General features: G+C 68.3%; 41 protein-coding genes and 2 pseudogenes (1 of these 43 only partly in view). 26 read left to right on the forward strand and 17 right to left on the reverse strand.

All coding sequences use genetic code 11. The features are described from left to right. A protein-coding gene (locus tag BST10_RS13550) for a F420-dependent biliverdin reductase (RefSeq protein ID WP_013829042.1) crosses the window boundary here: on the reverse strand, nt 1–253 show its 5' portion. 161 nt of this gene lie to the left of the window's left edge; 253 of the gene's 414 nt are visible here — the first part of the coding sequence; it begins with the start codon at nt 251–253; the stop codon falls past the left edge of the window. A 35-nt stretch (nt 254–288) separates the two neighbouring features. Between BST10_RS13550 and BST10_RS13555 the strand changes: the two genes are divergently transcribed. From BST10_RS13555 to ric, 4 genes are all read left to right on the forward strand, one after another. Then, entirely contained in the window at nt 289–1,038 is a 750-nt protein-coding gene (locus BST10_RS13555) for an SDR family NAD(P)-dependent oxidoreductase (protein ID WP_083038291.1), read from the forward strand. Nucleotides 1,039–1,173: 135 nt separating this feature from the next. Continuing rightward, nucleotides 1,174–1,494 carry a hypothetical protein gene (locus BST10_RS13560; RefSeq protein WP_083038293.1) on the forward strand — a complete coding sequence of 107 codons (321 nt, stop codon included), beginning with the start codon at nt 1,174–1,176 and terminating at the stop codon, nt 1,492–1,494. A gap of 72 nt (nt 1,495–1,566) precedes the next feature. Continuing rightward, complete coding sequence (locus BST10_RS13565; RefSeq protein ID WP_083038294.1) at nt 1,567–1,953, forward strand: PPOX class F420-dependent oxidoreductase; 387 nt, start codon at nt 1,567–1,569, stop codon at nt 1,951–1,953. Between the two features lie 200 nt (nt 1,954–2,153). Then, nucleotides 2,154–2,855, forward strand: a complete 702-nt coding sequence (gene ric, locus BST10_RS13570) for an iron-sulfur cluster repair di-iron protein (RefSeq protein WP_013829038.1) — start codon at nt 2,154–2,156, stop codon at nt 2,853–2,855. A 2-nt stretch (nt 2,856–2,857) separates the two neighbouring features. Here the strand turns inward: ric and BST10_RS13575 are convergent, their stop codons facing one another. Then, entirely contained in the window at nt 2,858–3,559 is a 702-nt protein-coding gene (locus BST10_RS13575) for a dienelactone hydrolase family protein (protein ID WP_083038296.1), read from the reverse strand. A gap of 65 nt (nt 3,560–3,624) precedes the next feature. On the opposite strand from BST10_RS13575, the gene BST10_RS13580 reads away from it, so the two are divergent. From BST10_RS13580 to BST10_RS13595, 4 genes are all read left to right on the forward strand, one after another. Further along, complete coding sequence (locus BST10_RS13580; protein WP_013829036.1) at nt 3,625–4,116, forward strand: FxsA family protein; 492 nt, start codon at nt 3,625–3,627, stop codon at nt 4,114–4,116. Nucleotides 4,117–4,222: 106 nt separating this feature from the next. Next, on the forward strand, nt 4,223–5,743 hold the full coding sequence (locus BST10_RS13585; RefSeq protein ID WP_083038333.1) for an amidohydrolase: 1,521 nt from the start codon (nt 4,223–4,225) through the stop codon (nt 5,741–5,743). Next, nucleotides 5,736–7,430 (forward strand): apolipoprotein N-acyltransferase, encoded by a 1,695-nt coding sequence (gene lnt, locus BST10_RS13590; protein WP_083038298.1) that lies wholly within the window; start codon nt 5,736–5,738, stop codon nt 7,428–7,430. The genes BST10_RS13585 and lnt overlap by 8 nt, the downstream gene beginning before the upstream one ends. Further along, entirely contained in the window at nt 7,427–8,179 is a 753-nt protein-coding gene (locus tag BST10_RS13595) for a polyprenol monophosphomannose synthase (RefSeq protein ID WP_083038299.1), read from the forward strand. Before lnt ends, BST10_RS13595 begins: the two co-directional genes overlap by 4 nt. Nucleotides 8,180–8,193: 14 nt before the next feature. Here BST10_RS13595 and BST10_RS13600 read toward each other — a convergent pair whose 3' ends face one another. Beyond that, nucleotides 8,194–8,529, reverse strand: coding sequence for an RNA polymerase-binding protein RbpA (locus BST10_RS13600; RefSeq protein WP_013829032.1), 336 nt, complete (start codon nt 8,527–8,529; stop codon nt 8,194–8,196). Nucleotides 8,530–8,672: 143 nt separating this feature from the next. Between BST10_RS13600 and BST10_RS13605 the strand changes: the two genes are divergently transcribed. Beyond that, entirely contained in the window at nt 8,673–9,011 is a 339-nt protein-coding gene (locus BST10_RS13605) for a hypothetical protein (protein WP_083038301.1), read from the forward strand. A 4-nt stretch (nt 9,012–9,015) separates the two neighbouring features. Here the strand turns inward: BST10_RS13605 and BST10_RS13610 are convergent, their stop codons facing one another. Then, entirely contained in the window at nt 9,016–9,720 is a 705-nt protein-coding gene (locus tag BST10_RS13610) for a hypothetical protein (RefSeq protein WP_083038303.1), read from the reverse strand. A 42-nt stretch (nt 9,721–9,762) separates the two neighbouring features. Here BST10_RS13610 and BST10_RS13615 point away from each other — a divergent pair, with 42 nt between their 5' ends. Next, the gene (locus BST10_RS13615) at nt 9,763–11,271 is read left to right on the forward strand and encodes a carboxylesterase/lipase family protein (protein ID WP_041317942.1); all 1,509 of its coding nucleotides are present in this window, start codon (nt 9,763–9,765) and stop codon (nt 11,269–11,271) included. A gap of 19 nt (nt 11,272–11,290) precedes the next feature. Here the strand turns inward: BST10_RS13615 and BST10_RS13620 are convergent, their stop codons facing one another. Next, nucleotides 11,291–11,809 carry an RDD family protein gene (locus tag BST10_RS13620; protein ID WP_013829027.1) on the reverse strand — a complete coding sequence of 173 codons (519 nt, stop codon included), beginning with the start codon at nt 11,807–11,809 and terminating at the stop codon, nt 11,291–11,293. Nucleotides 11,810–12,017: 208 nt separating this feature from the next. On the opposite strand from BST10_RS13620, the gene BST10_RS13625 reads away from it, so the two are divergent. From BST10_RS13625 to BST10_RS13635, 3 genes are read left to right on the forward strand one after another with little or no spacing between them, the layout of a single operon-like run. After that, nucleotides 12,018–12,590: an isochorismatase family protein gene (locus tag BST10_RS13625; RefSeq protein WP_041319851.1), complete on the forward strand. Its 573-nt coding sequence runs from the start codon at nt 12,018–12,020 to the stop codon at nt 12,588–12,590. Continuing rightward, nucleotides 12,587–13,417: a ketosteroid isomerase family protein gene (locus BST10_RS13630; protein WP_083038305.1), complete on the forward strand. Its 831-nt coding sequence runs from the start codon at nt 12,587–12,589 to the stop codon at nt 13,415–13,417. The genes BST10_RS13625 and BST10_RS13630 overlap by 4 nt, the downstream gene beginning before the upstream one ends. Nucleotides 13,418–13,450: 33 nt before the next feature. After that, nucleotides 13,451–13,894 (forward strand): TOBE domain-containing protein, encoded by a 444-nt coding sequence (locus BST10_RS13635; RefSeq protein WP_013829024.1) that lies wholly within the window; start codon nt 13,451–13,453, stop codon nt 13,892–13,894. A gap of 1 nt (nt 13,895) precedes the next feature. Here BST10_RS13635 and BST10_RS13640 read toward each other — a convergent pair whose 3' ends face one another. After that, on the reverse strand, nt 13,896–14,249 hold the full coding sequence (locus tag BST10_RS13640) for a DoxX family protein (protein ID WP_013829023.1): 354 nt from the start codon (nt 14,247–14,249) through the stop codon (nt 13,896–13,898). Nucleotides 14,250–14,323: 74 nt separating this feature from the next. Here BST10_RS13640 and BST10_RS13645 point away from each other — a divergent pair, with 74 nt between their 5' ends. The 7 genes from BST10_RS13645 (at nt 14,324) to BST10_RS13675 (ending at nt 22,113) form a co-directional block, all read left to right on the forward strand. Further along, nucleotides 14,324–15,205, forward strand: a complete 882-nt coding sequence (locus BST10_RS13645) for a sigma-70 family RNA polymerase sigma factor (protein ID WP_083038307.1) — start codon at nt 14,324–14,326, stop codon at nt 15,203–15,205. An 84-nt stretch (nt 15,206–15,289) separates the two neighbouring features. Then, a complete protein-coding gene (locus BST10_RS13650) occupies nt 15,290–16,036 on the forward strand; it encodes an ATP-binding cassette domain-containing protein (RefSeq protein WP_041317938.1) in 747 nt (248 codons plus the stop codon). Between the two features lie 2 nt (nt 16,037–16,038). Next, on the forward strand, nt 16,039–17,952 hold the full coding sequence (locus BST10_RS13655) for a YhgE/Pip domain-containing protein (protein ID WP_013829020.1): 1,914 nt from the start codon (nt 16,039–16,041) through the stop codon (nt 17,950–17,952). An 11-nt stretch (nt 17,953–17,963) separates the two neighbouring features. Then, complete coding sequence (locus BST10_RS13660; RefSeq protein WP_232062438.1) at nt 17,964–19,301, forward strand: ABC transporter substrate-binding protein; 1,338 nt, start codon at nt 17,964–17,966, stop codon at nt 19,299–19,301. Between the two features lie 16 nt (nt 19,302–19,317). Continuing rightward, nucleotides 19,318–20,202, forward strand: a complete 885-nt coding sequence (locus BST10_RS13665; protein WP_013829018.1) for a carbohydrate ABC transporter permease — start codon at nt 19,318–19,320, stop codon at nt 20,200–20,202. After that, nucleotides 20,199–21,038 (forward strand): carbohydrate ABC transporter permease, encoded by an 840-nt coding sequence (locus BST10_RS13670; RefSeq protein WP_013829017.1) that lies wholly within the window; start codon nt 20,199–20,201, stop codon nt 21,036–21,038. Before BST10_RS13665 ends, BST10_RS13670 begins: the two co-directional genes overlap by 4 nt. Nucleotides 21,039–21,048: 10 nt before the next feature. Further along, nucleotides 21,049–22,113 carry an ABC transporter ATP-binding protein gene (locus BST10_RS13675; RefSeq protein ID WP_083038309.1) on the forward strand — a complete coding sequence of 355 codons (1,065 nt, stop codon included), beginning with the start codon at nt 21,049–21,051 and terminating at the stop codon, nt 22,111–22,113. Nucleotides 22,114–22,135: 22 nt separating this feature from the next. Here the strand turns inward: BST10_RS13675 and BST10_RS13680 are convergent, their stop codons facing one another. The 4 genes from BST10_RS13680 to BST10_RS13695 form a co-directional block, all read right to left on the reverse strand. Continuing rightward, nucleotides 22,136–23,194 carry a tellurite resistance/C4-dicarboxylate transporter family protein gene (locus tag BST10_RS13680; RefSeq protein WP_083038310.1) on the reverse strand — a complete coding sequence of 353 codons (1,059 nt, stop codon included), beginning with the start codon at nt 23,192–23,194 and terminating at the stop codon, nt 22,136–22,138. 164 nt (nt 23,195–23,358) lie between these two features. Beyond that, nucleotides 23,359–26,157: an aconitate hydratase gene (gene acnA, locus BST10_RS13685; RefSeq protein WP_013829014.1), complete on the reverse strand. Its 2,799-nt coding sequence runs from the start codon at nt 26,155–26,157 to the stop codon at nt 23,359–23,361. 99 nt (nt 26,158–26,256) lie between these two features. After that, on the reverse strand, nt 26,257–26,916 hold the full coding sequence (locus BST10_RS13690; protein ID WP_013829013.1) for a class I SAM-dependent methyltransferase: 660 nt from the start codon (nt 26,914–26,916) through the stop codon (nt 26,257–26,259). Beyond that, complete coding sequence (locus BST10_RS13695) at nt 26,916–27,251, reverse strand: DUF732 domain-containing protein (RefSeq protein WP_013829012.1); 336 nt, start codon at nt 27,249–27,251, stop codon at nt 26,916–26,918. The genes BST10_RS13690 and BST10_RS13695 overlap by 1 nt, the downstream gene beginning before the upstream one ends. A gap of 199 nt (nt 27,252–27,450) precedes the next feature. Here BST10_RS13695 and BST10_RS13700 point away from each other — a divergent pair, with 199 nt between their 5' ends. Continuing rightward, nucleotides 27,451–28,086: a VldE C-terminal domain-containing protein gene (locus tag BST10_RS13700; protein WP_041317935.1), complete on the forward strand. Its 636-nt coding sequence runs from the start codon at nt 27,451–27,453 to the stop codon at nt 28,084–28,086. On the opposite strand, the gene BST10_RS13705 is transcribed toward BST10_RS13700, so the two are convergent. The 3 genes from BST10_RS13705 to BST10_RS13715 form a co-directional block, all read right to left on the reverse strand. After that, the gene (locus tag BST10_RS13705; RefSeq protein ID WP_109559514.1) at nt 28,074–28,916 is read right to left on the reverse strand and encodes an SDR family oxidoreductase; all 843 of its coding nucleotides are present in this window, start codon (nt 28,914–28,916) and stop codon (nt 28,074–28,076) included. The genes BST10_RS13700 and BST10_RS13705 overlap by 13 nt on opposite strands. Nucleotides 28,917–29,088: 172 nt before the next feature. Continuing rightward, nucleotides 29,089–30,165, reverse strand: a complete 1,077-nt coding sequence (locus BST10_RS23315) for an NAD(P)H-dependent amine dehydrogenase family protein (protein WP_013829009.1) — start codon at nt 30,163–30,165, stop codon at nt 29,089–29,091. Between the two features lie 97 nt (nt 30,166–30,262). After that, complete coding sequence (locus tag BST10_RS13715) at nt 30,263–30,871, reverse strand: ERG2 family protein (protein ID WP_264079676.1); 609 nt, start codon at nt 30,869–30,871, stop codon at nt 30,263–30,265. Nucleotides 30,872–30,936: 65 nt separating this feature from the next. Between BST10_RS13715 and hrpA the strand changes: the two genes are divergently transcribed. The 4 genes and pseudogenes from hrpA (at nt 30,937) to BST10_RS13735 (ending at nt 38,183) form a co-directional block, all read left to right on the forward strand. Continuing rightward, nucleotides 30,937–34,875 carry an ATP-dependent RNA helicase HrpA gene (hrpA, locus tag BST10_RS13720; protein ID WP_083038316.1) on the forward strand — a complete coding sequence of 1,313 codons (3,939 nt, stop codon included), beginning with the start codon at nt 30,937–30,939 and terminating at the stop codon, nt 34,873–34,875. Between the two features lie 38 nt (nt 34,876–34,913). Beyond that, nucleotides 34,914–36,020 (forward strand): phosphotransferase family protein, encoded by a 1,107-nt coding sequence (locus tag BST10_RS13725; RefSeq protein ID WP_163762330.1) that lies wholly within the window; start codon nt 34,914–34,916, stop codon nt 36,018–36,020. After that, a complete protein-coding gene (locus BST10_RS13730) occupies nt 36,014–37,126 on the forward strand; it encodes an Rv3169 family protein (RefSeq protein ID WP_083038320.1) in 1,113 nt (370 codons plus the stop codon). Before BST10_RS13725 ends, BST10_RS13730 begins: the two co-directional genes overlap by 7 nt. Before the next feature lie 79 nt (nt 37,127–37,205). Further along, a pseudogene (locus tag BST10_RS13735) lies at nt 37,206–38,183 on the forward strand (cyclase family protein). 350 nt (nt 38,184–38,533) lie between these two features. On the opposite strand, the gene BST10_RS13740 reads toward BST10_RS13735, so the two are convergent. Both BST10_RS13740 and BST10_RS13745 read right to left on the reverse strand, forming a co-directional pair. After that, nucleotides 38,534–41,611 carry an MMPL/RND family transporter gene (locus BST10_RS13740; protein ID WP_371869108.1) on the reverse strand — a complete coding sequence of 1,026 codons (3,078 nt, stop codon included), beginning with the start codon at nt 41,609–41,611 and terminating at the stop codon, nt 38,534–38,536. A gap of 110 nt (nt 41,612–41,721) precedes the next feature. Further along, nucleotides 41,722–42,156, reverse strand: a complete 435-nt coding sequence (locus BST10_RS13745; RefSeq protein WP_083038322.1) for a DUF6188 family protein — start codon at nt 42,154–42,156, stop codon at nt 41,722–41,724. A gap of 215 nt (nt 42,157–42,371) precedes the next feature. On the opposite strand from BST10_RS13745, the gene BST10_RS13750 reads away from it, so the two are divergent. Further along, complete coding sequence (locus BST10_RS13750) at nt 42,372–43,151, forward strand: TetR/AcrR family transcriptional regulator (protein ID WP_083038324.1); 780 nt, start codon at nt 42,372–42,374, stop codon at nt 43,149–43,151. On the opposite strand, the gene BST10_RS13755 is transcribed toward BST10_RS13750, so the two are convergent. Both BST10_RS13755 and BST10_RS13760 read right to left on the reverse strand, forming a co-directional pair. Continuing rightward, on the reverse strand, nt 43,148–43,708 hold the full coding sequence (locus BST10_RS13755; protein WP_013828996.1) for a hypothetical protein: 561 nt from the start codon (nt 43,706–43,708) through the stop codon (nt 43,148–43,150). The genes BST10_RS13750 and BST10_RS13755 overlap by 4 nt on opposite strands. 307 nt (nt 43,709–44,015) lie before the next feature. Further along, nucleotides 44,016–44,918, reverse strand: a pseudogene (locus BST10_RS13760) (TniB family NTP-binding protein); the annotation flags it as partial. Between the last annotated feature and the right edge of the window lie 78 nt (nt 44,919–44,996).

Here is a 44,996-nt window from a genome sequence, read left to right on the forward strand (position 1 = left end):
GGCCCTCCAGCGAGAGCCAGCGCGCGCCGTCGACCTGGCTGAGCACGGCCACACCGGCACGGTCGGCGTTGACCGCCTTCTGCGAGCCGCCCGTGGTGATCACCCGAGCGATATGGGTTTTCGGGTCGAAGGTGAAACCGACCGCGACCACATGGGGTGAGTTGTCGGCGCGCAGGGTGGTCAGCATCGCCAGGTGGCGCTCAGTGAGAAACGCCAGCGCGTCACTGGTGAGCCGGGTCGTCGCGTTCGCCATCACCGTTCACGCTAGCGCAGGCGATAATCACAGCCGTGAACGACACGGTTGACGGGCCGGTGGTGGTTTTCGGCGGGCGCAGTGAGATCGGGGGAGAACTGGCCCGCCGGCTGGCGCCCGGGGCGACAGTGGTGCTGGCCGCCAGGTCCGCTGACCGGCTCGACGCCGAGGCCGCCGCGGTGCGCAGCGCGGGAGCCGTTGCCGTGCACACCGTCGAGTTCGACGCCGACGACCTGGCGAGCCACGGGCCGCTGGTCGCGCGGCTCATCGCCGAGCACGGACCGATCGGCACCGCCGTGGTGGCCTTCGGGATGCTGGGCGACCAGGCGCGCGCCGAGGCCGACGCCGCGCACGCGGTTGCCATCGTCCACACCGACTACGTCGCCCAGGTCAGCCTGCTCACTCACCTGGCCACGGCGATGCGAGCCGCCGGCCGGGGACGCATGGTGGTGTTCTCGTCGGTGGCCGGAGTGCGGGTGCGGCGCGCCAACTACGTCTACGGCTCGGCCAAAGCCGGCCTCGACGGGTTCGCGGGCGGGCTTGCCGATGCGCTGCACGGCAGCGGGGTGGGGTTGCTGATCGTCCGCCCCGGGTTCGTGATCGGACGGATGACCGACGGCATGAAACCGGCCCCGTTGGCCAGCACCCCGGCGCAGGTGGCGGCGGCGACGGCCCGCGCACTGGCCCGCGGGCGGCGCACGGTCGCGGTTCCCCGGCGGCTGCGGATGATGTTCGTCGTGATGCGACTGGTGCCGCAGACCCTCTGGCGCCGGATGCCGCGGTGAGGCCCGAATAGCCCTGCTACCGGGCAATTTCGGGCCGTCGGAACGACCCAACCTATCAAGTTAATTAAAATTCACATGTAAATCACATGTGACGGGTCGGTTTCCGCCCGCCGAACAGGACTATGGTGTACAACCATGGACGACCGTGATAAAGACCCCTCGGTGGTGCTGCCGTACCTGATCGGCCGGCCGCTGCCCGCCACCGAGGTTTACGAGGCCTTTGGCTACCGCAAATCCGCCTACTACAAGGCGGCCCACGAGGGCAGGCTGATCACCGCCGACAACCTGCTGCGGGTTGCCCAGCACTTCGGCCTGAACGCCGTGGACCTGCTGGTGCGCTACGGCCTGATCTCGCCCGACGCGGTGGCCGCCTACATCGAGTCGGCGCCGCCGACGGCCCCGCCGTTGCCCAAGATCGCCGAACTGCATCCGGTCGCGAGCCGGCCCCCGCTGTAGCCGCGCCGGCGCAGCTCGCCCGTTGGCGGATCGTCCCCGGCGCCGCGGTGCCGGGCGAGTAGATTCGCCACTGTGTCCCCAACCTTCGCCGAGATCGCCAAATCCGACTACTTGTTGCTGACCACGTTCACCAGGGACGGTCGCGCCAAGCCCACCCCGGTATGGGCCGCCCCGGATGGCGATCGGCTCTTGGTGATCACCCAGGAGTCCTCCTGGAAGGTCAAGCGGATCCGCAACAGCCCGCGCGTCACCTTGGCGCCGTGCGACATGCGGGGTCGGCCCAAGGGCGAGGCCATCGAGGCGGTGGCCGCCGTGCTGGACAAGGCTCACAACGGCGCTGTCTACGCCGCGATCGCCAAGCGCTACCCGATCATCGGCCGGGTGTTCAACGTGTTCAGCAAACTGCGCGGCGGGATGCGCACCAATGTCGGGCTGGCGTTGACGCCGGCTGCCGGCTGAGCCCGGCGATTCAGCGAGGCTCGACGAAGGAGAGGCGAAGCTGGGATCGCCGCATGAACCCGGCGGTTCAGCGAGCGTCGACGGAGGAGAGGCGAAGCTGGGACCGCCGAATACGCCACGACTGCGTCACATATAGTGGACTTTAATCATTAAAATTAGGATGGTTGGTCCGAACCACCCGCCGACAACGAGGAGTTCCCGTGGCCGCCTTCACCTCCGACCAGATCCTCGGCGACATCGTCACCGCCGACCCGTCGACGACCCGCATCCTGAGCAGGTTCGGGATCGACTTCTGCTGCCACGGCCAGCGGACGCTGCGTGATGCGTGCGCCGCCGACGGCGTCAACGCCGACGAGTTGCTCGCGGCGCTGAACAGCTCCGGTGAGCCCGCTCAGCGCGCCGACTGGGCCGACTTCGACGACACCTCGCTGATCGCCCACATCGTCAGCACCCACCACCGGTTCCTCTGGGACGAGTTCCCGCGGCTGGCGGAGCTGGTCGACAAGGTGGCGCGGGTGCACGGCCCCAACCACGGCGAGCTGGTACGCGTCCGCGAGCTCTTCCACCAGTTGCGCGCCGGCATGGAACCACACCTGCGCACCGAGGAGACCATGCTGTTCCCCGAGATCAGCCTGCGGGCCGGCCGGCCGGACCGGCCGCTCTCCGACGAGCTGCGCAACGAGCTGGCCGAGAACCAGCAGGAGCACGACAACGCCGGCCACCTGCTCGCCGAACTGCGCAAGCTCACCGACGACTACACCGTTCCGGCGGACGCCTGCGCCAGCTACACCGCGATGCTGGCCGGCCTGGCGGACCTGGAGAGCGACATCCACCTGCACGTGCACAAGGAGAACAACGTGCTGTTCCCGCGGGTGCTCGCCGAAGCCGGCAGCCCGGCCTGAGCTCAGCCGGCGGCCTGCAGGTGTTCGCCGAAGAACGCGAACACCCGCGCCCAGGCATCGGCGGTCGCGGCCTCGTTGTAGCCGAAGCCGGCGATGCGCAGCAGCGGCTGGGCCGGCAGGTTGTTGGCGAAGCTGTGACCGGCTCCCGGATAGGTCTTGATGTCGTGCGGGATGTCGTGGTGCTCGACAACCCGGCGTAGCCGGTCGGGCGCGCCTCGGCCCAGCGGATCACGGCCGCCGAAGCTGGCGACGATCGGGCAGGCGCCGCTGAGGGTCTCCTCGAGATGCCGGGGCAGTGGGGTGCCGTAGAACGGGGCCGAGGCTCCGAACCCCTTGGGCGACAAGACCAGTGAGAACTGCCCGCCCATGCAGAAGCCGGCGATTCCGACCTTGCCCGAGCATTCCGGCACGCCCAGCAGGTGATCGCGGGCGGCCAGGATGTCATCCAGCGCGCGGCCACGCTGGGTCAGCAGTTCCCGGAATACCCGGGTGATACAGCGTGCCCGGCCGCCGCGGGAGTACAGGTTGGGCGACACGGCCAGATAGCCCGCGTCGGCGATGCGCTCGGAGATGGCTTTCATGTCCGCGGCGTAACCGATCGCATCGTGGACCACCACCACGCCGGGCCACGGTCCGGGCCCTTCCGGAATGTCCAGCAGCGCTTCGATGGGCCCGTCGGGAGTGGCAACGTCGATGGTCGTCATGGCCTCAAGGTATTCCCCGGGGCGCCGGGTGGGAACCTCCTCGACGGTTCAGACGTTGGGGTGGCATGGCGAGCGCTGTGTTGCGGATCGTGCTGATCTACGTCTTGGTCGAGTCGGCGGCGGTTGCCGCGCTGATCTGGGGGATCGGTTTCGGCTGGACCGCACTGCTGTTGTTGGGCGCATTTCTGGTGGGCCTGGCATTGTCGGCCGGGCAGATCAAGCGCCAGGTAGCCCGGTTGCGTTCCGGCGCGGGGCAGCGTGTGCTCGCCGACGGTGGGCTGATCGCGGCGGGCACGCTGCTGGTCGTGGTCCCCGGACCGGTGACCACGCTGGCGGGCCTGGCACTGCTGGCGCCTCCGACCAGGGCTGCTGCCCGCCCGCTGCTGGCCGGGGCGGCAGCCGCCGGGCTCGGCCGTCGCACACCACTGGTGGCTGCCACGGTCGTCGGTCGACGCTGGTACACCGCCCGGCGCACGCCGGGCCGCCGCACCGACTACATCGACGCCGAATTCGTCGACGTCACCGAGACCCACCGGCCCGCCCTGTCCCGCGGTTGATCCGACACCCCGTACTTTCTACGTCGTGACCGTTGTGCCCGGGGCTCCCACGTCGCTGTTGCTCGGCGGACGTATCCACAGCCCGAGTCATCCCGATGCCACCGCGATGGCCGTCCGCGACGGGGTGGTCGCCTGGCTGGGCAGCGACGCCGTCGGTCGCGAGCAGTTTCCGCAAGCCGACGTCACCGACCTCGACGGGGCTTTGGTGACGCCGGGTTTCGTCGACAGCCATGTCCATGTCACCGAGACCGGGCTGTGCCGCACCGGCCTGGATCTGCGGCCGGCCAGCTCACAACGGCACTGCCTGCAGTTGATCGCCGATTACGCGGCGGCTCATCCCGACCAGCCGATCTGGGGGCACGGTTGGGACGAGTCGGGCTGGCCCGACGGTGCCGCCCCGGACACCGAAGCGCTCGACGCGGTGGTGGGCGAGCGCCCGGCCTACCTGTCCCGGGTCGATGCCCACTCGGCGCTGGCTTCGAGCGGGCTGCGCAAGCGGGTGCCGAAACTGTCGGCGGACTCCGGCATCGGGCCGCTGTCCGGCTCCGACCACCACCTGGTTCGCGCCGCGGCCCGAGAGCTGCTCACCGCACCGCAGCGCGCCGCTGCCCGCACCGCCGCCCTGGATGCCGCCGCCGCGGTGGGCATCGTCGCGGTCCACGAGTGCGCCGGCCCGGACATCGGCGGCTCCGATGACTGGCGGGAGTTGCGGGCACTGCACCACGGTGTCGAGGTCATCGGTTACTGGGGCGAACCGGTCACCAGTGCCGCCCGGGCCCGCGAACTGCTCGCCGACACCGGCGCCCGGGGTCTGGCCGGCGATCTGTTCGTCGACGGTGCGCTGGGCTCACACACCGCCTGGCTGCATGAGCCCTACGCCGACGCCGCCGGCTGCACCGGGGTGTGTCACCTGGACGCCGAGTCCGTCGCCGCCCATCTGTGGGCGTGTACCGAGGCCGGGGTGACCGCCGGGTTCCACGTCATCGGGGACGCCGCGGTATCCGCGGTGACCACGGCGCTGCAGCAGGTGGTGCAGCACTTCGGAGTCGCGGCGGTGGCGGCCTGCGGGCACCGGCTGGAGCATCTGGAGATGGTCAGCGTCGAGCAGGCCGCCCAGCTGGGATCGTGGGGCGTGATCGCCAGCATGCAGCCGGGATTCGACGCGCTGTGGGGCGGCGACGACGGCATGTACGCCCAGCGGTTGGGCGCGCAACGCGCCGCGGGACTGAACCCGTTCGCGCTGTTAGCATCCCGAGGCGTGCCCCTCGCGTTCGGTTCCGACAGCCCGGTCACCGAGCTCGATCCGTGGGCCGCGGTCCGCGCGGCCGCGCACCACCGCACGCCGGGCAGCGCGGTGTCGATGCGGGCGGCATTCGCCGCCGCAACACGCGGTGGCTGGCGCGCCGCCGGCATCAACGACGGCATCAGCGGCACCCTGGTGCCCGGCGCACCGGCCTCCTACGCCGTCTGGGAGCCCACCCGGCTGGCCGTCGAGGCGCCCCGCGACACGGTTCAGCGATGGTCGACCGATCCGCGCTCACGGGTGCCGGCGCTACCGGTACTGGAGCCGGGCGACTCACCGTTGTGTCGGCGCACCGTGCACCGGGGTGTGGTGCTGCATGGCTGAGACCACCGACCATCCCGACACCGTGGTCGATGCCGGCCCGAATCGGTTGGAACGCCTCGGTATCGCGGCAGCCGACCGCTGGGCCCAACTGGCGGCGTCGGTGTTGGCCGGGATGCTGCTTCGGGCCAGCTTCCCGCCGCTGAACTGGTGGTGGGCGGCGATCCTGGCCTTCGGGCTGCTGGGGTGGGTGCTCATTCGCCGCGAGACCACCCTGGCCGGCGGTTTCGGTTACGGCCTGCTGTGCGGCCTGGCGTTCTATCTGCCGCTGCTGCCGTGGGTGGGCGGGCTGGTCGGCGCGCTGCCCTGGCTGATGCTGGCGCTGCTGTGCGCGCTGTTTCCCGCCGTATTCGGGGCGGCGGCGGTGGCGGTGCGCAATCTGGCGGGCTGGCCGGTGTGGTTCGCGTTGCTGTGGGCCGCGCAGGAATGGGCGAAGTCGGTGATCCCGTTCGGCGGATTCCCTTGGGGGGCTGTCGGATACGGCCAGACGGCCGGACCGCTGCTGCCGCTGGTGGCGCTCGGCGGGGTGCCGCTGCTGTCGCTGGCCGTGGCGCTGACCGGCTGTGCCGGGACCGCGCTGAGCGTCGAGATCATCCGGTGGCTGCGGTCGGATACACCGCCGACCGCGGACAACGGCCGCCCGCCGGCGGTGCTGCTACCCGGCCTGTGCATCTGTCTGGTGCTGTTGTCGGCGGTGGTGGTGTGGCCCGGGGTGCGCCGCTCCGGCGCGGGCGCCGGTGACGACCCGGCGATCACGGTGGCGGCGGTGCAGGGCAACGTGCCGCGGCTCGGGCTGGACTTCAACGCCCAGCGCCGCCAGGTGTTGGACTATCACGTCCGGGAAACGCTGCGGTTGGCCGACGACGTCGAGGCCGGGCGGGCGGCCGCGCCGTTGTTCGTGATCTGGCCGGAGAACGCGTCCGATATCGATCCGATGGCGAACGCCGACGCCGCGCGAGAGATCACCATGGCCGCCCAGGCGATCGACGCCCCGATCCTGGTGGGCACCGTGCGTGCGGCGCCCGGCTGGACCCGGGAGAACCCGGTGGCGACGAACTCGGTGCTGGTGTGGGATCCGCAGACCGGTCCGGGGGAGAGCCACGACAAGCGGATCGTGCAGCCGTTCGGGGAGTACCTGCCGTGGCGCGGGTTCTTCCGTCACCTGTCCGGCTACGCCGACCGGGCAGGCTATTTCGTGCCGGGCGGCGGCGACGGCGTGGTGCATGTCGCGGGCGTTCCGGTCGGCGTGGCCACCTGCTGGGAGGTGATCTTCGACCGGGCGCCCCGGGAATCGGTCTTGGCCGGCGCCCAGCTGCTGGCGGTGCCGTCGAACAACGCCACGTTCGACGAGGCGATGAGCGAGCAGCAGCTGGCGTTCGCCAAGGTGCGCGCGGTCGAGCATGACCGCTACGTCGTCGTCGCCGGCACCACCGGGATCAGCGCGGTGGTCGCTCCCGACGGCCGCGAACTGGCCCGCACGGCGTTCTTCGAACCCGCCTACCTGGACGCTCACGTGCGGCTCAAGACCGCGCTGACCCCGGCCACCCGGTGGGCGCCGATCCTGCAGTGGGTGCTGCTCGGCGCGGCTGTTGCCGGCCTGCTGGCGGCAGTACGGCAAAATGGTCGCTTCACATGGTTCAAGCGTCGTAGCACCGGCGCCGATGTTGACTCCGAGGAGCGGCGCCGATGAGTGATCGTCCCAGCCTGCACACGCTGGTGGTGGTTCCCACCTACAACGAGTTGGAGAATCTGCCGATCATCCTCGGCCGGCTGCAGCAGGCCCGCCCAGACGTGCACGTCCTGGTGGTCGACGACGGCAGCCCCGACGGGACCGGCAAGCTCGCCGACGAGCTGGCCGCCGCGGACCCGGAGCGTATCCACGTGATGCACCGCACCGCCAAGGCCGGCCTGGGCGCGGCCTATCTCGCCGGTTTCGCTTGGGGGCTGGCCCGCCATTACGAGGTGATCGTCGAGATGGATGCCGACGGCAGCCATGCCCCCGAGCAGCTGTACCGGCTGCTGGAGGCGATCGACGCGGGAGCCGACGTGGCGATCGGTTCGCGCTACGTCGACGGCGGCGCGGTGCGCAACTGGCCGGTGCGCCGCCTGGTGCTGTCCAAGACCGCCAACACCTATGCCCGGCTACTGCTGGGGGTGGGTATCCACGACATCACCGCCGGGTACCGGGCCTACCGCCGCGGGGTGCTGGAGAAGATCGGTCTGGACGCGGTGGACTCCAAGGGCTACTGCTTCCAGGTCGACCTCACCTGGCGGGCGGTCAACAACGGTTTCACCATCGCCGAGGTGCCGATCACGTTCACCGAGCGCGAACTGGGCGTCTCCAAGATGAGCGGCTCCAACATCCGCGAAGCGATGGTCAAGGTCGCCCGCTGGGGGATCGGCGGCCGGATCAACCGGCTCCGGGGCCGGCGCGGCTGAGAAAACCCGGGGGCTCAGCCGCGGCGGCGGCTCTTGATCAGGTCCAGGCGCTCCTTGAGCAGCTCTTCGAGGTCTTCGATCGAGCGGCGCTCCAACAGCATGTCCCAGTGGGTGCGCGGCGGCTTGACCTTCTTCGGCTCGGGCACGTCGCCCTCGAGCAGGGTGCCCTCCAGGCCGTTGCGGCACATCCAGGTGCCCGGGATCTCCGCGTCGTCGGCGAACGGAACCTCGAACTCTTCACCGTTGTCGGTGCGGTACCGCGCCATCCGGCGTGGCGCCAAGTCATGGTTGCGGTCGGTCTCGTAGCTCACGGCACCCAGTCGACTGCCCCGCAGTACACGATCAGCCATGACCCACACTCCTTAGAACCTGTTTGTCTTCGAATTCGTCTCGCATTGACAACGCGAGCGGGCCCTGTGCGGTTCCCGGCGCACGCGGCACAGCCCCTAATGATACCGGGATCGGCGCAACGGCCGGACTAAGGTGTTCAGGCGTGCCGCGCAGTCCCCGCCCCCAGCCCTGTCGCTGGTGCGGCCGCGACGTGGGCGACGCCGGGATCGGCCGGCGCCGACAGTACTGTCGCCAATCTTGCCGGCAGCGCGCCTACGAGCAGCGTGCCCTGGTCAGCAGCGGTAAGACGACCGTGCTGGCGCCCGATTCGGTGGTGCTCTCCGCCGAGGAGGCGACGGCCTTGTCCGACCGGGTGTATCAGGTGCGGTGCGCGGCCGAGGACATCGCGACCGCCCTGGCCGAGGACGCGCCACACGATGAGCTGCGGCAGCTGTGTGAGGCGTTGCTGCAGGCCGTCGAATCCGCCGACCGGTGGCGTTGAAGCGTCAGCTGGCGCAGCTGTACAGCTTGCCGGCGTCGGCGGGCGGCGGCACCGGACGCAGGCAGCCGAACACGCCGATCTCTTCCGGGCTGAACCGCACCGCCGAGCGGTGCGCGTAGTTCACGCAGAACAACCCGGCCCGATCCGCCCGGCAGCGGTAGTCGCCGAACGACAGCACCGCTCCGTCGGGCAGTTCGGCCCCTTCGCCGTGCAGGAATCGGCCCGGGTCGCCGTGAGCAGACCCGACACGCAGCGTGTCGCCGGCGTAGTCGACCCAGCCGCCCTTCCACTGCCCGTAGATCTGCTCGGGCTGCGCCGGCGGGTTCACCAATTCCACCACGCAGGCCAGCGGGCTGTCGGCGGAGTCGGAATCGGTCATGCATTTGGTGGCGCGGCGCGGCGCGGCCGAGACGGTGAACGCGACGTCCTCGATCAGGTCGGTGGTGGCGCCGTCGCGGGTCGCGCTGTGGTAGCCGGCGGCGTCCACGAGCCGGCCGGCCTCGATCCAGGCGATGACGTCGGCGATCGGCGCGCCGGGGGCGGGAGCGGCCGCCGGCTTCGGCGACGTCGAGGCCGGCGGGGCCGCTGATGACGGTGCGCTGGTAGCCGTGGTACTCGATCCGCTCGGGGTCGGCTCCGGCTCGTCGACCGTCGCGCGGGAGCATCCGGCGAGCAACAGCAATACGACGATGAGCCCGGTGAGACGCATGCCGTTAGGCTAGCCGCCGGCCGGTTCGCTAACGTTCGGCTCATGCATGACAACCCTGTGCAGGCCAGCATCGCCACCGGTGTCGTGGAGGGTTTCGCCCGCGACGGGGTGCGCCGGTGGCGTTCCATTCCGTATGCCCGGCCGCCGGTGGGCCCACTCCGCTTTCGGGCGCCCGAGCCTGCTGAGCCGTGGTCGGGGGTACGGCATTGCCACGGGTTCACCAACTGCGCGCCCCAGGCGCGGATGTACACCATGCTGGGCCCGGGCCGCTTCCAGCCCACCAGTGAGGACTGCCTGACCCTCAACGTGGTGGCCCCCGAGGAAGCCGGTGACGGCCCGCTGCCGGTCATGGTGTTCATCCATGGTGGCGGCTACATTCTGGGCAGCTCGGCCACCCCGATCTACGACGGGGCGGCGCTGGCCCGCCGCGGCTGCGTGTACGTGTCGGTCAACTACCGGCTCGGTGCGCTCGGCTGCCTGGATCTGTCGTCGCTGTCGACCTCCGCGGTCACCGTGGACAGCAACCTGTATCTGCGGGATCTGGTGTTGGCGCTGCGCTGGGTCCGCGAGAACATCGCGGCGTTCGGCGGCGACCCCGGCAATGTCACCATTTTCGGCGAGAGCGCCGGTGCGCACATCGTCGCCACGCTCCTGGCGGTGCCGCAAGCCGAGGGTCTGTTCGCCCGGGCGATCGCCGAGAGTCCCGCTGCCGGCATGGTTCGCGGTCCCGAAGTGGCCGCCGAGTTCGCCGACCGGTTCGCGGCGCTGCTGGGGGTGCGTTCCCCCGACGCCGCGCACACCCTGCTGCGCGTGTCGCCGGCCGAGCTGCTGGCAGCCCAGGACCGGTTGCTCGCCGACGGCACCCGCGACATGCTCGGCGCGTTCCCGATCGGGCCGGTGTTCGGCGACGACCTGTTGCCGCTGGACCCGGTCGAGGCGATGCGACGGGGTTCGGCCCACCAGGTACCACTCATCGTCGGCAGCAACGCTCACGAGGGCCGGTTGTTCACCCGGTTCTTGAAGATGTTGCCGACGACCGAGCCGATGGTCGAGGCGGTGCTGGCCAACACCGAGGCGGGCGTGCGCGACCGCATCATCGCCGCCTACCCCGATTACCCCGACCGGAAGGCCTGCATCCGCTTGGGCGGCGACTTCGCCTTCAACGCGGCGGTGTGGGAGATCGCCGAAGCGCACGGGGCGCACGCACCCACCTACGTCTATCGCTACGACTACGCGCCGCGGATGCTGCGCTGGTCGGGGATGGGCGCCACGCATGCCACCGAACTGTTCGCCGTGTTCGACGTCTACCGCAGCGGCGGTCTCGGCCGGCTGCTCACTGCCGGCGCGGACCGGCGGGCGGCGCTGCGGGTCAGTGGCCAGGTGCAGCGGCGCTGGCGGGCATTCGGCCGGGACGGAGTGCCCGGCGACGACTGGCCGGCCTACGACCGATCCGACCGTGCCGTCATGGTGTTCGACCACAAGACACGGGTGGAGTTCGACCCGTCGCCGGAGCGCCGGATGGCCTGGGCGGGGTTCACCCTGGCGCGCTAGCGATCGGGCGCGCCGCCGATCAGGTGCGAATCACCCGGGTGCCGCCGGCCAGCTCATCGTGCTTGCCCTGTTTGGTCGCGCTGCCGCTGATCGTCACCGCGATCACGAGATAGGCGACGAAGGCCAGCAGCGGACCGAGGTAGGGCAGTACCGCCAGCAGCGTGAAGGCATTGCGGACGGCCGACTGACCCAGCGTGGGCTTGGATGCACCGTCGGGTCCGCGCACCGCCAGCCCGAGCAGCCGTTTGGCCGGGCTGGACCCCTGGGTGACCTCGAACAAGACGAAGTAGCCGTAGGTCAGCACGCCGGAGAACAGGCCGGTCACCAGGAACGGGTAGTCGTCGGCGAACACGAACAGTGACAGCGCGAAGGCCACGATGCTGACCAGCACACCGTCGATGAGCCGGGCCCAGAAGCGCCTGCCCAGGCCACCCGGCTTGTGCCCCCATGTGGGCTGCTGTCCCCAGCCCTGCGGCGGCGGGTAGGGGCCGGGCTGGCCATAGCCGGGGCCGTTGGGGCCGAAATCGCCGCTTGCCATCAGATGCGCTCCTGACCACGTTGGATGTCCGCCAATGTACCGTGGCGGACCGGGACGAAACGGGATTCTGCGCCCACTATCTGACCGGCGTTGCTCTACCCGGCCGGCTGGAGCGCAGCCGTCGAGGCGGCGGTGCTGGCAGCCGTCGGCGTGTCGTGGGTGATCTACGGCCGGGCCGTGCTGCGGCGCCGGCGATACGGTGGTGATCATGCGGGCGCTGATCATCGTCGACGTGCAGAACGACTTCTGTGACGGCGGCGCGCTGCCGGTGACCGGCGCTGTCGCGGTCGCCCACGGCATCACCCGTTACCTCGACAGCGAGACCGCACGCGACCGCTACCACTACGTCGTGGCGACCAAAGACTGGCACATTGACCCCGGTGGGCACTTCTCGCAGCGGCCGGACTACGTGACGTCGTGGCCGCCGCATTGCCGCGCCGGAACACCCGGTGCGGATCTTCATCCCGCGCTGCGCACCGACCGGATCGACGCCGTCTTCACCAAAGGTGACTACGACGCCGGCTACAGCGGATTCGGCGGCGTCGACGACGCCGGCACCGCCCTGGGCGACTGGCTGCACCAGCGCAACGTGGACCGTGTCGATGTGGTCGGCGTCGCGACCGACTACTGTGTGCGCCGCACCGCCGAGGACGCGGTCCGCGCCGGGTTCGCCACCGCGGTGCTGCCGCAACTGACCGCGGGGGTGGCCGCCGACTCGGCGGCCGCTGCGCTGACGGCAATGCGCAGCGCCGGTATCGCTGTGGGGGAGGAAGCCCGATGACGGACTCGATAGCGCAAGATCTGCTGGCCACCGTCGAGCAGTCGCCGGTCGCGGCCGCCGCCCACGACCGGACCGGCTGGGTGGGTCTGTTCAGCGCCGACGGCCAGGTGGAGGACCCGGTGGGCTCCCGCCCGCACGTCGGTGCCGAACAGATCGGCCGGTTCTACGACACGTTCATCGGGCCGCGCGGCATCACCTTCCACCGCGACCTGGACATCGTGCGCGGCACGACGGTGGTGCGGGACCTGGAACTCGAGGTCGCGATGGGGCCATCGGTGATCATGCACATCCCGGCGATTCTGCGATATGACCTGACCGAGGACGACCTGGCCGCGAACGACCTCACCGAGGCCGGCCGCCGATGGAGGCTGCGGCGGTTGCGGGCCTACTGGGAACTGCCGGCGATGATGCGCCGGTTCCTCGGCAACGGCGTTGCGGCGACGCCCGCCGCGGTTCAGCTGTCGCGATCACTGCTGCGCAACCAACGCCTCGCCGGCACCGCCGGGTTCACCGCCGGATTTCGCCGTCCGGCCGGCCGGGGCAAAAGGCCGGTGCGGGCGTTCCTCGCCGCCGTCTCCTCCGGCGAGCTGTCCACTGTCACTGCGGCGCTATCACCCGCTGTGACAATGACCTACGGCGATGACACCGCCATCGATCTCGCCGAGCTCGCCACCCGGCTGGTGGGCGCCCGCCCGACGAAGCTGCTGGCGGCCGGCCGCACCGTCGCGGTTTCCCTCACCGCTGCGCAGCAGCGCGGGGTGCTGTTCGCCGACGTGGACCGCGGCGGCCGGGCGATCACCACGATCCGGTACTTCGCAGAAGACTGAGTCGCCGGTCCCGGCGAGGATAAGCTCAACGGCGTGCCAAGCTTTCGAATCGCCGAAGTCGCCGAATTACTCGGGGTCAGCGACGACACCGTGCGGCGCTGGATCGACTCCGGTCGCCTGTCGGCGTCCACGGGCAGTGGACCTCGGGTGGTCGACGGAGCCGAGCTGGCGCGGTTCGCCCAGGAGCGCGCGTCAGTGGAGCCGGTGTCGCGCAATCCGGTGGTGGGCCAGTCCGCCCGTAACCGGCTGGTCGGGCTGGTCACCAACGTGACCCGTGACACGGTGATGGCGCAGGTCGATGTGCAGGCCGGTCCCTTCCGGCTGGTGTCGCTGGTCAGCCGGGAGGCCGCCGACGAACTGCAATTGCAGCCCGGCAGCCTGGTCGTCGCGTCGGTCAAAGCCACCAACGTCGTGCTGGAACTGCCGCGCCGGGCCGGTTCCGCCGGTCACACCGATCCGGCGGCCGAGTTCGGATAGCTCAGGCCAGCAGCATCACCAGCGACGCCGTCGACAGCACTAGGTACACGGCGGGAAAGCCGATGTTGTGCCACACGCCGGCCCGCAGATGCGTCACGACGGCCCCGATGAAGAAGGCGACCAGCCCGGCCGCGGCGGCCGGACCGATGAGCGGGACGCCCGCCAGTCCGATGAGCAGACCGGCGCCCCCGGCCAGCTTCAGCCCGCCCAGCATCGGCAGCCACGATCGCGGCACCCCCACCTGAGCCGAATTGGCCAGGACGAACGGTGCCGGAATGAAGTCGGCGACGGCGATGGCGATCGTGATGACGGCCGTCACGGTGATGGTCGCCAGGTAGAGGGTCGATACGCTCATGATGTTGGTCTTCCTTTCGTCAGTGGATATGGCTATCCCTGTCAATGACGACTCCCGGACGGCGAAGGTGACCCATGAACGATGTGAAAGTCCTGGCGGAGCAGTTCGAAGACCTTCGCCACCGCCTGCACGCGGTGGCATTTCACCTGCTCGGGTCGAGCGCCGACGCCGACGACGCGGTTCAGTCGGCCTGGCTGAAGGCCAGCGGTGCCGACTTCACCGCTGTGGACAACCTGCCCGGCTGGCTCACCACGATCACCGCCCGCACCGCGATGGATCAGTTGCGGGCGCGTGGCCGGCGCGGCGAGCGACCGCTGTCCGAAGCAATCGGCAGCGCCGCCGTTCCGGCCGCCGACGAAGCGGTGTTGCGCTCCGATGCGGTCAGCCGTGCGCTGCTGGTGGTGCTGGACCGGTTGTCGCCGGCACAGCGGGCCGCCTTCGTGTTGCACGACGTGTTCGACATACCGTTCGAGCAGATCGGTGACGTGCTGGATCGGTCAGCGGATGCGGCCAAGAAGCTGGCCAGTCGGGCACGCGCCCGATTACACGCCGGGCCGGTCGCCGAACCGCGGCGCCGTGCCGAGCATCTGCGGGTGGTGTCGGCCTTTTTGGCGGCCTCGCGCGGTGGCGACATCCCGGCGCTGCTCGAGTTGCTGGCGCCCGAGGTGGTGCGCCGGGTCGACCCGCTGCTGGTGCCCGCCGATGTGCCCGTCGAGCTGCGTGGTGCCGCCGACATCGCCACCGAGACCCGCCGCTTCACCCGCCGGGCACGCGCCGGTGCGGTGCTGTTGGTCGACGACGCACCCGGCATCGCGATCGCGCCCGGGGGCCGGCTGCTGGCCGTGCTGCGCATCGGTATCGGTGACGACGGGCGCATCGACTCCATCGATATCGTCGGCGATCCCGACCGGCTGCGCCCCTTGACGCTGCGGCTGCCGGGAACCGGCCGGGCGTGAACCCCCGCGACGGCTGATCGCCGCCGCCCGGTTCTGCTTGGATGGGTCACGCGAACCGATTCGGCCGTCGATAGGGGGCATCTCATGCCAGAGGAAGTGAAGGCTCCGGAGGAAGCGAAGGCTCCCGCGGAAGCGCCGGTGGCGGTCAAGGCACGCGGCATCGCCATGACCGGCCCGTGGGGGCGGGTTTTCGGCCCGCTCGATCTGGACGTCCAGGCCGGCGGGGTCAGCTTGCTGATCGGACCGCCCGGATCGGGCCGCACCGCGTTGCTGATGAACCTGGCGGGCCGGATGAAGCCATCGGCGGGATCGGTCACAGTGTTCGGACACAGCAAGGCCCGCGACATCTTCGGTGTCGCCGCCCTGGCCGGCGTGGAACACCTCGACGCGATCTTCGAGTCGGTCACGGTCCGCGACCTGATCACCGAGCAGATCCGCTGGAACGCAGCCTGGTACCGGCTGGTACGGCGCGCCGGCGACGCCGAACGCGACGCCGTGTGCGGGCCGGTCTTCGGTGAGCTGCCGCTGCCCCGGCTCGACGACTACGTCGAGCAGCTTGACGAACTGACCGGTCTGTTGTTGCGCATCGCGCTGGCCAATACCGCGCGTCCGCCGCTGCTGGTGGTGGGCAGCATCGACCAGGTCACCAGCGACCGCGACCGCCAGGTGCTGGTCGGCCGGCTGGTCGAGCTGGGGGAGCACCAGACCGTGATCACCGCCTCGGCCAACGAGCTCCCGGAGGGCTCGGGGGTCGCCGCGCAGATCCACGTCGAACACCTGGAACCGGCCGAAGTCACCGGTCACGGCAGACACGAGAAGAGGGATTCCTGATCATGCTCGCCGGAATGTCGTTGGGCACCGACCTCAAACGCTACTCGCGCGGCACCATGCCGCGAGTGGCCCTGCTGACCATCATCGTGCTGCCACTGCTCTACGGCGCCATGTACCTGTGGGCGTTCTGGAATCCGTTCGCCGCCATAGACAAGATCCCGGTCGCGCTGGTCAACTCCGACACCGGCGCCACCGTCGAGGGACAGCAGCTGCGGGCCGGCGACGAGGTGACCCGCGGGTTGGTCGACTCCGGTCAACTCGATCTACACGAGGTGTCGGAAAGTGAAGCCGCCAAAGGGGTTTCCGACGGCACCTATTACTTCTCGATCACGCTGCCGCCAAACTTCAGCACGGCGGTGGTCTCACCGGCCGGTCCGCACCCGCAGAAGGCGCAGATCCAGTTCCGGTTCAACGACGCCAACAACTACCTGGCATCGGTCATGGGGCAGAACGCCGCCCGCGAGGTGCTCAACGAGGTCGGCGCCAAGGTCGGCCAGCAGGTGATCGGGACCGCGCTGACCCAGGTGACCGACGAGGTGAAGCAGGCGGCCGACGGCGCCGGCCAGCTGTCGGAGGGCTCGAAGACGTTGGCCGACAATCTCGGTACGGCACGCGACGGTTCTGCCGCGCTCGCCGATGGCAGCCGGCGGTTGTCGGTGGGCATCCAGCAGGCCACTGATCCACTGCTGAAGCTGACCGACGACCTCGACGCCATGGGCTTCGACCCGAACGCCGCCGGCGCCGCCGCGACCGCGTTGAGCGGCAACATCAAAACGGTGTCCGACCGGATCGCCTCGCTCAACGTCAATTACCAGCAGGCCGCCGGAATCGTCAACCAGGTGGTGGACGCGTTGCGCGCCAACCCCGACCCGGCGGTGCGCGGGCTCGGTGACACCCTTGCCGGCGCTCAGCGGCTCCTCGCCGTCAAGGGGCTCGACCCGGCCACCGACGAGGGACTGAACCAGTTGCGCGGTAACGCCCAGAAGCTGGAGGGCGACCTGGCCGACCCGGGTAGCGGGCTACGCACGTTCATCACCCACGCCCTCGACGGCGGACTTAAGAACGATCTGGTCGCGCTGCGTGACGGCGCAACCGACCTCGACGCCGGAGCGCACCAGCTCAGCGACGGCCTGGTCCAGCTCGCCGACGGCAGCAACCGACTCGAGGACGGTGCCAGGCAGTTGGCCGACGGGCTGGGGCAGGCGGATCAGCGCGCCTCGACGATCACCGACCAGCAGCGCGTGGAGGTGTCGCAGATCCTGGCCAGCCCGGTCGGTGTCGACATGGACTTCACCCATCACGCCGCCACCTTCGGCACCGGGTTCGCCCCGTTCTTTTTGCCGCTGGCATTGTTCATCGGTTCGCTGATCGTATGGATGTTGCTGACCCCGTTGCAGACTCGTGCCATCGTCAACGGCCTCGGCGCGGTGCGGGTGGTGCTGGCCTCCTATTGGCCCGCGCTGCTGCTGGGTGTCTGCCAGGTGGTACTGATGTATGCGGTGGTGCATTTCGGGGTGGGGCTGCAGGCGCGCTACGCCGCGGGCACGGTCGCCTTCCTGGCGTTGATCGCCGCGGCGTTCCTGGCGATGATCCAGGCCTTCAACGCGGTGCTGGGCGTCGCGGTCGGCCGGGTGGTCGCGTTGGCGTTCCTGATGTTCCAGCTGGTGTCCTCCGGCGGGGTCTATCCCGTGGAAACGACCGCCAAACCGTTCCAGATCCTGCACCCCTACGATCCGATGACCTACGCCGTCAACGGGTTACGGCAGTTGACCGTCGGTGGCATCGACACCAGGTTGTGGACGTCGGTGGCGGTGCTGGCAGGCATCCTCGTCGTATCGCTGGCGGCCAGCGCCTGGGCCGCGCGCCGAGATCGCCAGTTCACCCTCGAGCGCCTCTACCCGCCGATCGAAGTGTGACGGTCGCGCCGGTGCGGTCTTCGAGCGGAACACCGTTGCGGCGTCGCACCGTGCTTCGCGGTGCCGCGGCGCTGGGGCTGGCCGCCGCGGCACCGTGGCCCTCGGCGTGCGGAGCCGACGACGACGCCCTGCGGTTCTTCTTCGCGGCCAACCCGGAGGAGGCCGACGCCCGGATGCGCATCGTGGACGCCTTCCAGCACCGGCACCCCGACATCCGGGTGCGCACCGTGCTGGCCGGAGGAGACCCCACCCAGCAGATCTCGACGTTCTGCGCCGGCGGCAGGTGTCCGGATGTGCTGATGGCCTGGGAGTTCAACTACGCCGAGCTGGCCGGACGCGGCGTGCTGGCGGACCTGAACGCCCTGCTGGACGCCGACCGCGAGTTCGCCGCGGCGTTGCGCGCCGACAGCATCCCGGCACTCTATGAGACGTTCGGCTTCAACGGCGGTCAGTACGCCTTTCCAGAGCAGTGGTCGGGGGCGTTCTTGTTCTACAACACCGCGATCTTCGCCGAGGCCGGCGTTCCGCCACCGCCGGGACGCTGGGATGAGCCCTGGTCCTTTGGCGAATTCCTGGACACCGCAACCGCACTGACCCGGCGCGACACCAACGGCAGGATCATCCGGTGGGGGTTCGTCGACACCTGGTCACCGCCGTATTCGGCGGCGTTGTTCGGCATGAACAACGGCACACCCTGGGCGGTGCCGCGGTTCAACCCCACCCACCTCAATTACGACGACGACGCCTTCCTCGCCGGCATCCAGTTCTACGCCGACCTGGCAAACGTGCATCGCGTGGCGCCGGCCGCCTCCGACACCCAGGCGATGTCCACCATGGGCTTGTTCACCGCGGGCAAGGCGGCGATGGCATTGGGCGGGCATTGGCGCTACCAGACTTTCGCCCAGGCCGAAGATCTCGATTTCGATGTGGCGGTGCTACCGACGGGGCCGGCCGCGGCCGCCAAGGGCCTGGCCGCCCGCTCGGCCATCGGCAGCACCGGCCTGGCCATCGCCGCCGCCAGCCGCCACCGCCGGCAGGCGTGGGAGTTCGTCAAGTTCGCCGCGGGCCCGGTGGGCCAGTCGCTGATCGGGGAGTCCGGGCTGTTCGTGCCGGTGCTGCGATCCGCGATCGCCGCACCCGGGTTCACCGCCGCCCACCGCGGGATCACCAATCTGGCGGTGCTCACCGGCGGCCCGGCCCACTCCGAGGGACTGCCGATCTCGCCGGACTGGCAGCGGGTGCACGCCTTGATGGACCGGGCGATCGGGCCGGTGCTGCGCGGAAAGCGCCCGGCCGCCACCCTCAAGACCGGTCTGTCACCCCAGATCGACGAGTTGTTGGCTTCCTGATGAATCCCACACGAGCATGAACCCGACACGCAGGCGGGCGCGGGCGGGCCGGTGGTTCATCGCCCCGAATCTGGCGGCGGTCGCGCTGTTCATGGCGTTTCCGCTCGCGTTCTCCCTCTACATGAGCTTTCAGCAGTGGGATCTGTTCACGCCGCCGAGGTTCATCGGCGCAACGAACTACTCCGACCTGTTGACCGGGGACCCGCTGTTCGGTATCGCGGTACGTAACACCACGGTCTTCACCGTCGGCACGGTGGTGCCGACGGTGGTGATCAGTCTGGCGGTGGCCGGATTGCTGAACCGGGCGGTCAGAGGCATCGGGTTGTTCCGGGCGATCGCCTTCCTGCCGTTGGCGGTGTCCTCGGTGGTGATCGCGGTGGTGTGGCAGTTCGTGTTCAACACCGACAGCGGCCTGCTCAACATCATGCTCGGCTGGTTCGGCGTTTCGCCGGTGCCGTGGCTCACCGAGCCACACTGGGCGATGGCATCGCTGTGCCTGGTCAGCGTGTGGAAGAGCGTGCCGTTCGCGACGGTGATCCTGTTGGCGGCCATGCAGGGTGTTCCCGAGTCGCTGCACGAGGCGGCCCGCATCGACGGCGCCGGGCAGGTCCGGCGCTTCGTGTCGATCACGGTGCCGATGATCCGGGGCGCACTCTGGTTCGTCGTGGTGATCTCGGTCATCAACGCGTTTCAGGCGTTCGACCTGGTCTATGTGCTCACCGGCAGCAGCGGCGGCCCGGAGACCGGCACGTATGTGTTGGCCATCATGCTGTTTCAGCACGCGTTCGCGTTCCTGGACTTCGGTTACGCATCCGCCCTGGCGTGGGTGATGTTCGCCGTGCTGCTGGTGTTGACGATCATCCAACTGCGGTTGTCGCGGCGAAACGCGGTGGACCAGTGACGGGGCGGCCGGTGCGGCACCGCATCACCGGACTGCTGGCCGTGTACGCCGGGTTGGCCGGCGTCGCGGCATGTGCGCTGTTCCCGATCCTGTGGGCGCTGTCGGGGTCACTGAAGCGCCAGGCCGAGATCAGCCTGCCGATGCTGTTGCCGGCGCATCCGCAATGGTCGAACTACCTCGAGGTGTTCGCCCGGATGCCGTTCTGGCGGATGTTCTTCAACACCGTGCTCTACGCCGGTTGTGTGACGGTAGGGCAGGTTTTCTTCTGCTCGCTGGCCGGCTATGCCTTCGCCCGGCTGCCGTTCACCGGACGCGACACCCTGTTCGTGCTGTACCTGGCCACGTTGATGGTGCCGCTGACGGTCACGGTGATCCCGCAGTTCATCTTGATGCGCGTGTTCGGCTGGACCGACACCGTGTGGGCGATGATCATCCCGGGACTGTTCGGCAGCGCGTTCGGCACCTATCTGATGCGGCAGTTCTTCGCGACGTTGCCCGTCGACCTCGAGGAGGCGGCCATTCTCGACGGCTGCTCGCCGTGGGGTGTCTATTGGCGGATTCTGCTGCCGCACGCCAAGCCGGCGGTGATGGTGTTGGCGGTACTGACCTGGATCAACGTCTGGAACGACTTCCTGTGGCCGCTGTTGATGATCCAACGCGAGGAGATCGCCACCCTTACGCTCGGACTGGTGTGGATGCAGGGGGAGTACGTCGCCGAATGGCCGGTGCTGATGGCGGCGTCCATGCTGATGTTGGCTCCGCTGATCCTGATCTACGCCGTGGCGCAGCGCGCTTTCGTCAGCGGGATCGCCGCCACGGGCTTCGGCGGACGGTAGCGGGGGCGCAGTGGCTTCAGTGACGTTCGACTCGGTGACCCGGCGCTATCCCGGTGCCGAACGCCCGGCGCTGGACGCCTTGGAGCTGTCGGTGCGTGACGGTGAGTTCGTGGTGCTCGTCGGGCCGTCCGGATGCGGCAAGACAACCACCCTGCGGGTGCTCGCCGGCCTGGAACCCGTTGACGCCGGCCATATCTTCATCGGCGACGACGAGGTCACCGAGACTGACCCCGGCCATCGCGACATCGCCATGGTGTTCCAGAACTACGCGCTGTATCCGCACATGACGGTGGCGCAGAACATGGGTTTCGCGCTCAAGGTGGCCAAGACCCCGAAGGGCGAGATCCGCGCCCGGGTGCTCGAGGTGGCCCGGCTGTTGGGGCTGCAGGACCACCTGCAGCGCAAGCCCAAGGATCTGTCCGGCGGTGAACGCCAGCGGGTCGCGATGGGCCGGGCGATCGTGCGGCGCCCGCAGGTGTTCCTGATGGACGAGCCGCTGTCGAACCTGGATGCCATGCTGCGGGTACAGACCCGCAATCAGGTCGCCGAACTCCAACGCCGGCTGGGCATCACCACCGTCTACGTCACCCACGACCAGGTGGAGGCGATGACGATGGGTGACCGCGTGGCGGTGTTGCGCGACGGGGTGCTGCAGCAGTGCGCCACGCCACGCGAGCTGTACCGCAGCCCGGCCAACGTGTTCGTCGCCGGATTCATCGGCTCGCCGGCGATGAACCTGTTCACCGTCCCGGTTGTCGAGGGCGGGTTCGCGCTGGGCGGCCACACCATGGCTCTGCCGCGCGAAAGCGGTTCCGCGGCAGCCGAACTGATTGTCGGTGTCCGGCCCGAGCAGCTGCACCTCGCCGATCGTGGGATCGGGGTCGAGGTCGACTTCGTCGAGGAACTGGGTGCCGACGCCTACCTGTACGGTCGGACCGTCGGCCCGCAGCCGCCGCAGTCGGTGGTGGCCCGGGTCCCGGGCGGCACCGACGTGGACCGGGGCTCCCGGTTGTCGCTGCAGCTCGACGTGGCGGACCTGCACTTGTTCACCGCCGACGGCGCCCGGCTGGGTTGATGCGCCTGATCCCCGCGTGCGGCTAGCGTGCCCGCTTGGGCGCTTCGGGGACCAACGTCACCGCGAGGTGGTGCAGCATCAGAACGAACGTTATGGCCCAGGCGGCCAGCGCGATCCAGCTCTGCACCGAGCCGATGTAATAGACGATCGGCAGGTGGTCAGCCTGCCCCAGATAGTGGCTGCCCACCCCGTACATTCCCAGCGGGAAGATCACGCTCCACCACGGTGCCTCGTAGCGCAGTGAGATGCGGTGCACCACATGCCGCCACACCCCGGCGGCGATCAGCGGCGGGATCAGCCAGGTGCCGAAGGCCCAGAACAGCACCGACGTTCCGGCGATGAGACCACGGGTGGCGGTGACCATCGGCGCCTCGGCCATCTCGACGATCCTGGCACCGGCCAGCACCGTGATCGAAGCGGCGCCCATCGCCACCCAGTACTGCGGGATGAGGTCCCGGGGCAGCAGCGGGTAGAGCAGCAGTCGCAGCGCCACGAAGATTCCGGCGGCGCCATAGAGGAACACCCCGATCGACCACGAGACCACCGCCAGCAGCGCCAGACTCTGGCGCCAGGGCTCATCGATCTCCACCTCGAGGACCGCCGCCAGCACCGCGACGGATTGGCTGGCGACCACCCAGATGAACCAGGTGCCGTTGGCGCGTCGCACGACCGGCCGCTCCGAGCTGCCCAGCACGGCGGTCCAGGGAATCAGATAGCCGAGCACCAGCCAGGCCAGCGTACTGACCGACAACAGGCCGACCGCAACACCGGTGTGACCGTCGATGACCAGCCGGGCCCCCAGCACGTTGGTCGCCGAGACGAAGGTGAACAACCCGAACGCGCGACCGGAGTCCGACAGGTCGGCCCGGAACTCGTGGCGAAAGGCGATGAGCCGCACCGCCGATACTGCCACTAGGACCAGATACGACAGCACCGTCACCCACAGCAGCGGGACCGACAACCAGTAGGCGTCCTGGTGGTACATGGCCATCGACACCATTCCACTGGCCATCACCAGCGCGAAGTAGCCCGGGTTGAGGGTCCGCACCGCCTCTCGGATCCCGGTCGTCGGCCCTGTCATCGTTGCGCCCACCCGGTTCCAGCCCCTTTCATCGCGTATTGAAAGCGTGTCTGGGTATACCACCGGGCCGCATTCCGCGATGGCGGGTTATGGGCAATCGACACCGATCTCTACGCTGCCGCCCACCCCGCCGGAAGTAGATCGCGCGACGATGTTCTTGCGGTTCAGTCGAGCAGTTGCCGCAGCACGTACTGCATGATGCCGCCGTGCCGGTAGTAGTCGGCCTCACCGGGGGTGTCGATGCGCACCTTGGCGTCGAACTCCACCGATCCCGCCTTCACGTGCACCGTGTCGGGGATGGCGTCGTCCAGGGCGGTCACGCCGGTGATGTCGAAGGTCTCCTCACCGGTCAGGCCGAGCGAGTCGGCGTCGGCGCCGTCGGGGAACTGCAGCGGCAGCACCCCCATCCCGATCAGGTTGGAGCGGTGGATGCGCTCGTAGGAGACCGCCAGCACCGCTCGCACGCCGAGCAGCACGGTGCCCTTGGCGGCCCAGTCGCGGGAGGAACCGGACCCGTATTCCTTGCCGGCCAGGATCACCAACGGCACCCCGGCGTCGAGGTAGTTGACCGACGCGTCGTAGATGGTGCTGACCGGAGCGTCCGGTTGGGTGAAGTCGCGGGTGAAGCCGCCCTCGGTGCCGGGCGCCAGCTCGTTGCGCAGCCGGACGTTGGCGAATGTGCCGCGGATCATCACCTCGTGATTGCCGCGCCGGGAGCCGTAGGAGTTGAAATCCTTGCGCTCAATACCGTGCGCGGACAAGTACTTTCCCGCGGGTGAGTCATACCGGATCGATCCGGCCGGGCTGATGTGGTCGGTGGTGACCGAGTCGCCCAGTTTGGCCAGCACCCGGGCCCCGGTGATGTCGGTGACTGCCGCCGGCTCGGGGGTCATGCCGTCGAAGTACGGCGGCTGGCGCACGTAGGTGGAGTCGGGATCCCAGGAGAAGGTGTCGCCCGCCGGCACCTCCAGGGCCCGCCAGCGGTCGTCGCCGGTGAAGACGTCGGCGTAGCTGGCGGTGAACATCTCGGCCTGCAGGTTGTCGTCCACCACGGCGGCGATCTCCTCGGTGGTGGGCCAGATGTCGCGCAGATACACCGGCTCGCCGTCGCTGCCGGTTCCGATCGGGTCGGTGAGCAGATTGATCCGCAGCGTGCCGGCCAGCGCATAGGCGACCACCAGCGGGGGCGAGGCCAGGAAGTTCATCCGCACCTCGGGGTGGATGCGGCCTTCGAAGTTGCGGTTGCCCGACAGCACCGAACACACCGTCATGTCGTTGTCGACGACGGCCTTGCTCACCTCGGGGATGAGCGGACCGGAGTTGCCGATGCAGGTGGTGCAGCCGTAGCCGACCAGGTTGAAACCGAGCTTGTCCAGGTACGGGGTCAGGCCGGCCCGTTCGTAGTAGTCGGTGACCACCCGGGACCCGGGCGCCAGCGTGGTCTTCACCCACGGCTTGCGCGACAGTCCCTTGTCGACGGCGTTGCGCGCCAGCAGCGCCGCGCCGACCATCACCGACGGGTTGGAGGTGTTGGTGCAGGAGGTGATGGCGGCGATCACCACATCGCCGTTGTCGAGGTCGGTCTTGGTGCCGTCGGCCAGTTCGATCGACTCGGGATCGCTGGGCCAGGGCAGCTTGTCGTCGCCTTCCCATGGTCCACGCGGCTTGCCTTCGGGCTGGGGTTGGGCGAAGGCGATCGGGTCGCTGGCCGGGAAGGAATCCGCGGACGCCTCGTCCAGGGCCGACAGTGCCTGCTCCGTCGTTTCGGTGCCGCTGAGCAGCGCCGAGACGGTGGCCGGGGCCAGCCGCAACGGGATCCGGTCCTGCGGGCGTTTCGGGCCGGCGATGGATGGCTCGACGCTGCTCAGGTCCAGTTCGAGGATCTGCGAGTACTCCGGTTCGTGTCCGGGGTCATGCCACATGCCCTGTTCCTTGGCGTAGGCCTCCACCAGTTTGATCCGATGTTCGGACCGGCCGGTCAGCCGCAGGTAGTCGCAGGTGACGGCGTCGATCGGGAAGATCGCGCAGGTGGCCCCGTACTCTGGGCTCATATTGCCGATCGTCGCCCGGTTGGCCAGCGGGACGTTGGCCACGCCGGGGCCGAAGAACTCGACGAACTTGCCCACCACGCCGGTGCGTCGCAGCAGTTCGGCGACGGTGAGCACCAGGTCGGTGGCGGTGGTGCCGGTCTGCAGCTCACCGGTGAGTTTGAGCCCCACCACCTGGGGGATGAGCATGCTCATCGGTTGCCCCAGCATGGCGGCCTCGGCTTCGATGCCGCCGACACCCCAGCCGAGCACACCGAGACCATTGACCATCGGGGTGTGCGAGTCGGTGCCGACCAGCGTGTCCGGGTAGGCCTGTGGGCCTTCGTCGCTGTCGCGGGTGAACACCACGCGGGCCAGGTACTCCAGGTTGACCTGGTGGCAGATGCCGGTGTCGGGCGGCACCACCGAGAAGTCGTCGAATGCCTGCTGGCCCCAGCGCAGCAGTTGGTAGCGCTCGGCGTTGCGCTCGAATTCCAGTTCGGCGTTGATGGCGAACGCGTCGGTGCGACCGAAGACGTCGGCGATCACCGAGTGGTCGATCACCAGCTCGGTCGGGCACAGCGGGTTGATGCGTTTGGTGTCGCCGCCCAGCTCCGCGATCGCGTCGCGCATCGCCACCAGGTCGACGACGCACGGGACGCCGGTGAAGTCCTGCATCAGCACGCGGGCTGGCGTGTAGGCGATCTCCCGGCCGTGCTCGGCTTTCGGGTCCCAGGCGGCCAGCGCGTTGATCTGATCGGCGGTCACCAGCCGGCCGTCCTCGTTGCGCAGCAGGTCCTCCAGCAGCACCTTGAGGCTGTAGGGCAATCGCGCCGAGCCGTCGATGCGATCGAGGCGCCGAATCTGATAGCTGGTGTCGTCGACGGACAGCTGGTCTTTGGTTCCGAAGCTGTCGAGGATGGTCTGCTCGGCCATGGTGGGCCCCTCTCGCTGGGCGAATCGGGATACCACCGACCATAGTCCGCACCGGCGGCACGACCAGCAGGAAGTCGAACCTAACTAATTTAGTGGATGTTATTTGTGGACGGCGAAATGGGTGATCGCGCCGGAACATTCGAGTTCGTCGACCGTGAGGCCGGCTTCGGTGAACCACCGGCGGGCGTCGGCCAGGGTGCCGCCGGGCCCGAAGGTGCCGCTGGCCCGCATCAGCACCATGTAGGCGTCAGCGCGGGGAACCTGCCCGCGGGTGGCGAAATCGCCGACCAGCCGGCCGCCCGGCTTGAGGCAACGGGCGATCTCGCGGATGGCGGCGGCCGGGTCGGGTAGACAGTGCAGCCCGTTGAAGCTCACGCACAGGTCGAACTCGTCGTCGGCGAACGGGATCGCTTCGATGCTCGCCTCGACGAACTCGACGGTGTCACGCTGCTCGGGGCGCAGCCGCCGGCGGGCGTGGTCGAGCATGCCCGCCGAGATGTCCATCGCCACATAGCGCACGCGTTTGCCGGGCGCCAGGCGGGCGATGGTGATGCCGCCACCGCAGGGCACATCGAGTACGGCCGAGCCGTCAGGCAGCTCCGCGACGACGTCCATGGCCTGATAGATGCGGTCGACGTCGGTGCCGAAGAGCAGCCGGCCAAAGACTCGAGCCGCCGCGGGCCGTTCGATTGCGCGGGCATAGGCCGCGCCCACGGTCGCGGCGAAGATCCTGTTCTGCCAGAGCCGGCTGACGTTCATCAGCCGTGCTGGGCGGCGGCCTGTTCCAGCACCGGCCGCTTGTCCGGGCAGTAGGTGTGGATGGCCGCGCCCAGGAACTGCCAGACCTGCGGCTGGGTGGTGCCCTTCTGCAGGTTCGGGGTGATGAAGCGGACCGACTTGGCCGCGTCGCCGTCCACGCCCTTGTCGAGGCGCTCGCAGACGATCTTGCCCAGCCACGCGTTGTAGTCCCGAGGCCCGTAGATCCCGTAGCTGTGCAGTTCGTTGGCGAAATCAATGTCGGGGTCGGCCTGCGCCGGTGCGGCCAGCGCCACCGCCAAGCCCAGGACCGCCGCGGCGAGGGTCGTCGACTTCATGAGTTGCAGTGTAGACCCAGCTGGTTAGGTGGGCTTCCTTTGCGGTCGCCGGGGAGCTCGGGCACGCCCCGCCCACCTGGGTGAACGGCGAATTCGGGGCAGCGGGAAACCCAATCCGATGTGACGGGTCAGACATAAGGAATTTATGAGGTTTATAAATTTGTGACTATTAGCCGAATTTCTCGTATCCTGTCTTTCCGTGGGCCGACATGAGTTAGCCAGGAAGCGCCAACGGTCATCGGTTTTGATGGCTGCGCTCATCGCACCGGCAGCTATGTTCTTTGCTGTGGGAGGCAGTGCCAATCCTACGGTCGCGAAAGAAGCCGATCCGGTGGTTGCTGTAGACGATTCACCGGGCGGATTGCAGTTGGTTGCGGCTCCTGCCGATTACCTGCGGCAGGGTAGTCCGGAAGGCGTTGCCGCGGCCTCGCGAATGCGGATGGTGTCGCGCTTTCTGCCCGCCGGGGTCGCCTCCGAACGCGGCCTTCAGGTCAAGACGATCCTGGCCGCCCGCAGCATCAGCGACGCCTTTCCGCAGATCCACCAGATCGGTGGGGTGCGCGCCGACGCCTTGCGCTGGCACCCCAACGGCCTGGCGCTCGATGTCATGATCCCCAACCCCGGCAGCGCCGACGGCATCGCACTCGGCGACGCGATCGTGGCCTACGTGATGGAGAACGCCGATCGGTTCGGCCTGCAGGACGCCATCTGGCGCGGGATGTACTACACGCCCGGCGGTGGGGCGCAGCGCGGTGGCTACGGCCACTACGACCATGTCCACGTCACCACCACCGGTGGCGGATATCCCAGCGGCAGCGAGGTCTACCTGCGCTGAGGCTGCCGGTCGACGAAGAAGTCCATCAGCGGCTCGGGCCCACCACCGTAGACCGAGAAGTCCGTCACACCGGTCTCGGCCAGCACGTCGGCATCGATGAAGCACTGCCCACTGGCCTCCGCGGCCGAGCGGCGCAGGATCGCCACGGCGGCGTCCGCCATGATCTGCGGACTGCGGGCCTTCTCCAACAGCTCGCCGCCGTCGGGGGGGTTGGCCACCGCTGATGTCGCGATGTAGGTCTCCGGCCACAGGCAGTTGGCCGCGATTCCGGCGTCGGCGTATTCAGCAGCCCAGCCCAGGGTCAACAACGTCATGCCGTACTTGGACAGCGTGTAGGACGGGTGCACGCCCAGCCAGTAGGGGTTCATGTTGATCGGGGGAGCGACCGTCAACACGTGCGGTGCAGCAGAGCGCTGCAGGTGCGGCAGGCACGCCTTGGTCAATAAAAACGTCCCGCGGACGTTGATGTCCTGCATCAGGTCGAACTTCTTGGCGGACAGCTTGTCCGTCGGCTCGGTGGCGATCGAGCTGGCGTTGTTCACGCAGATGTCGATGCCGCCGAACCGCTCCACGGCGGCATCGACGGCGCGCTGCACGTCCTCTTCGCTACGCACGTCTCCGACGACGGCCAGGGCGTTGCCGCCGGCCGCCTCGACCTCGGCCGCGGCGGTGTGCACCGTGCCGGGCAGTCGCGGGTGCGGTTCGGCGGTCTTGGCCAGCAGCACTACGTTGGCGCCCAACCGAGCGGCGCCCAGGCCGATCGCCAATCCGATGCCACGGCTGCCGCCGGACACCACCATGGTGCGGCCGGAGAATTCGCTGCCTGCCACCCGCTGACTCCTCGTTCGTCGATGCGTTGCCGTAGCGCCTATCCGAGCGGATTCGCCCGCCCCGCGCCCGACCGCAAGAGTGACAGTTTGATGCAGAATTGTAAAGTTCGCCAGGTGTCTGCCGGAGCCTTGAGCGCGGCGGCCGACACCTGATTGCGGGTCGGGCCGGCGCTCACCAGATCAGTCCCTTGACCATGGCGACCGGAGGGATGTCCTCGACGGCGATCAGCCCGGCGGGGGCATCACACACCCAGTCGATCACGTTGACGATGCGCGCCGCCGTGGAGATACAGCCGGCGTCGGTCGAGTCGTAGTCGGGGTGCGAGAGTTGGGTGTTGAGCTCCACCCGCGGCTCACCTTCGACGACGACCCGGTGTACTCCGATCTGACCGTCCGGTGGGTACTCCCAGTCGGGCGCCGACGCCGGAGTGAGGCGGGTGATGTGTTCCATGGTGATGACCGGTGCACCGTTGATCACTCCCTCGACGGCGAACCGGGCGGCGGCCATCTGCCCGGGCTCCACTGTGGTCATGGCGCATTCGATCCGATCGGTGGCATACCAGGCATCGGCGCGTTGCCGCACCTCGTCCAGCTCGATTCCCAGATGGTGGGCCAGATTTCGCACCGGTCCACCCCACATCGAGGTGATCACACCGGGCAAGAACAACGCCGGCATCACGTCGCTGCCGCGGGGTAGCCCGAAACCCATGGTCCTTCCGGTGAATTCGAAATCGTCGTAGTTGCCGTAGTCAAAGATCTCTTGCACGGTCACGGATGTGATGCGGGTGGCCAAGCTCATGGCCGCGAGCGCCTCGGTGTCGCCCGAATACCCGGGATCCACTCCGTTGACGTAGAGCGAAGAGTTTCCGGCCTTGCAGGCCTGGGCCAGTGGTTCGCGCAGCCAGTCGTCGGCCAGGTGCGGCGTAACCATCCAGACCATCGACGAGGCGACGACGTTGCTGCCGGCGGACAAGAACCTCGCCATCTGCTCGATCGCGTCGAGCGGACGTGTCTCGGCCTGGGCCGTGTACACCACGCAGTCTGCGCCGAGCGCCAGTAGCGCATCGATGTCGTCGGTGGCGAGCACTCCGGTGGGTTCACGGCGGCCGCAGAGTTCGGCCGCGTCGCGACCGATCTTGTCCGGACTCGAGGCGTGCACGCCTACCAACTCCAGATCCGGCCGGCCGATGATCGCCCACAACGAATGGCGTCCGACATTGCCGGTGGAGAACTGAACTACTCTGCGCATCCTCAGTCCGTTCAATTGGAGAACAGCGGTGCCCGGATCATGGACGGTAACCATGTTGACTGACTCGAGTCAACAACCGGGCCGCTGCCCCGAGCGCCTAACGACGCCGCTGCCGGCGAACGAGCTTGATGAACTCCACCGTCGATCTGCGCACCGACTCGAATTCCAACGACAGCAGCAATGTGTCGACCATCGCGAAGGGCAGCGTTGTTGCCACGGCACCGCGGCCGTACTCGATGTGCCAGGAGTTGGGCGCGATGGTGAGGCCCCGGGCGCGGCCCCTCTCGAGGCAGGTGTGCTCACCGGGTAGCAACGTCATCGGCTCAGCGTCGTCGGATTCGAGGTCGTAGGAGTCGATCCGTCCGGCCAGCAGGAATTTGTGAATGTCCACGCGCTTGTAGCGCCCCGAAAACCCCTGGGTGCCGGTGGGGGAGCCGAAGATGACGACGTACTCCCGCGGGCTGAAGTAAAGAAAGCGGACCTTGCCCAGGATGCCGCCGGCCTTGCTGCCGACCCAACGACCTGCCGTCGGATCGATCAGGTCCGGATACTCCTCCGCGAGCAACGCGACGGCCCGCGTGACCGCTTCGTCACGCACCGCTGACTCGGCAACGACCTGTTTGGCGACCCTGTGCAAGGTCTCCGGGTCGATCTTGTATGCCATCGTTCGAACACTAGCGACACAGCAGTGCCACCGCCCCCGGATCGGTACTGACCGGTACCTACGGTTGGCCGGTGGTCGGCGGTCCTACGACCTCTATCCTCGGCGGAGTGCCCGAGCCCTCCGTAGCAGCCTTGCGCAGCCGGCTCGACGGCCTGACCATTCGCGACGCCGCGCATTTCGGCAGGCGCCTCAAGCAGCTGCGTGATGGCCAGTCGCAGCAGCTGCGGCAACTGGCGGAGCAGCTCACCGCCGCCGAAGCAGTCCTCGCCGCGAGACGCGCCGCCGTACCGGCGATCAGCTATCCCGACCTGCCGGTCAGCGATCGGCGTGACGAGATCGCCGCGGCGATCCGGGCGCACCAAGTGGTGGTGGTGGCCGGGGCGACCGGGTCGGGCAAGACGACGCAGCTCCCGAAGATCTGCCTCGAGCTCGGCCGGGGCATCCGCGGCATGATCGGCCACACCCAGCCGCGTCGGCTCGCCGCGCGCACGGTCGCTCAGCGCATCGCCGACGAGCTCGACACCCCGCTCGGCGACGCCGTCGGTTACAGCGTGCGGTTCACCGACCGGGTCAGCGACCGCACGTGCGTCAAGCTGATGACCGACGGCATCCTGCTCGCCGAGATCCAGCGGGACCGGCGGTTGCTGCGCTACGACACGGTGATTCTCGACGAGGCCCACGAACGCAGCCTCAACATCGACTTCCTGCTGGGCTACCTGCGTCAGTTGCTGCCCCGGCGGCCCGATCTGAAGCTGATCATCACCTCGGCGACCATCGAGCCGCAGCGCTTCGCGGCGCACTTCGGGGGCGGGACGCCCATCATCGAGGTGTCCGGCCGGACCTATCCGGTGGAGATCCGTTACCGCCCACTGGAAGTGGCGGTCACCACGAGTGCCGACGACGACCCCGACGATCCCGACCGGGAGATCGTGCGCACCGAGATGCGCGACGAGATCGAGGCGATCATCGACGCGATCGGCGAGCTGACGGCTGAGCCGCCCGGCGACATCCTGGTCTTTTTGTCCGGTGAGCGCGAAATCCGCGATACCGCCGACGCATTGCAAGGACTGCGTCCAGGCGGCCACCCCCTTGAGGTATTGCCGCTGTATGCCCGGCTGCCGACCGCCGAACAACAGAAGGTGTTCGCCCGGCGCCCGGCATCCAACATCACCCGGCGAGTGGTGCTGGCGACCAATGTGGCCGAGACGTCGCTGACCGTGCCCGGCATCCGCTATGTCATCGACCCCGGCAACGCCCGAATCTCGCGCTACAGCAGGCGGTTGAAGGTGCAGCGACTGCCCATCGAACCGATCTCGCAGGCGTCGGCCGCCCAGCGATCCGGCCGCTGCGGGCGCACCGCCCCGGGGGTATGCATCCGGCTGTACTCGCAAGCCGACTTCGAGGCCCGGCCGGCCTACACCGACCCCGAGGTGCTGCGCACCAATCTCGCCGCGGTGCTGCTGCAGATGGCTGCGCTGCGACTCGGTGAGGTGGCGGACTTCCCGTTCCTGGATCCACCGGATGCGCGCAGCATCCGCGACGGGGTGGCGCTGCTGGTCGAACTCGGCGCGTTCGACGCGAACGGGCAGATCACCGACCTGGGTCGCCGACTGGCCCGGCTGCCGGTCGACCCGCGGCTGGGCCGGATGATCCTGGCGGCCGGCGCCGAGGGGTGTGTACGCGAGGTGCTGGTGGTGGCGGCGGCGCTGACGATCCCTGACCCGCGGGAACGGCCCACCGACCGACAGGAGGCCGCCCGCGCCAACCACGCCCGCTTTGCCGATGACGAGTCGGACTTCATGTCCTACCTGAACCTGTGGCGATATCTCACCGAGCAACGAAAGGCGCTGAGCGGCAGCGCGTTCCGTCGAATGTGCCGGACCGAGTTCCTGCATTATCTGCGAATCCGCGAGTGGCAGGATCTGGTGGGGCAGCTGCGCAGCGTCGCGCGGGATCTGGGCCTGGATGAGGCCGGGGTCGATGTCGACGAGCCGGTCGGCCGGGCCCGGGTGCACGCGGCGCTGCTGGCCGGGTTGCTGTCGCACGTGGGGATGCGCCGCGTGGACGGGCGCGACTATCTGGGGGCGCGCAACTCCCGGTTCGTGTTGGCGCCCGGATCGGTGCTGGCCAAACGACCGCCGCGGTGGGTGGTGGTGGCCGAGCTGGTCGAGACCAGCCGGCTCTACGGGCGCACCGCGGCGCGCATCCAGCCCGACGTCATCGAGCGGGTGGCGGGGGAGCTGGTGCAGCGTAGCTACAGCGAACCGCACTGGGATGCGCAGCGCGGTGAGGTGCTGGCCTACGAACGGGTGACGCTGTACGGCCTGCCGCTGGTGGCGCGGCGCCGGGTCGGCTATGCCCGGGTCGATCCGACGCTGGCCCGCGAGCTGTTCATCCGGCACGCGCTGGTGGAGGACGACTGGCAGAGCCGCCACGGTTTTGTGGCCGACAACGCGCGGTTGCGGGCCGAGCTCGACGAGTTGCAGGACCGGGCCCGCCGTCGCGATCTGATCGTCGACGACGACGAGATCTACGCGTTCTACGACGCCCGGATACCGGCCGACGTCGTCTCCGCCCGGCACTTCGACGGCTGGTGGAAAAAGCAACGGCGTCAGACCCCCGACCTGTTGACGTTGAGCCGCGACGATCTGCTGCGTGCCGATGGCGCGGTTGTCGCCGGCCGGCCCGACAGCTGGCAGACCGGTGACGCCAGCCTGCCGCTGAGCTACCGGTTCGAGCCCGATGCCGCCGACGACGGCGTCACGGTGCACGTGCCGATCGATGTGCTGGCCCGGCTCGGCAGTGACGCCTTCACCTGGCAGGTACCGGCACTACGCGAGGAGTTGGTGACCGCGCTGATCCGCTCGCTGCCCAAGGAGCTGCGGCGAAACTTCGTGCCCGCCCCCGACACCGCCCGCGCAGTGCTGCCCGCGCTCGACCCCGACGGCGGCTCCTTGCTGGCCGCGCTGCAACGCGAGCTGCGACGGCGCACCGGTGTCCTGGTGCCCATCGAGGCCTTCGATCTGACCAGGCTGCCTGCCCATCTGCGGGTGACGTTCAGCATCGAAGCTGCCGACGGCTCGGAGTTGGCGCGCGGGGAGGACCTGGGCGCCCTGCAGGAGCGCTTCGCCGCGTCGGCGCGCGACGCGGTCGCCGGGGTGGTCGCCGGCGAGCTGCAGCGGAGCGGACTGCGCGACTGGCCCGCCGACCTCGCGGACCTGCCGCGGGTGGTCGAGCACGTGGTCGGCGGGCGGGTGGTCCGCGGCTATCCGGCGTTCGTCGACACCGGTACCGCCACCGACCTACGAGTCTTCGCCACCGCCGGCGAACAGGCCGCGGCCATGACGGCCGGCATCCGGCGGCTGCTACGCTGCTGCGTCCCATCGCCCGTCAAAGCGATTGAGCGCCAGTTGGATCCAGGCACCCGGTTGGCATTGAAGGCCAATCCGGACGGGTCACTGACCGCACTGCTCGATGACTGCACCGACGCAGCGGTCGAGTCGCTGATGGACGGCCCGGTATGGACGCGCGAGGCGTTCGCCACGCTGCGGGCCGCGGTGGGCGAGGCCCTGATGGCAACGACGCAGGACGTGCTGCGGCGCGTCGAGAAGTTGCTCGCCGCGGCCCGTGACGTCGACCTGCTGGTTCCCGCGCAGCCGCCGGCTGCCCACCGCGACGCCGTCGCCGATGTTCGCGACCAGCTGCACCGGCTGTTGGCGCCCGGCTTCGTCACCGCCGCGGGGCGCGCACGACTGGGCGATGTCACCCGCTATCTGGCCGCGATCCGGCGGCGCCTCGACCAGCTGCCGCATGCCAGCACCGCCGACGGGCAGCGGATGGACCAGGTGCACGCGGTGCAGGACGCCTACGACCAGCTGCTCGCCGGATTGCCGGCGACGCGCCGCACCGCCGCCGACGTTCGCGACATCGGTTGGCAGATCGAGGAATTGCGTGTCAGCCTGTGGGCTCAGCAGCTCGGCACTTCGCGTCCGGTCAGTGAGAAGCGGATCTATCGGGCGATCGATGCCGCCGGCAACTCCGGTTGAGCAGTGGCGGGGGCCGATTGGCCGGTATGGTGCTAGCTGTGAGCGCCGTCGCGATCCCTCCGCCATTGGTCGACCGCCGTGACATGAGCGCACAGTGGTTCACCCACGTCCTGCGCCACTGTGGTGTCCTCACCGAGGGCTCCGTCACGGCCGTGACCGCGTCGCCTATCGGCACCGGCCAGGTCGCGGACACCCTGGTGTTCGCCCTGAGCTACGACCGCGCCGATACGGGCGCCCCGGCCAGTGTGGTGGCCAAGTTGCCGGCCGAAGATCCCAACAGCCTGCAGGCCGCCGTCATCCAGCGACTCTACGAGCGCGAGGTGCGGTTCTATCAGCAGCTGTACGGCCGGACCGCGGTGGCGACGCCGGGCTATCTCTACAGCGATATCGACACCGCCACAGGCCGGTTCGTGCTGCTACTGGAGAACATGACGCCGGTGGCCGCCGTCGACCAACTCAGCGGGTTCACCGTCGAGCACGCACGCCGCGCGCTGGCACAGGCGGCAGCGTTACACGCCCCGTTCTGGGGCCGACCCGAGTTCGACGACTACGACTGGCTCAACCACAGCCGCAACACCGCCGAGATGCTGGCGCAGCTGGTTCCGCTACTGATCGGGCAGTTCTGCGAACGTTACGCCGCCGAACTGGGACCCGACCTCGCCGGGCGAATGCGGCGGCTCAGCGCCCACGCTGCGACCCCCGCCTCCGAACCGCTGTGCCCGATCACCGTCATACACGGCGACTTTCGCACCGACAACATGCTTTTCGACGCCAAGGGCGGTGAGGTGCCCGTGGCGGTGGTCGATTGGCAGACCGTAGACCGCGGCAACGGGTTGATCGACGTCGCGTTCCTGCTCGGCACCGCCTTGGATCCGCAGCTCCGAGCGGCCCACGAGCAGGAGTTGGTCCGCGGTTACTTCGACTCGCTGGTCGCCGGCGGCGTCTCCGGCTATGACTGGGAGCAGTGCTGGACCGACTACCGTCGCCAGGCGGCCTATGCGGTGTTCTTCCTGGCGCCGGCCGCGATGCTGGTCGAGCGCACCCGGCGAGGCGACGAGATGTTCCTGACCATGATGCGCCGGGCGTTTGCCCAGATCAGCGATCTGGGCACCGAGGCACTGCTGGACGGCGAGCCCACGTGTTGACACCGTTTGACGACTATCCCGTCCATCAGACGCCGGTGGCGCTGGCGCACGCCGGCAACGGCCACCCCGACCACTACGACCGATTCTGGTTCAACGGCTACACCGAAGACTTCTATTTCGCCGTGGCACTGGGGATCTACCCGAACCGCGGCGTCATCGACGCCGCGTTCAGCGTGGTCAGTGACGGCACACAGCAGTCCGTGTTCGCCTCCGGGCGAGCCCCGCTCGATCGCACCCAGACCGCGGTCGGTCCCATCAGGATCGAGATCGTCGAACCGCTGCGCATCAACCGCGTCATCGTCGATGCGCCCGAGCACGGGCTGGCTGCCGATGTGACGTTCTGCGCGCGCACCGCCGGCTACGAGGAGCCGCGCCAGACCCGCTATGCGGGAACGCGGTTGGCCATCGACATGACCCGCGCCTCACAGTTGGGCCGGTGGTCGGGATCGGTGGACGTCAACGGTGCCACGCATGCCTTCGACCAGCAGACCGTCTACGGCACCAAGGACCGGTCATGGGGCCTTCGTCCGGTTGGGCTGCCCGCAGCGGCGGCACCCGAAGCGTCGGTGGGGCAACTGTTTTTCCTATGGGCCCCGCTGAATTTCGAGGACATCGGCGTGCACTACCTGACATTCGAGGACCACACGGGAGCCGCATGGGCCCGAAGTGGGGTGGTGTTGCCCATCCTGGGCCCCAGCGAACCGGTCTACGGTCCGCAGGACCGCGTCGAGCACGTCGACATCAGCCACACCATCGACTGGGCACCCGGCCTACGCCGCTCCCAAGGGGCACGGCTGGAATTCAGGCGGGGCGGGTCCGCGGAAAGCATTGAGCTGGAACCGTTGCTGACGTTCCGGATGAAGGGTGCCGGCTATTTTCATCCGCAATGGTCGCACGGCCTGTGGCACGACGAGCTGGCCGTCGGCGGCGAGCGGCTGGCGGTGGGCGACCTCGACAATCTGTCCCTGGACAACATTCACGTCCAGCAGGTCATGCGGGCCCGATGGGGGGAGCGGACCGGAATCGGGGTGCTCGAACAGCTGGCTGTCGGCCCGCATGAGCCGAGCGGGTTCACCGGCCTGGTGGATGTGCCCGCGGTTGGTTGATCTGCCCGCCAGTCGGCGGCGATAGGACGTAGATTCGCCGGTGGAAGCCGTCGCGGTTGCGGCGGTGGGAGGAGCTGCGATGACTGATGACCTCACCATCCTGGCGAACTACATCGACCGCTGCTCCAACTGGGGCCGGTGGGGAGCCGATGATCAGCTGGGCACCGTCAATCTCATCACCCCGGAGAAGGTTCGCGAGGCCGCGGGACTGGTCAATACCGGCAAGACGATCTCGTTGAGCATGCGCTACGACGGCCACGGGCCGCAGACCGGTCATCTCGGCAGAAGCAATCCTCGGCTGTATCAACTGGCTTCAGGTCCCGGGTACCTCGCCGGATAACAGCAGGATTTGGAGACCTCCACGCTGGCCGAATGGCGGCGGTCAACCGGGCAGCCCACCGCCGGCTACTACGACGACGTGCTGGTGATGCCCACTCAGGCCGGAACCCAGTGGGACGCGTTGTGCCACTTCTTCTGGCGCGGCCAGATGTACAACGGGTATACGGCCGCCAACGCGGGAACCTCCGGCAGTAGCACCAACGGCGTGCACAACTGGACGGCCAGGATCGTGACCCGCGGGGTGTTCGTCGACCTGGCCGCACACCGCGGCGTCGAATCCCTTGACCCCGGGTATGCCATCACCACCGATGATCTCGAGGAATACCTCGACGCCAAGAATCTCGACATCCGCTCCGGCGATGCGCTGCTCATCCGGACCGGTTTCATGACGGCCCGTCGGGGGTGCTGGGGCGACTATGCCGGCGGCCCGTCACCCGGATTGTCGCTGCACACCGCGCCGTGGCTGCACGACAAGGACATCGCGGCCGTCGCGAGCGACACCTGGGGTATCGAGGTGCTGCCCAGCGAAATCGATTGCTGGGAGCCGCTGCACATCGTGTCTCTGGTGCACACTGGCCTGGCATTCGGCGAGATCTTCGACCTCGATGCGCTCTCGGCTGATTCGAGCGCCGACGGGGTGTACGAGGTCATGTTCGCCGCGTCGCCGCTGCCCCTGGTGTCCGTTGTCGATCTATCTGGGGCAGGTCTGGGACCCTGACCTGCGGTGCCTCAGATCAAGTGACGACCGGCAACGGACGGTTTGCCATTTGAACTGGGGTAGGTCGACTTTCGTGGCAGCGAGCGAGCTTGATGGGGTCTCAGTTGTCTCTGGAGCGGAGTCGCCTGTGGGGTAGGGGCGGGAGGATTCCGAACGCCTGGTCCAGCGCGCGGCCGGGGTTTGTCAGCCATCAGCGGGTCCTGCTTGGTCCGGCTGGGACCTGAAGATGCCGCCAGAAACCCCGGCCCGCGCTCGCGCCGTCGACACAGTCCACGTCAGCCTCGCTCACCGGTTCCCGGAACGCCCTGACCATGCCTGGCCAGTCCACCAGTGGATGTACGATCAGCAACTCATGCGGCACGCCGGCCGCGATGACGGTGCCGCACGTTGGGCCACCAGCTGGCTTCGCGCAGCAGTGTGGCGATGGCGGGGACGGTGAGGGTGCGCACCAGGAAGGTGTCGAGGAGTAGCCCACAGCCGATGATGAGTCCGGCCTGGATCATGATGGCGATCGAGCCGGTGGTGAGGCCGAACATGCTGGCGGCGAAGATCAGGCCGGCTGAGGTGATGACGGAGCCGGTGTTGGCGACGGTGCGTAGTACGCCGACGCGGGTATTGGGTCCGGATTCTTCGCGCAGCCGTGAGACGAGCAGCATGTTGTAGTCGGCGCCGACTGCTACCAGGATGATGAACGCCAACAGGGGTACCGGCCAGGCGATTTCGTATCCGAGGCCCCATTGGAATATCAGAACGCCGATGCCTAGTGAGGCCAAGTAGTTCAAAACGACGGTGCCCAGCAGGTACAACGGGGCCACTATGGCGCGCAGCAACACCACCAGGATGAGCCCGACAATGAGCAGGGTGGCGATGGCCAGTTGGGCGAAGTCCGCCCGCAGCAATCGCTGGATGTCGGAGTTGACGGCGGGGAACCCGGCAACCGAGACGGAGGCGTCGGCCAGTGAGGTGTTGGGCCGCGCCGCGTTGGCAACGTCGACGATCTTGTGTGCCAGGCGGATTGCTGCGCCACTGTAGGGGTCGGGGGTCGATTCGATGGCAAAGCGTGCGGTTTTGCCGTCGGCTGACAGGAATTGTTTCGCTACATCGGCGAATCGGCGGTTCTCAAAGACATTGGCGGGCAGGTAGAAGCCGCTGGCGGAGTCCGAGGAGGCGCTGGCGCGAGCGGAGTTCTGCAGTTGGGTGGCGATCTGGTTCATCCCGGACAGCAGTTCGATGTTGCTGTCGACCAGCGTGTGCACGCCGGTCGCCAGTGCTTGGGCGCCCGCGGCGAGTTGGCTGATGCCGTCTTGGAGTCGACTGATGTTGCCGGCCAGGTCGGCGGGATCACCGAGGGCTCCGAAGGCCTTGTCCAAGGCGGTGACCGCGGTTTGGACATTGGCGAGGGTGCCGGCCACGGTGGCATTAGTGTCGGGGTTGTAGTGGTCGCCGAGGTCGGCGACCTCGGTGAAGAATCCGCTGTCGCGCAAGCTCACCAGAATCTGAACTTGATCGCGGATTTGGGCGCACTGCGGTGTGGTGGCGCACCACGGGGAGGTGTTGAGGGCGCCGACGAGGGGGTTGAGGATGGCGATGGCGTTTTGGGCTTGTTCGGCCAGGGGCCGCAGCCCGGGGCCGGATTGGATGGCTTTGTCGACGGCCGGGGCGGTGGCTGAAAGCTGTTGCAGCAAAGGCTGGAACCGCTGAACCTGAGTGCCGGCGGACTGAGCTTGAGCCAGTATCCCGGTCAGTGGTGTCAAAGCGCTGCGCAGGGTGGTGTCAAGCTGAGCGAGCCCGCCGGCGAGTTGGTCGGCGCCGTCGGTGAGCCTGGCGAGATCGTCCTTGCGTTCGTTGCCGTCGGCGACGGCGCCAGCCAACTTGTCGCCGATCTGGCCGTTCTGCCACGAGAGTTGGGCCTGCTCGAGGCGCTCTCCGGTGGGCCGGGTGACCCCGGAAACTTTTTTGACGCCGGGAATCTGGGAGATGCGGGAGGCCATTTCGTCGAGGTCGGCCAGCCCCTTACCGGTGCGCATGTCGGTGGGGCTTTCCACGACCAGGAATTCGGGGATGACGATATCTTTGCCGAAGTGGCGGTCCAGCAGCTGGTAGCCCTGGTTGCTGGCGGTGCTGGTGGGCTGGCCTTTGCGGTCGTCGTAGCTGATTTTCATCGTCGCCGCGACTCCTGCCAGAGCCAGCAGGATGACCAGGCTGGTGATCAGCAACCGGCCGGGGCGCCGGACCACCGCGACGGCGACGCTGTTCCAGTACCGGCGGGTCCGATCGGATTTTGGTTCGCCGATACGGCGTTTGGCGGCCAGCGCCAGCACCGGCGGCAGCAGCGTGACCGTGGCTGCGAATCCGACGAGCACCGCGACCGCGCACGCCGGGCCGAGCGCGGCGAACACACTCAGGCGGGCGAAGACCATCGCCAAAAACGCGAACGCGACGGTGGCCGCCGAGGCCAGGATCACCCGGCCGATGCTGGCTGTAGCGTGGATAACGGCCTGATCGGCGGGCACCTGCGCGCGGCGCTGCTCGTGATAGCGGCTGATCAAAAACACCGTGTAATCGGTGCCCGCGCCCAGCAGGATCGCGGTCATAAACGCCACGGTGAACTGCGAGACAGGCATACCCATCTCGCCCAGTGCGGACAGCGCACCGCGCCCGACGGCCAGGCTCACCCCGATCACCAGCAGCGGCAGCAGCGCGGTGAACACCGACCGGTACACGATCAGCAGGATCAGCGCGATCAGACCTGCAGTCGCGATCGAAATCAGCAGCAGGTCGTGCTCGGCAGAAGCGATCATGTCACTGAACGTCGCCGGCGGCCCCGTCACATACGCCGTGGTCGACGTGCCGGCGAACACCCCAGCGGCGATGCCACGCACCGCCTGCACGGAGGCGGCCGCGGTGGGATCACCCAGCGTGCCGGCCACGCCCACCGGCAGATACCAAGCCTGGTGGTCGTGGCTGACCGCGTGGGCCGCGGTGACCGGGTCGGCCAGCAGGTCTTCAACCAGCAAGACGTGATCGGTGTCGGCGCGCAGCCGCGCCACCAGCTGGTCGTAGTGCTGCCGCGCCGCGGGGGTCAACCCGGCGGGGTCTTCCATCGCGACGAACACCATCGTTTTGGAACCCTGTTCGCCGAACGCCGCGCTCATGCGGTCCACCGTTTGAAACGACGGCACATCGCGCGGGAGCAGGTTCACCGACTGCTGCCGCACCACCGTCTCCAACTGGGGAAACAACAGCGCCAGCACCACCGCAACGCCGACCCATGCCCCCATCACCAGCGCCTTGTGCCGCACCGTGAACCCAGCCAGCGCCGCCAACCGCGCGCTGTACTCGCTGGAATCGGCCGTAGGGGTCGAACGACCATTGCGCTTCAGCAGTGTCGCCGTGGTACCCGAGAAGTCCCGATCGCCGTCGGCCACCACACCTCCATCAAACGAAACTATCGATATCGCTACGCTACTCGCAGTACCACATCGTCGATACATGCGCTATTCAGCGGCGCACGCGCGACGCAGCGCGGAATAGACCATTAACGACGTGCGGCGAGATCTACCTCGGCGTCGTCGGCCTCGAGGATGTCATAGCGGACCACCCGGACCCGCCCATGCGGCAGGCACGCCATGTAGCCATGGTGCCTGCCGTACAACTCCCAGGCGGTGACCTGCGGGTGGGCGTCAACATCGATGCGGTGTCCGCTGGAAAAACCAAGGTGCAGCCCACCACCATCGCCGCACCATGCCTGCGTGCACACCGCGCCGGCGAGATCCAGCAGTGGGCGCTCATGAGTCGCGACCCGGCCGGGATCGATGAACACTGCCTCGACCGGAAAGTCACCGACGGCGGGCAGCGTAAGCCGCAGCGGGCGGTAAATGACCACCTCATTGCAGTCATCGAAGTCCAACACCAGCCCATCACGCAGCGACACGCGTTGCACAACGCACGCTTGAATCCATTGGGGGTACATGGCGCCTCCGTCGACACATCCTCGGGTGATGCACAAATAGTACTACTAGTAGCGCTCCGCTACTAGTAGTAGCGTTAACTGCGAGCCACGGATGCCGAACGGACACTACGGCGCTCCCACTACGAACCGTTTCGCTGCGCTACCGTTAGTGCCATAACCGTCGGCCTAAGCGCGCAACGCCGGCCAAAAACGCGGAAGCAGCGAGGTGAGCGAGGGTGAGCAGCCGGCTGGAGTTCGGCCACGACGACGGCAACGACGATGACAACATCGACCCCCGCCGGATCCGATCCCGCAATCGCCTACTGGACGCAGCGGCCGCACTGCTCACCAGCGGCGGCATTGAGGCCGTCACCATCGATGCGGTCACCAAAGCCTCCAAGGTGGCTCGCACCACCCTCTACCGCCATTTCAACAACTCGTCGCAGTTGCTCGCAGCGACCTTCGAGCGGCTGCTACCTCAAGTCACCCCGCCCGCACCGGCCAGTGGAACGCTGCGCGAACGGCTCATCGAACTGCTCACCCGCCAGGCCGCCTTATTCGCCGACGCTCCGCTGCACGTCACCGCGCTGGCCTGGCTCGCCCTGGGCCCCACCGAAACCACCGATCACACCAGCGGTGAGCACGCCCCCAGGGCGCTACGCGCACGAGTCATTGACCAATACCGACAACCCTTCGACGCCATCCTGCAAAGCACCGAAGCCCGCGCCGAACTCGGCGACTTCGACGTCGAACTCGTACTGTGCCAACTCATCGGGCCATTCGCCTTCGCGCGAATGACCGGCCTACGCACCATGACTGCCCACGACTGCACACGCATCGTCGACGACTTCCTCACCGCCCACCGTCACAACGACAGCGAACCCGCAACCACACAGGTCGGCGATAATTTCACCGCAGGTCAGGCACCAAACAGTGCCTCAGGTCAAACGAGAACGGACACCCGCGCTGGCCGTGGCCGACGCGCACCCACTTCTCGGCCGAATGAGGGCGATTAGCCGACGTTGCACCACGTTGCGGGCTCGTTCCCTGCCTTGGAGTCGGGCCGGTTGACGCGTGTGGCGCTGAGTTGCTGATCATAGATCCACTGTTCGATGGGGCGGGTGTGGTCGCGGCGCCGGGGAAACCGGCCGCCGATACTGACGTAGACCGCATCGACGGCGCGGGCTCGCGCGGGTGTTGCTGCCACGGTGTTCCAGATCCGGACGCGAGCGTCAGCCAGGATGGCGGCCAAGGCGATCAGATCGGGGTAGGCGGCGATGTGGGCGTCGACGTCGGCGTGGGCGGGCGGCAGCGTGAACAGGCCCGCGCTGCGTGACCAGCAGCGGTGGATCCGCGCGGCATCCTTGACCGCGAAGCGCGCGGTGTTGTTGTGGCGGCGGTGCAGTCGGGCATGGCGCTGCGCGGCGGCGATCACGACGGGTGCACAGCGCAGATCGCGTTGATCATCGAGGGTGTGGGTGCCCGGACCGATCCATCTGCGGTGTTGGCGGCAGACGGTGGCGTAGTCGGGCAACCAGCAGTAGACGGGCTCGTAGACCCCGCGGCGTGCCATGCAGAGCCGGCATGCGGGCCGGGCGTGGCGGCGTTGTCGGGTGGTGTGGCGGTCGCGGTCGGCCAGCCCTATTAGTCGGGCATCAAGAGTGACTAAAGGGTGGTTGCTGGCGGTTGCCAACCAGTCCGGCCTGGGACGGCAGATCGCGGGACCGTCGGCCAGGTAGCACCGCAGCTGCCGGGGTTTCACATGGTTGGCGTGCGCGAGGCGATCAAGGTAGGACTGGACGGTCTCGGTGTGAAACGGTGTGACGGTTCGGGGTAACGGCGCCACGGGCCCCTGGGGCCACGCCGGGGCGGTAGACACCTCAGCTGGCACTGCGTTGTGCCGATGTTTGGGCCGCGTAGTCGATGAGCACGGTGTCCATCAGCTCTCGGGTGACGCTTTCGGTTTCGTCGAGCATGCTGCGGATCGCCGCCGCGCGGATCAGGTGCGCCAGGCTGCCGATCATGCCGCCGGTGCGTTGATGCAGGTACTTGGCCTCGGCGACCAGCGTTCCCGCGTTGTGACGGTGCAGCCGCAGGGTGCCTTCCATCGCGGCCACCAGCGACTTCCATTCTCCGGCGTATGGGAACGAGCTGGTGTTGATCACGCCGCAGCGCCCGGCGAGCTGGCGGCCGCGGGTGCCGGTGAACACGCCGGAGCGCTCGACGTCGATGCCAGCGTAGACGAAGGTGGCCGGTAGGTGTTCGGTGAAGTACTTCAGATGATCGGACAGTTCTTCGCCGGCGCGGGTGTCGAGGTTGAGGTTGTGGATCTCATCGACGATCACAATGTCGGTGCGGGCGTCGATGAGGACCTGACAGACAGCATCAGAGATGTCGGTGACGTTCATCCGCGGTTGTATCATCGGAAGGCCCAGAAATCGGGCGAACTCCATCGCGAGTTTGCGCGGCGAGCCTTTCGGCGGCGCCGTCGCATACACCACCGGAATCCGGGACTTGTCGGCGAATCGTGTCCGGATACGCAGTTCGTGAAACCGACCGAGCTGTTTGACCGCGGTGGTCTTCCCAGTTGCGGCTGCCCCGGAAATGATCAGTCCGCGCCGGGCGCCGATCTCGCGTTGGTTGAGCAGCGTCAGCAGCCGGCCCTCGTTGGTGATGCGCTGGATCGCCGACGTGGTGACCACGACCAATTCACTGTGATGAGCGACGCGGGCCTCGTTGTAGTTGGTCCGCTCGGCCTCCGACAGGGCGCTCCACTGCGCATCGGGGCGTGTCATTCCATCTGTGTAAGTCCGGGGTGGTCCACCATCGGACCGCCGTTGGGGCGGACAGAAGGAGTGTTT

The sequence above is a fragment of the Mycolicibacter algericus DSM 45454 genome, from assembly GCF_002086455.1.
GTDB classification, from domain to species: Bacteria; Actinomycetota; Actinomycetes; order Mycobacteriales; family Mycobacteriaceae; genus Mycobacterium; species Mycobacterium algericum.

Bases quoted from the DNA above. Each gene is read 5' to 3' on its own strand.
- lnt (WP_083038298.1), top strand. From the start codon at position 5,736: ATGGCTGAGACCACCGACCATCCCGACACCGTGGTCGATGCCGGCCCG.
- BST10_RS13695 (WP_013829012.1), bottom strand. From the start codon at position 27,251: ATGAAGTCGACGACCCTCGCCGCGGCGGTCCTGGGCTTGGCGGTGGCG.
- BST10_RS13665 (WP_013829018.1), top strand. From the start codon at position 19,318: ATGAACCCGACACGCAGGCGGGCGCGGGCGGGCCGGTGGTTCATCGCC.
- BST10_RS23315 (WP_013829009.1), bottom strand. From the start codon at position 30,165: ATGCGCAGAGTAGTTCAGTTCTCCACCGGCAATGTCGGACGCCATTCG.
- BST10_RS13575 (WP_083038296.1), bottom strand. From the start codon at position 3,559: ATGACGACCATCGACGTTGCCACTCCCGACGGGCCCATCGAAGCGCTG.
- BST10_RS13640 (WP_013829023.1), bottom strand. From the start codon at position 14,249: ATGAGCGTATCGACCCTCTACCTGGCGACCATCACCGTGACGGCCGTC.
- acnA (WP_013829014.1), bottom strand. From the start codon at position 26,157: ATGGCCGAGCAGACCATCCTCGACAGCTTCGGAACCAAAGACCAGCTG.
- BST10_RS13580 (WP_013829036.1), top strand. From the start codon at position 3,625: ATGGCGAGCGCTGTGTTGCGGATCGTGCTGATCTACGTCTTGGTCGAG.
- BST10_RS13690 (WP_013829013.1), bottom strand. From the start codon at position 26,916: ATGAACGTCAGCCGGCTCTGGCAGAACAGGATCTTCGCCGCGACCGTG.
- BST10_RS13600 (WP_013829032.1), bottom strand. From the start codon at position 8,529: ATGGCTGATCGTGTACTGCGGGGCAGTCGACTGGGTGCCGTGAGCTAC.
- BST10_RS13585 (WP_083038333.1), top strand. From the start codon at position 4,223: ATGGCCGTCCGCGACGGGGTGGTCGCCTGGCTGGGCAGCGACGCCGTC.
- BST10_RS13655 (WP_013829020.1), top strand. From the start codon at position 16,039: ATGCTCGCCGGAATGTCGTTGGGCACCGACCTCAAACGCTACTCGCGC.
- BST10_RS13645 (WP_083038307.1), top strand. From the start codon at position 14,324: ATGAACGATGTGAAAGTCCTGGCGGAGCAGTTCGAAGACCTTCGCCAC.
- BST10_RS13745 (WP_083038322.1), bottom strand. From the start codon at position 42,156: ATGTACCCCCAATGGATTCAAGCGTGCGTTGTGCAACGCGTGTCGCTG.
- BST10_RS13630 (WP_083038305.1), top strand. From the start codon at position 12,587: ATGACGGACTCGATAGCGCAAGATCTGCTGGCCACCGTCGAGCAGTCG.
- BST10_RS13610 (WP_083038303.1), bottom strand. From the start codon at position 9,720: ATGCGTCTCACCGGGCTCATCGTCGTATTGCTGTTGCTCGCCGGATGC.
- BST10_RS13595 (WP_083038299.1), top strand. From the start codon at position 7,427: ATGAGTGATCGTCCCAGCCTGCACACGCTGGTGGTGGTTCCCACCTAC.
- BST10_RS13615 (WP_041317942.1), top strand. From the start codon at position 9,763: ATGCATGACAACCCTGTGCAGGCCAGCATCGCCACCGGTGTCGTGGAG.
- BST10_RS13560 (WP_083038293.1), top strand. From the start codon at position 1,174: ATGGACGACCGTGATAAAGACCCCTCGGTGGTGCTGCCGTACCTGATC.
- BST10_RS13680 (WP_083038310.1), bottom strand. From the start codon at position 23,194: ATGACAGGGCCGACGACCGGGATCCGAGAGGCGGTGCGGACCCTCAAC.
- BST10_RS13755 (WP_013828996.1), bottom strand. From the start codon at position 43,708: ATGGCACGCCGCGGGGTCTACGAGCCCGTCTACTGCTGGTTGCCCGAC.
- BST10_RS13625 (WP_041319851.1), top strand. From the start codon at position 12,018: ATGCGGGCGCTGATCATCGTCGACGTGCAGAACGACTTCTGTGACGGC.
- BST10_RS13620 (WP_013829027.1), bottom strand. From the start codon at position 11,809: ATGGCAAGCGGCGATTTCGGCCCCAACGGCCCCGGCTATGGCCAGCCC.
- BST10_RS13650 (WP_041317938.1), top strand. From the start codon at position 15,290: ATGCCAGAGGAAGTGAAGGCTCCGGAGGAAGCGAAGGCTCCCGCGGAA.